Source organism: Streptomyces solicamelliae, assembly GCF_045348655.1.
In the GTDB taxonomy this organism is placed as follows: domain Bacteria; phylum Actinomycetota; class Actinomycetes; order Streptomycetales; family Streptomycetaceae; genus Streptomyces; species Streptomyces solicamelliae.
This window is the reverse complement of record NZ_CP160404.1, coordinates 1,767,900-1,823,840: the sequence shown is the minus strand read 5'-3', so window position 1 is coordinate 1,823,840 and position 55,941 is coordinate 1,767,900. Positions and strand designations below refer to the sequence as shown.

The window sequence follows — 55,941 nt, the reverse complement described above, 5'->3', positions numbered from 1 at the left end:
GGCCGACTGGCTGCAGGTGGCGGAGCCGTACCTGGCCGGTGGCGGTGCGTCGCGCACGGTGGCCCGGCGTGCCGACGGCGGGGTGCACGTGGAGTGGCACACCACCGCGGCCCGTCATGAGGCCGGCTCGCCCAACGTCATCGGCGTCTACGCCATCGCCGCCGCCTGCAAGGCCCTCACCGAGGCCGGCTTCGACTCCCTCGTCGCCCGTGAGCAGCACCTCATCGACACCGTCCGTGCGGGTCTGGCCGAGGTGCCGGAGGTCAGGGTGCTCTCGCTGTTCGGCGACGACGCGCCCCGCGTCGGGGTCATCTCGTTCGTCGTGGAGGGCTGGAACAGCTCCCACTTCGCCGCCGCGCTCTCCGCCGAGTACGGCATCGGCGTCCGCGACGGCCTCTTCTGCGCCCACCCGCTGGTGCGCACCCTGCTGGGCAGCGACCCGCAGGACGCCGGTGAGTGCGGGGCGCCGGAGGCCGGGCCCGGTGAGCCCTCCCTGAACGCGATCCGGGTGAGCTTCGGGGCCGGTACGCCCGACGAGCACGTCGAGCGGTTCGTCGCGGCCGTGAAGGAGCTGGTCCGGGACGGCGCGCAGTGGAAGTACCGCACGGAGGACGGCCGCTGCGTTCCCGACCGTGGCTGATCGCCCACTCGTACGGGTGAAGGGGGCTCCCTGGCGGGGCCCCCTTCCTCGTGCGACCCGCCTACGACTCCAGGCCGATGGCGAAGGCCGCCTCCAGGTCGTGCTGGGAGTACGTGCGGAACGCGACGTGCGTGTCCGTGGCCTCCACGCCGGGGATCTTGCTGATGCTGCCGGGGATCACGTCCGCCAGATCGTCGTGCCGGGCCACCCGGACCATGGCGATCAGGTCGTAGGTGCCGGTCACCGAGAAGACCTCGCTGACGCTGTCCAGCGCGGCGATCGACTCCGCGATCTCGGGGATGCGGTCCACGCTGGTCTTGATGAGCACGATCGCGGTGATCATGGCTGGCGTTCTCCCTCGGTCGCCGCGGCTGGAGCCTTCACCCTATCTCTCCGCGCGAAGCGCCCCCAGGCGTAGAGGAAGCCCAGCGCGAAGCCCACCACGTGGGCCAGATACGCCACGCCCGGACCGGGCCCGGCGGCGCTGGCCGCGAGCCACTGCAGCACGAACCAGAAGACCAGCACCATCCAGGCGGGGAAGCGCAGCGGCAGGAACAGCAGGAAGGGGAACAGGCTGGTCACCCGGGCCCGCGGGAAGAGGAACAGGAACGCCCCGAGCACCGCCGAGATCGCCCCCGACGCCCCGACCAGGGTCTGCTCGCTGGTCGCGTGGGCGGCCGCGTACGCGAGCAGCGCGAGATAGCCGCAGCCGAGATAGAAGAGCAGGAACTCCAGCCGGCCCATCCGCTCCTCCGCCATCGCGCCGAACACGGAGAGGAAGAGCATGTTGCCGAGCAGATGCAGCCAGCTGCCGTGCACGAACAGCGCGGTCAGCGGGGTGAGCAGGGTGCGCGGCTCGCTGCTCATCAGCTCCGCGGGGACCACGCCCCAGCGGCGGAACCAGTCGCTCTGCGCGGCGAGCAGCCGGTCGCCGGTCCCGTACACCGGATTGAACCCGGAGACCGGGCCGAGCAGGAAGACCAGGCAGCAGACGGCGATCAGGCCGTACGTCATCGCCGGTCCGTGCACCGCGCCGCGTGCCGTCGCCCGCCAGTCGATCATGCACAGATCATGGCGTAAGCGGACCGAGCGGGACAGAGCGCCTCGCCGCGTGGCCCCGGACCCGTGGACGGGACCCGCGTCGGGGGTGCGGGGGAGACTAGGGTGACGGGCAGTACTTCCGCAGTTCGACGGCGCACCGCGGGACCCCTCGAAGGAACAGGAAGAAGGACGGCACCATGACGACGGTTCCCCAGCCGACCGCCGAGACCCGCTGGCGCTGCACGCTCTGCGGCAACCTGACCCGCTTCGACGTGACCCGCTCCTCGAAGGTCGTCGAGTACGTCCATCTGGACCTGGCCGGCGAGCCCACCGTGGAGGAGCGCGAGGTGCTCAGTGAGACCATCGAGTCGGTCCGCTGTCGCTGGTGCAACGCGGTGGACCAGATCGAACTGGTGGACAGGCCGGGTACGGCTTCCTGAGGCACGGCGCGGACGACGATGAGGTGACGGAACGTGGAGCAGCCCGCACGGGACGGTGAGCCGGCCGGTGCGGCGGGCGATGCCGCCGAGGCGCTCGACCGACCCCTGCCGGAGGGTGTGCGGCGGCGGGTCGTCGCGCTGGTCGCCGACGCCTTCGGCGGGCTGACGGTCGCCGAGCTCCCGTCCGCCCTGCGGCAGTACGCGCGTTTCACGCCCAGTCGCCGCGCCAAGTTCGCCGGTACGGCCATGGCCGCCGCCCTGGAGACCGACGCGCTGTTCCGGCAGCGGATCGGCGAGCGGTTCAAGGACGCCGAGCCCGAACTGGCCGCCGCCGTCGAGTCCGGCAGCCCCCCGGCCGCCGCCGACCCGGTGGACGTGGCCGCGGCCGCCTACATGCTGCGGCCGCCCGGCTGGGTGAAGCTGGTCGCCGCCGCCGGCGAGGAGGTCCAGCGCGCTGACGCCGAGCGCGCCGACGAGGCCGGACGGCGCGAACTGGAGCGGCTGCGCGAGGAGGTGGCCGCCGCCAAGGAGCGCGGCCGCGCCGAGACCGAGCAGCTGCGCCACGACCTGGAGGCGGCCCGCAGGGAAGCGGAATCGCTTCACCGGAAGCTGCGCAGCGCCCAGAGCGACGTGAAGCGCGGCGAGGCCGCGCTGCGCCGCAGCCGGGGCGAGATCGACGCGATCAAGGCGGAGTCCGCCGCGCAGGTGTCGGCCGCCGAGAGCGAGACCCGCCGGCTCAAGTCCCGCCTCGGGGAGGTCGAGGCGGCCCTGGAGGGCAGCCGGCGCGCCGCCCGCGAAGGCCGCTCGGTGGAGGACATGCGGCTGCGGCTGCTGCTCGACACCGTGCTCGACGCCGCGCAGGGGCTGCGCCGCGAACTGGCCCTGCCGCCGGTGTCGGTGCATCCGGCGGACCTGGTGGACGCGGTGGAACCGGGGCGGATGTCGCCGAAGGACATCGCGGCCCGCGCGCTGTCCGAGACCGATCCCGCGCTGCTCGACCAGCTGCTGGCGCTGCCCCAGGCGCATCTGGTGGTGGACGGCTACAACGTGACCAAGACCGGCTATCCGACGATGCCGCTGGAGAAGCAGCGGCTGCGGCTGCTCGGCGGGCTCTCCGGCCTCGCGGCCCGTACGGGCGCCGAGGTCACCTGTGTCTTCGACGGGGCCGAACTGGCCGCGCCGGTGCTGCTCGCGCCGCCCCGCGGTGTCCGCGTGCTGTTCTCGAAGCCGGGCGTGACGGCCGACGAGCTCATCCGGCAACTGGTCCGGGCCGAGCCGCCGGGCCGGCCGGTCGTGGTGGTGTCGACCGACCGCGAGGTCGCCGACGGCGTGGCCAAGTCGGGTGCCCGGCCGGTCGCGTCCGCCTTGTTGCTGAAGCGTCTTTCGCGCCTCTCGTGACGAGTCGGCAACTGGTGAGCGCAATGCCCGAATTCTGATCCGCGCAGGGTCAAGTACTCATCACTGCCCGTGTGTCGTATGTAAATAATGTGCCGCCCGGGCGAGATTTTTCGCATGAGGATTTGAACTGATCACAACTCGGTCACTAGGGTCGGGCCTCGAACCTTCGCGCGGTTGATCATCCATCCCGGGTGGCAGTGAAGGGCCCCGCCTGCCTCCCCGTGCGGCCAGGCGGCCTGAGGCAGAAGGAGCTCGCCCAAGTGGCGTCCCACCGTCGTCCCAAGCAGCCGAGCCGCACCCGCGTGACCGTCCTCACGGCCACCGCCGCCGCAGCCGTCGCCCTCTCCGCCAACGCCGGTGCCCAGGCCGCGCCGAAGCCGAAGGTCGAAGAGGTCAAGTCGAAGGTCGACAAGCTCCACCACGAGGCCGAGGAGGCCACGGAGCAGTACAACCTGGCCGAAGAGCGCCGCGGCAAGCTGCAGAAGGAGATCAGCGCCCTTCAGGACAAGGTGGCCCGCGGCCAGGCCGATCTCAACACCCTGCGCGAGAGCATCGGTTCGGTCGCCAGCGCCCAGTACCGCTCGGGCGGCATCGACCCCTCGCTCCAGCTCTTCCTCTCCTCCGACCCGGACACCTACCTCGACAAGGCGTCCGCCATCGACCAGTTGACCGCCAAGCAGGGCGAGGTCCTCCAGTCGATCCAGGAGAAGCAGCGCACCCTCGCCCAGCAGCGCGCCGAGGCCACCACGAAGCTGGCCGACCTGGAGAGCGTCCGCAAGACGCTCGGCGAGAAGAAGAAGTCCTTCCAGGGCAAGCTCGCCGAGGCCCAGAAGCTCCTCAACACCCTGACCGCCGCCGAGCGCGCGAAGATGCAGGCCGAGGAGCAGCGCGCCAGCCGCGCCGCCGGCGACCGCGTCGACCTGGGCAACGAGGTCCCCGCCTCCCAGCGCGGCGCCGCCGCCCTCAACGCCGCCGCCACGCAGCTCGGCAAGCCGTACGTCTCCGGCGCCGAGGGCCCCAACTCGTACGACTGCTCCGGTCTGACGCAGTGGTCGTACCGGCAGGCCGGCGTCGACATCAGCCGCACCACGTACACCCAGCAGAACGACGGGGTGAAGATCGGCCGCAGCCAGCTCAAGCCGGGCGACCTGGTCTTCTTCAACAGCCTGTCCCACGTGGGCCTGTACGCGGGCAACAACACGATCCTGCACGCCCCGAAGCCGGGCGCGGTCGTCCGCTACGAGTCCATGGACTACATGGGCACCTTCCAGTTCGGCGTCCGTATCTGACGTCCCCCGGACTCCGTTCGGGCGAAATCGCCCCACCCCGCTCTGACTCCACGCCCCGCCGGTGACCTGTGATCTCCGGTGGGGCGTCACTGTGCGTACGCGGCGCGTTCGTTGGTGTCGCGTGACCGACGGGTTACTGTCTGCCGTCGCGACAGCTACCCGAAGGAGCGCGGTACGTGGCGTCCCATCGCCGGCCCTCGAAGGCCACCGTCCTGTCCGCCGCCGCGGTCACCGCAGCCGCGGCCCTCGGCGGTGCCGCACCCGCCCTCGCCGACCCGCACGACGGCCCCGAGACCGCCCGGGCCACCGTCGACCGGCTCTTCGAGGAGGCCGAACGCGCCACCGAGGGCTACAACAAGGCCGACGAACGGGCCGACAAGCTGCGGGCCGAGGTCGCCCGGGTCCGCGACAGCGTGGCCCGCGGCCAGGAGCGGATCAACCGGATGCGCGGCTCCCTCGGCACCCTCGCCGGGGCGCAGTACCGCTCCGGCGGCATCGACCCCGTGCTCGACCTGCTGCTCTCCTCCCGCCCCGAGACCTACCTCGACCGGGCCTCCGCCCTCGACCGGCTCACCGCCCGGCAGGGCGACGCGCTCAGCCGACTCCACCGCGAACTGCGCCACTTGAACCAGGAGCGCACCGAGGCGAGCCGGGCCCTCACCGAACTGGAGCGCAGCCGGAAGCAGGTCGCCGAGCACAAGCGGACCGTCGAAAAGAAACTGGCCGCCGCGCGACGGGCCCTCGAAGCCCTGCCGGCCGGCGAGCGGGCCGAGTTCGACCGCGCCTCCCGCTCCGGCCGGGACGGCGAACTCCCGCCGCTCGCGGGCCTGGGTGCGTCCTCCTCCCGGGCCGCCGCCGCGGTCATGGCGGCGCGCAGCGCGGTCGGCAAGCCGTACGTGTGGGGCGCGACCGGGCCGTCCGGCTTCGACTGCTCGGGCCTGATGGTGTGGTCGTACCGGCAGGCCGGGGTCAGCCTGCCGCGCACCTCGCAGGCGCAGCGGTACGCCGGCCGGCAGGTGCCGCTCTCGCAGGCCCGGCCCGGCGACCTCGTCACGTACCGCGGCGACGCCAGCCATGTGGCGATCTACGCCGGGAACGGGCAGGTGATCCACGCCCCGTACCCGGGCGCGCGGGTCCGCTACGACCCGGTGAACATGATGTCCCACGTCACGGTCACCCGGGTCTGACCGTACGATCGGGAGAATGGCAGGCCAGGGGAGCGGGAGAGCACGGCGCGCGGCCGTCTGCCTGCTCGCCCTCGTCGGCCTCGCCGGCCCGCTCGGCGGATGTGCGACCACCGCCGCCCCGGCGGACCCCGCGTCGCGCGAGATCCAGCGGCTCCTGGACCGGCGCGCCCGGGCCGTGCTCGACCGCGACCCGGCCGGGTACGCCGCCGCCTTCGAGGCCTCGGGTGCTGCTGCCGCGCGTCGTGAGTACGCGAACCTCGCCGACGTGCCCTTCGCCTCCTGGACGTACCGCGTGACCGACGTCGACCGCACCGGCGACGGGCGGGCGGTGGCGAAGGCCGACCTGGACTACCGGATACGCGGCCATGACAGCGGCCCGGTGACCACCTCGCTCGTCCTCGACCTCACCGAGCGGGACGGCGACTGGCGGCTGACCGCCGAGCGGAACGGCGCCGGGGCCGCCCAGCAGCTGTGGCAGCAGGGCGACGTGGAGGTGGTGCGTGGCGCGCGCAGCCTGGTGCTCGGCGTCGGCCAGAGCGACGCCCGGCTGCGCGAGCTCGCCGCGCAGGCCGACCGGGCCACGCCCGCCGTCTCCGCCGCCTGGCCCCGGCCCTGGGCGGGCCGGGTGGTGATCCTCGCGCCCGACTCGCTGGACGCGATGGGCCGGCTGCTCGGCGCGCCCGCGGCCGGGTACCGGGGGATCGCGGCGGTCACCACCGGCGAGACCGGTGGCGGCGCGGACCGGCCCGCGGACCGGGTGATCGTCAACCCCGAGGCGTACGGCGTGCTCGGCGCGTACGGCCGGCAGGTCGTGCTCACCCACGAGACCACGCACGTGGCGACCCGGGCGCACACGTCCGCGTCCACGCCGATGTGGCTCTCGGAGGGTTTCGCAGACTGGGCCGCGTACCGGGGCGGCGGCCGCACCGCCGCGCAGACCGCGCCGGAGCTGCGCCGCGCGGTGCAGGCGGGCCTGGTCCCGGACCGGCTCCCGGACGACGACGTCTTCGCCTTCTCCGGTGACGGGGAGGCGCTGGCCCGTGCGTACGAGTCGGGCTGGCTGGCCTGCGAGCTGATCGCCGACACGTGGGGCGAGCGGCGGCTCGCGGACTTCTACGCGGCCGTCGCCGCGCATCCACGCCGGGAAGGCGCGGTGGAGAAGGCGCTGCACGACGTCCTGTCCACCACGCCGGAGGAGTTCACCGCCCGCTGGCGGACGCACATGACGGAGCGTCTGGGCTGAGCTGCCCTGCGGGTGGGCTGACCTGCCCTGCGGGCCCTCAGTCGTCGAGGAGCGCCAGGGTCTCCTTCAGCCAGGCTTTCTCGGCGGTGCCCGTGGCCCGCGCGATGCGGAGCATTCCGGCGCGGAAGAGGTCCGGCTCCTGTTCGGCGCGGACCGGGGCGCCCTCCCGGTAGAAGAAGCTGGCCGGGGTCTCCAGAAAGGCCAGTCGGCGGCGCAGTACCGCGGCCTGCGCGGCGGGGGAGTCCAGCAGGCCGAGGAAGGCGAGCACGGTGTTGAAGCGCTGTCCGTCGGTGATGTCGGCCTCCTTCGGGTCGCTCAGCCGGGTCCGGAGCTCGGCCCGGCCCGCGTCCGTCAGCGACAGGGTCCGCCGTGCGGCCCCGCCCGCGCCCGGCTCCGTACGGCTCTCGAGCAGGCCCGCCTTCACCAGGCGGGTGAGCGCCGGGTAGAGCGCGCCGTCGCTGACCGGCCGGAGGTGGCCGCTCAGCCCGTGGATGCGCTCCTTGAGTTCGTAGCCGTGCAGCGGGCCGTCGTGCAGGAAGCCCAGGATCGACAGCTCCAGCACCCGGTGCTCCTCTCGCGCTTGTCGTGTACCCGACTCTCATGGTACCTCTCGTCGAGGTACCTCGAATCGAGGGACCGTATCGGGAGGGGAGAGAGTCTGTGTCGGGTGGGGGAGCCATGGGGCATCGCGGGCGGCTCGTCGCGCTGGCGTACCCGGTCTACTTCGAGCTGCTGGCCTCGGTCGCGGCCGGGATCATCAACATGGTCTGGGTGGCCCGGCTCGGCCCCGCCGCGGTCGCCGCCGTCGCGGTGGCCACCAACGTGGAGAACCTGCTGCTCGGCGTGGTCCTGATGGCCGGCTCAGGGACCACCGTGCTGGTCGCCCGGGCCCGCGGCGCCGGCGACCCCGCAGCCGTACGGGCCGCCGTCCGGGGCGGGGCCGCGCTGTGCGCGCTGCTCGTCCCGCCGGTGGCCGCGGGCGGGTTCCTGCTGCGCGAGCCGCTCGCCGGGCTGCTGCTCGGGGACGCGGGGACGGCCGGGCTCGCCGCCGGGTACTTCGCGGTGTCCCTTCCGGGCATGGCGGTGTTCTTCGCGGGCCATGTCGTCGACGGGGTCCTCAAGGGCGCCGGGGACACTCGGACGCCGATGCGGCTGGCGTTCCTGTCCAACGGGCTGATCCTCGTCCTCGACCCGCTGCTCATCGGCGCGTACGGCATCGCCGGGGCCGCCGTCGCCACCGTGGCCGGGCGCGGGGTCGCGCTGGCCGTGGGGCTGTACGTGCTGCGCCGCAACGCGCTCGTGCGCGCGGCCGCCGCCGTACCGCCCGCGGAGGGGTTGCCGGCCGCGCTGCGGCGGACAGCGGCCACCGGCTTCCCGATGGCGGTGGACTTCGCCGTGCGGATGGCCGGGACGCTCGTCCTCGTGGTGATCGTCGCGCGGCTCGGGGTCGTCGAGGTCGCCGCGTACGGCATCGCGACGAAGGCGATGTACGTCGCCACCATGGCGTTCTACGCGGTCTGCCAGGCCGCCGCGATCCACACCGCGCACCTGCGCGGCACGACGGAGGTCCCGCCTGCCCGGGCGCAGTCGAGAGCGTGGGGGAGTGACGGGCGCCGGACGGTCGGCCGTGAGGTGCTGCTGCTCGGCGGGGGGCTCGGGGCGACGGCCGCGGTCCTGCTGCTGCTCGTCGCCGGCCCGGTCATGCGGGCCTTCGGCGCGGCCCCCGAGGTGGCCGCGGCCGGGGCGCTGTACCTGCGCTGCCTCGGGCCGTACCTCGTGCTGATGGCCGCGTCCATCGGGCTCACCGGGGTGTTCCAGGGCAGCGGCGGCACGCACGTCCTCGCCCGGGTGACCGTGGCCGGCGTGCTGGTGCAGCTGCCGCTCGCGTACGCGCTGTCCGGGCCCGCCGGGCTCGGGCTGCCCGGGATCTGCCTCGGCATGGCGCTGGCGATGGGCGGCCAGTGCGCCGCACTGACCGCCCTGCACCGCCGCGCGGTGCGGGCCGCGGATCAGGAGCCGAGCAGCGTCCTGTCGCGGGCGGGCTGACCGGTGCGGGCCGGTGCGGGCACGGTCGACGGGGCGGCGGCCGTGCGCGGCGCGGTGACCGTCTGCCGCCACAGGACGCGGCAGGCGGCGACCGAGGCCCACACCAGCAGACCGTTGCGGACCAGCAGGAGCAGCAGGCCCAGCGGGTCGCTGTCCACGACGTGCGAGAACCACACCGGGAACTCGAACTGCGTGACCGCCGTCGCCGCCAGCACCAGGTACGCGGGCCGGCGCATCGCGCTGGAGCGGTACACCAGACACACCGCGGCGAGGCCGACCAGCCAGATCATGTACTGCGGGCTGATCACCCGGCTGGTCACGGTGAACAGCAGCACCGCCGTGAACGCCGCGTCCGCGACCGTCGTCGAGGAGAACGCCCGGGCCCTCAGCCGCCACACCAGGAGCCAGCCGAAGGCCGCGGCGGTCAGCGCCATCGCCGCCGTGCTGACCTGCGGCACCCACGGGCCCAGGAACTCCACCGAGCCGTAGTTCAGCAGCACCTGGCCCTCCCAGCCGAAGTGCCGGGCCACGTGGAACACCAGGGCGCCCAGTGACTCGACCTCTGTGCCGCGGTCCCGCTGAAACGTCAGGAACGCGAAACCTCCCGGCATCCAGGCGCTGAACACCAGGAGCAGCGCCACGCCCACGCCGGCCGCCGCCGACCAGGAGCGCAGCGTCGCCCGGCCGCGCGGGGTGCCGGCCAGCAGCAGCGCCGGCCAGACCTTCAGCATCGCGCCGAACGCGGCGAGCGCGCCCAGCACGCTCGGCCGGCGCAGCGCCGCGAGCAGCGCGGCCACGGCGACCGCGGTGACCATCAGGTCGTACCGGGCGTACGCCGTCGGGCCGAGCAGCGGCACGGCCGCGATCCACAGCCACGCCCCGCGCAGCGAACGGCCGCGCCGGCGGCCCGTGTACAGCAGCAGCCCGAACACCAGGGCGTCGGCGGCGAAGGCGAGCAGGAAGAAGGCGGAGGAGTAGTCCAGGAACGGCAGCAGACCGGGGGAGAGGATCGCGAGGGCGGCGCCCGGCGGGTACTGCCAGGTCACGTCGTCCAGCGGGTACGTGCCCGCCTTCAGGACCTGGCTCCACTCCTGGTAGATCACCTCGATGTCGGTGGTGACGTCCGGGCCCGGGACGACGATCACCCGGAACACACAGAGCAGGAGCAGCACCCGGGTCAGGGCCCACATCCCGAGGGGAAGCCGGAGTGCGGTCAGCGTCTTGTCCGTCTTGTCCACGGTCGCGCCCGTCATGCCTGCCTCGTCCTTGTCGTGTATGTCCGCGATCGCGGGGTTTGTCATGCCCGGCGGGGTTGTGCGGGAACCATGGCGCGAAGCCGTTCGGTACTGTCGGCGACGATGCACAAGACCTTGATCGTAACCAACGACTTCCCGCCACGACCCGGCGGAATCCAGGCGTTCCTGCACAACATGGCGCTCCGTCTGGATCCCGAACGGATCGTCGTCTACGCCTCCACGTGGAAGCGCAGCCGCGAGGGCGTGGCGGCGACCGCGGCGTTCGACGCGGAACAGCCTTTCACGGTGGTGCGGGACCGCACCACCATGCTGTTGCCCACACCCCGGGTGACCGCGCGGGCGGTCGGGCTGCTGCGGGAGCACGGCTGCGAGTCGGTCTGGTTCGGCGCGGCCGCGCCGCTCGGCCTGATGGCTCCGGCGCTGCGCAGGGCCGGGGCGCGGCGGATCGTGGCGACGACACACGGGCACGAGGCGGGCTGGGCGCAGCTGCCGGCGGCGCGGCAGCTGCTGCGGCGGATCGGCGAGGGGACGGACACGCTCACGTACCTCGGCGAGTACACCCGCTCCCGGATCGCCTCGGCGCTGACCCCGGCGGCGGCGGACCGGATGGTCCAGCTCCCGCCGGGCGTGGACGAGAAGACCTTCCACCCGGACTCGGGCGGGGACGCGGTGCGCGAACGCCTCGGCCTCGCGGACCGCCCGGTCGTGGTCTGCGTCTCCCGTCTGGTGCCCCGCAAGGGCCAGGACACGCTGATCAGGGCGATGCCGGCGATCCTCGAGGAGGTCCCGGAGGCGGTGCTCCTGATCGTCGGCGGCGGCCCGTACGAGGCCGATCTGCACCGGCTCGCCCGCGAGACCGGTGTGGCCGATTCCGTACGTTTCACCGGCGCGGTGCCGTGGGAGGAGCTGCCGGCGCACTACGGGGCCGGCGACGTCTTCGCGATGCCGTGCCGGACGCGGCGCGGCGGCCTGGACGTCGAGGGCCTCGGCATCGTGTACCTGGAGGCCTCGGCGACCGGCCTCCCGGTCGTCGCCGGCGACTCCGGCGGCGCGCCGGACGCGGTCCTGGACGGCGAGACGGGCTGGGTGGTGCGGGGCGGGGCCCCGGAGGACTCCGCCGACCGCATCGTCACCCTCCTCAAGGACCCCGCCCTCCGCCGCCGCATGGGCGAACGCGGCCGCGCCTGGGTCGAGGAGAAGTGGCGCTGGGACCTCCTGGCGGACCACTTGCGCGAGCTGCTGTAGCGCAGGGCCTGGGGAGCCGTTCGCCATCGGGGTCGGTCCGGCGCCGGGGCGTCCCGGAGCACGCGGCGACCGGCTGCCGGCGCTCGTCGACGGGTTGGGCACGCAGCTGCTGTCCGGGCGGCTCGGCGAGGAGGCCGCGCCGGCCGCGCTCGACGCCCTGCTCGCCCGGCTCGCCCTGCTCTTCGGCTGAGACCGACCGGGCCCGCGGAACGGCGGATGCCCGTGGCCGCCCCCTCGGGGGCCGCCACGGGCATCCGTGCGTCGTCGGGCGGGCGCCTACGCGCCGTAGATCGCCTCGATCTCGTCGGCGAAGTCCTTCGCGACCACGTTGCGCTTCAGCTTCAGGGACGGGGTGATGTGGCCCGCCTCCTCCGTGAACTGGGTCGTGAGGATGCGGAACTTGCGGACCGACTCCGCCTTCGACACCGCCGCGTTGCCGTCGTCCACCGCGCGCTGGATCTCCGCGAGCAGCTCCGGGTCCTCCCGCAGCGCCGCCGCCGTCGCGTCCGCCGGCTTGCCGTTCTCCGTGGCCCAGCGGCCCAGGAACTCCTCGTCCAGCGTGACCAGCGCGCCCACGAACGGGCGGCCGTCGCCGACCACCATGCACTCCGCGACCAGCGCGTGCGCCCGGATCCGGTCCTCGATGACCGCCGGGGCGACGTTCTTGCCGCCCGCCGTCACCAGGATCTCCTTCTTCCGGCCGGTGATCGCGAGGTAGCCGTCCTCGTCGAGCGTGCCGATGTCACCGGTGTGGAACCAGCCGTCGGCCAGCGCCTCGGCGGTCGCCGCCGGGTTGTTCCAGTACTCCTTGAAGATGTGCTCACCGTGCAGCAGCACCTCGCCGTCGTCGGCGATCCGCACCACCGAGCCCGGCAGCGGCTGACCGACCGTGCCGATCTTCTGCCGGTCCCACGGGTTGAACGCCGTCGCCGCGCAGGACTCCGTCAGGCCGTAGCCCTCCAGGACCGTGAAGCCGATGCCGCGGAAGAAGTGGCCGAGCCGCTCGCCCAGCGGCGCGCCGCCCGAGATGGCGTACTCGCCGCGCCCGCCGAGCACCGCCCGCAGCTTGCTGAAGACCAGCTTGTCGAAGACCTTGTGCTTGAGCTTCAGGCCGAGCGACGGGCCCTGCGGCGTGCCCAGCGCGCGGCTGTACGCGATCGCCGTGTGCGCGGCCTTGTCGAAGATCTTGCCCTTGCCGTCGGCCTGCGCCTTCGCCCGCGCCGAGTTGTAGACCTTCTCGAACACACGCGGCACGCCGAGGATCAGCGTCGGCCTGAACGAGGCCAGCTCGTCGGTGAGGTTCTTGATGTCCGGGACGCAGCCGAGGCGGATCGGCGCCATCACGGACGCCACCTCGACCAGCCGTCCGAAGACGTGCGCGGCCGGCAGGAAGAGCAGCACCGAGCACTCGCCGGTACGGAACAGCGGCTTCAGCCGCTCCACCACGTTGCCGCACTCCGCGAAGAACGCGCGGTGCGTCAGCACACAGCCCTTCGGCCGGCCCGTCGTGCCCGAGGTGTACACGATCGTCGCCACGTCGTCCGCGTTCGCCGCCGACATGCGCTCGTCGAGCAGTTCGTCGGAGACCTCCGCGCCGGCCTCGGTGAGCCGCGCGACCGCGTCGTCCTCGATCTGCCACACGCCCGCGAGCGCCGGCAGGTTCGCCTGCACCGACGCCACCGACTGCTGGTGCGCGGCCGACTCGACCAGCGCGAGGGTCGCGCCCGAGTCGCCGAGGATCCACTGGATCTGCTCCGGCGAGCTGGTCTCGTACACCGGCACGGTCACCGCGCCCGCGCTCCAGATCGCGAAGTCGAGCAGGACCCACTCGTACCGGGTGCGGGACAGCAGGGCGACCCGGTCGCCCACGCCCACGCCCGCCGCGATCAGACCCTTGGCCACCCCGCGCACCTCCGCGAGGAACTGCTTGGCCGTGACGTCGGTCCACGTGCCGGCCACCTTGCGGGCCATCACGGCGACGTCTGGATGCTGGGAGGCGTTGCGGCGGATGAGATCCGTCAGGTTGCCGTCCGTGGGGACCTCGTAAAGGGCCGGAAGGCTGAACTCGCGCAAGACTGCTGCTCCTCATCGGGCGCCGGCGCCACGGCTCTGTGTGCTGCACCGGTGCGGTCCAAGACCGGGAGGTGCTCTCGTGGGGGAAGAGCACGACTGGACTGCCCGGACGTTACCCACCAGTACATGGTTCCCGGTAGGGGGTCCCGGCCAGATGTTCCGTGCATCACACACAAGTGGTTCTGCTTCGCGCACAGTAATCCACAGGTCTCGAGACTCCCAAGTAACCGCAGGTCCGACGCCCTAAGGTGGGGGCCATGCGAGTCCATGTGGTCAGTGACGTGCACGGGAACACCGAGGGTCTCGTCAAGGCGGGGGACGGGGCCGACGCGCTGGTCTGCCTCGGGGACCTGGTCCTGTTCCTCGACTACGCCGATCATTCGCGGGGGATCTTCCCCGATCTCTTCGGCGTGGCGAACGCCGACCTGATCGTGGAGCTGCGCACCGCCCGCCGTTTCGACGAGGCGCGTGACCTGGGCAGACGGCTCTGGTCCGAGCTCGGCATCGACCGGGAGACGGCCATCGAGTCCGCCGTGCGCCGCCAGTACGCGGAGCTGTTCGCCGCCTTCCCCACCCCGACGTACGCCACCTACGGCAACGTCGACATCCCGTCCCTCTGGCCGGAGTACGCCGCCCCCGGCACCACCGTGCTCGACGGCCAGCGCGTGGAGATAGGCGGCCGGGTCTTCGGCTTCGTCGGCGGCGGCCTGCGCACCCCGATGCGCACCCCGTACGAGATCCCCGACGAGGAGTACGCGGCCAAGGTCGAGGCCCTCGGCGAGGTCGACGTGCTCTGCTCGCACATCCCGCCGGACGTCCCGGACCTCACGTACGACACCGTCGCCCGCCGCTTCGAGCGCGGCAGCCGCGCCCTGCTCGACGCGATCCGGCGCACCCGCCCCCGGTACGCGCTCTTCGGCCACGTCCACCAGCCGCTCGCCCGGCGGATGCGGATCGGCGCGACGGAATGCGTGAACGTCGGGCACTTCGCCGCGACCGGGAGGCCGTGGGCCCTGGAGTGGTGACGCCGCGGGGCCCGGAGAGGTGACGCCGTGGGCGGTGGAGTGGGGACGGAGGAGCACGCGATAGCCTTCGTCCCGTCCTCTTCCTTCGATCACTCGAGGAGCCCCGCGATGGCGGAACACACCAGCTCGAGCATCACCATCGAGGCGGCCCCGGCCGATGTCATGCGCGTGATCGCCGACTTCGACCGCTACCCCGAGTGGACCGGCGAGGTGAAGGAGGCCGAGGTCCTGGAGAAGGACGCCGCGGGCCGTGCGGAGAAGGTCCGGCTCCTGCTCGACGCGGGCGCCATCAAGGACGACCACACCCTGGCGTACACCTGGACCGGCGACGACGAGGTCAGCTGGACGCTGGTCAAGTCCCAGATGCTGCGCGCCCTCGACGGCTCGTACCGGCTGCGGGCGGCGGGCTCCGGCGACCGCACCGAGGTCACGTACCAGCTGACGGTCGACGTCAAGATCCCCATGCTCGGCATGATCAAGCGCAAGGCCGAGAAGGTCATCATCGACCGCGCCCTGGCGGGCCTGAAGAAGCGCGTGGAGTCGGGCGCGTAGCAGCCGCCGCCCGGGTCCCCCCGGACGGAGTCCGGGGGGAGGGTGGGCACAACCCCCGGTGCGGGCTGCGCGTACAGGGCCGTTCACCCCGTGGACCCGACCCCCGGTACCGTCACCGCATGCGGATCATCCTTGTCACCGGCCCCGGCGGCGCAGGCCGTACCACGGTCGCCGCGGCCACAGCGCTGGCGGCAGCCCACGCGGGCCGCCGGGTCCTGCTGGTCTCGCGCGAGGCGGACGGCGTCCTCGGCGAGGGGACAGCGGGGCTGGACGTCCTGCGTCCCGACCCCGCCAAGGACTTCCGCCGAGAATTCCTCGCCCTCCAGGAACGTTCCGCCGCCGCCCTCGACCTCCTCGGCGCCGCGCCCTTCGAGGACGCCGAGCTGACCGAGCTCCCCGGCAGCACCGAGTTCGCCCTGCTCCGCGCCCTGCGCGACGCCGCCGCCGGCGACCACGACCTCGTCGTCGCCGACCTGCCGCCGCTGCCCCAGGCACTCGCCCTGCTCGCCCTGCCCGAGCAGCTCCGCCGCTACCTGCGCCGCGTGCTGCCGCCCGAGCGGCAGGCCGCCCGCGCCCTGCGCCCGATGCTCGCCCAGCTCGCCGGCGTCCCCATGCCCGCCCGGTGGCTGTACGAGACCGCCGCCCGCTGGGAGGCCGAGCTCGCCGCCGTCCAGGCCGTCGTCGACGCCCCCGAGACCGCCGTACGCCTCGTCGCCGAACCCGGCCCGGCCGCCGCCGACACCCTCCACACCGCCCGGCTCGGCCTCGCCCTGCACGGACTGCGCGTCGACCGGGTCCTCGCCAACCGGGTCCTGCCCGCCGAGACCCCCGACCCCTGGCTCGCCGCCTGGGCCGAGCGGCAGCGCGGACACCTGGACGAGCTCCGCACCGCGTACGGCTCCGTGCGCGCACTGCCGCACCTCGGCCGCGACCCCCGCGGCCCCGAGGACCTGGCCGCGCTCGGGCTGCACGACGAGCCCGCCGCCGACCCGCGACTCGTCCCCGCACCCCGCTCCGCCGTCGACGAGCCCGCCGAGCCCGGCGGCGTCCTCACCTGGCGGCTGCCCGTCCCCGGCGCGGCCAAGAAGGACATCGCGCTGGTCCGCCGCGGCGACGAACTGCTGCTCGGCGTCGGCCCGTTCCGCCGCGTCCTGCCGCTCGCGCCGGTCCTGCGCCGCTGCACCGTATCCGGCGCCGCGCTCGTCGACGGCGAACTGCGCATCCGGTTCACCCCCGACCCCGACCTGTGGCCGAAGGGCTCCGTCCCGGCCGGGCGGACCCCGTGAACACGGTGCGCCCGTTCGGGTAACGTCGAGGGTGGAGAGCAGACCGCCGCGAGGCCCGTCCGAGGAGTGCGTCATGAGCGATGCCGGTGAGCGTCCTTCCGTCGACTCCGACGCCTGGGCCAAGGCCTGCGCCGAGGACCTGGAGGCCGAGAAGGCCCGCCACCGGGCGTCCGCGGGCGAGCCCGGCTCGGCCGCCGAGGAGTTCCGCAAGCTCTTCGAGGCCGTCGCCGACAAGGTCTCCGGACTGAAGTCCCCGCTCATGGGCGTGGCCGCCCAGGGCGCGGTGCAGCAGTTCGTCAACCAGGCGAAGGCCGCCGTCGAGCCGGTCATCGAGCGCAACCCGCAGGTCTTCGACCACCTCGCCGCCGCCGGCAACGAGCTGCTCGCCGCGTACCGCTCCGCCGTCCAGAGCCAGGAACAGCGCTGGACCCGCGAGCAGTCCGGCCGCCCCGAGAAGGGCGACCCGCGAGTGGATCCCCGCGACGAGGGCCCCGGCCCCGGCGAGAGCATCGACCTGGACTGACCGGGGTCGCCCGGTCACCTCGGGTACGGTTGCCTCAGCGGGGCACGACCGAATACTGAGGGACACATGGGACTCACCATCGGCGTCGACATCGGCGGTACGAAGATCGCGGCCGGTGTGGTCGACGAAGAGGGCACGATTCTCGACACCCACACGGTGCCCACCCCGCCGACGCCCGACGGCATCGTCGACGCGATCTGCGCCGCCGTCTCCGAGGCCGGCAAGGGGCACCAGATCGAGGCCGTCGGCATCGGCGCCGCCGGCTACGTGGACGACAAGCGCGCCACCGTCCTGTTCGCGCCGAACATCGACTGGCGCTCCGAGCCGCTCAAGGACAAGGTCGAACAGCGCGTCGGCCTGCCCGTCGTCGTGGAGAACGACGCCAACGCGGCCGCCTGGGGCGAGTACCGCTTCGGCGCCGGCCAGGGCCACGAGGACGTCATCTGCATCACCCTCGGCACCGGCCTCGGCGGCGGCATCATCATCGGCAACAAGCTGCGCCGGGGACGCTTCGGCGTGGCCGCCGAGTTCGGCCACATCCGGGTCGTCCCGGACGGCCTGCTCTGCGGCTGCGGCAGCCAGGGCTGCTGGGAGCAGTACGCCTCCGGCCGCGCCCTCGTCCGGTACGCGAAGCAGCGCGCGGCCGCCACGCCGGAGCACGCGACGGTGCTGCTCGGGCTCGGCGACGGCACGCCCGAGGGCATCGAGGGCAAGCACATCAGCGCGGCGGCCCGGCAGGGCGACCCGGTGGCGGTGGACTCCTTCCGCGAGCTGGCCCGCTGGGCCGGCGCCGGACTCGCCGACCTGGCCTCGCTGTTCGACCCCTCCGCGTTCATCGTCGGCGGCGGCGTCTCCGACGAGGGCGAGCTGGTCCTGGACCCGATCCGGAAGTCCTTCCGGCGCTGGCTGATCGGCGCGCAGTGGCGACCGCACGCCCAGGTCCTCGCGGCGAAGCTGGGCAACAAGGCCGGGCTCGTCGGCGCGGCGGACCTCGCCCGTCAGGGCTGACCCGGCTGACATGCCGTCACCCGCCCGTCGCGCCCTCTGGGGCGCGGCGGGCGGGTGACGTATGTTGCCGGGCATGGGGAACACCGCGCTGCCCGATTCCCGTACCGAGACGGACGGTTCGGCCGTCGTCCGGGTCCTGAGCTACAACGTCCGCTCCCTGCGCGACGACGAGGACGCCCTCACCCGGGTCGTCCGCGCCTGCGCGCCGGACCTCGTCTTCGTCCAGGAGGCGCCGCTCTTCTTCCGCTGGCGCAAGCACGCGGCGCGGCTCGCCAAGAAGAGCGACATGCTGGTCCTCACCGGCGGCGGGTCCGCCGCGGGCCCGCTGCTGCTCTGCACGCTCCGGTCGACCGTGGAGCGCACCGAGGACGTCCTGCTGCCGCGCACCCCCGGTCTGCACCGCAGGGGCCTGGCCACCGCGGTCGTCCGGATCGGCGGCGCCCGGCTCGGTCTGATCAGCTGCCACCTCAGCCTGCAGGCGGAGGAGCGGTACGCGCAGACCGGGCAGCTCCTGGACCGGCTCAAGGCCCTGGACGTCCCGCACGGCATCGTCGCCGGCGACATCAACGAACGCCCCGACGGCCCGAGCTTCCGCCGTCTGGCCGGCGAACTCCAGGACTGCCGGGCGGTACGCCCCTGGGGCGGCGAGCACACCTTCACCCCCGCGGACCCGCGCCGCCGCATCGACGCCGTCTTCGCCACGTCCGGCATCGAGGTCCTCGGCTGCGGCGTCCCCACCGGCCTCCCGGGCGTCACCGAAGAAGACCTGAGGGCGGCCACGGACCATCTGCCGGTCCTGGCCGCCCTGAGGATCCCGCCCGCCTGATGTGGCCGGCGGACGGAGTCCGCCGCAGCCGGCCGAAGCCCGGGAGGCGCCCCGGCGCCGAGCGGTGCGAGTGCCGGCGTGAGGAGGATTCTGCCCTGAGGGCGGCCACGGACCATCTGCCGGTCCCGGCCGCCCTCAGGGTGCCCGCCTGCCTGAGCTGCGCTACACCACCGCGCCCCGGCCCGGGTCGTCGTGGTCGTCGTCATCGTCGTCGTGCTGCATGCGGGCCACCAGGGTGGCGAAGCCGCCGAGGAAGCCGGCCACGCAGACCGTGGTCAGCCACCAGGTCATCTCCCACCGGAAGAGGACCGCGAGCAGCATCAGGACCGGGCCGCCGATCGCGCCCAGCCAGGCGAACTTCGTCGTCGCGTCGGCCTCCGGCAGCGGCGGCGGCTCCGGCGGGACGAAGTGGCCCTCGTCGTCGTCCCCGCTGCTCTTCCTGCTGCGGGTGACGGGCTCCTCGTCCGGGTCGGCGAGCGCGTAGTCGCGCGGTCCCGGGGCGGGGCCCACCCCGGGGGCGAACACGATCGAGCTGCCCAGCGGGGGCTTGGCCGGGCCGGCCTCGGCCCGGTCCCCGTCCGGACCGTCGTCCTCGTTCTCGTTCTCGTCCTCGTCCTCGTCCGAGGGTTCGTCACCGTCCTCCGAATCGTCCGAGTCCTCCGAGTCCTCGTCCTCCTCGTCGGAGTCCTCGTCGCCGTCCGCGGACGCCTCGGCGTCGGCCGGGGCCTCGGCCGACTCCTCCTCGTACGCGGGCAGCGCGAGATCCTCCACCGGGCGGAACGGCTTCGCGCCCGGCGGGTCGGCCGGCTCCTCGCCGTAGCCGGCGACGATCGCCGCCCACGCGGCCTCCTCGTCGATCGGCTGCGGCTCCCGCTCGCCGCCGTCCTGCTGCTCAGCCACCGTTCGCAATTCCCTTCGTCGCCTCGACGTCCGGAGCGAGCCGGCCGATGAAGGCCCAGCTCTCCTCGAAGATGCGCTCCGCGTCGTGGTCCAACGTCGCCACGTGGTAGCTCTGTTCCAGCAGGATCTCCCGCACGTCCGTGGACGAGACCCGGCCGAGGATCCGCGCCGAGTCCACCGGCGGGACCACATGGTCCTGCGGGCTGTGCAGCAGCACCATCGGCTGCGTGACCTGCGGCAGCTCCTTGTCGACCAGCCGGAAGAACCTCCGCACCGAGTGCGCCGCGTGCAGCGGCACCCGGTCGTAGCCGATCTCCTCGACGCCCGGCTTGGCGATGTCGCTGGTCAGCCCCTTCGTCGTCCGCACCAGGTGCCGGGCGACCGGCAGGGCGTACGCGGACAGGCCGTGGACCTTGTTCGCCGGGTTCACGACCACGACGCCGGCGATCCGGTCACCGTGCTTCGCCGCGAGCCGCAGCGTCAGCGCGCCGCCCATGGACAGGCCGAAGACGAAGACCGTCGTACAGCGGGCGAGCAGCTCCTGCAGGGCCCGCTCCACCTCCGCGTACCAGTCCTCCCAGCCGGTGACGGCCATGTCCTCCCAGCGGGTGCCGTGGCCGGGCAGCAGCGGCAGCGACACCGTGAGGCCGCGCTCGGCGAGGTACTCGGCCCAGGGGCGGAGCGACTGCGGGGAACCGGTGAAACCGTGACACAGAAGGACGCCGACCTCTCCGCCCTCATGGCGGTACGGCTCGGCTCCAGGAAGGACCGGCACGTCGGTCTCCTGTTCGTGAGGTCTGGTGGGCTGGGGGATGTACGGGGAAGTGCGATGCGGTGTCTTCACCGTACGCGACGGGACCGACACCGACCAGGGCCGATGCGGCCCCGTGCGGGGGAGCGCGGGCCCGCACGGGTTAAGGTCTGATCGACGGAACACGGGAGGCACTGGTCTTGATCTACGGCGCAATGAAGTTCTCCATCGGGGGGTCGCTGAAGCTCGCCTTCAGGCCCTGGGTGGAGGGCCTCGAGAACATTCCCGCCGAGGGCCCGGCGATCCTGGCCAGCAACCACCTGTCGTTCTCCGACTCGTTCTTCCTGCCGGCGGTCCTGGACCGCAAGGTCACCTTCATCGCCAAGGCCGAGTACTTCACCAGCCCCGGCGTCAAGGGCAGGCTCACCGCCGCGTTCTTCAAGGGCGTCGGCCAGCTCCCGGTGGACCGCTCCGGTGCCCGCGGCGCCGGCGAGGCCGCCATCAAGAGCGGTATCGAGGTCATCGAGCGCGGCGAGCTGTTCGGCATCTACCCGGAGGGCACCCGCTCCCCGGACGGCCGGCTCTACCGCGGCAAGCCCGGCGGCCTGGCCCGCGTGGCGCTGGCCACCGGCGCCCCGGTGATCCCGGTCGCGATGATCGACACCGAGAAGATCCAGCCGCCCGGCAAGGTCGTGCCCAAGCTGATGCGCCCGGGGATCCGGATCGGCAAGCCCCTCGACTTCAGCCGCTACCAGGGCATGGAGGGCGACCGCTTCATCCTGCGCTCGGTGACCGACGAGGTCATGTACGAGATCATGAAGCTGTCCGGGCAGGAGTACGTCGACATCTACGCGACCGCCGCCAAGCGGCAGCTCGCGGAGGCGGAGAAGGCGGCCAAGGAGGCCGTGAAGGAAGAGATCGCGGCCCGGCAGGAGTCCGGCGCGTAACTTCCCCGCGAGGGGGAGTCGGGGGGTGGGGGAGATGGCCAAGCGCGAGCGTGTCGTGCGCATGTCGGTCGAGCAGCCGCTGTGGCGTGCGCTCACCGGGTACCGCGTCATCACGATGATCTACGCGGTGCTGCTGTTCGTCTTCGGCCGGGACCGCTACGAACACCCCTGGGTGGCCATCGTCTTCCTCGCCGTGATGTGCGTGTGGACGCTGGCCACGCTGCCCCAGGTGTCCGGCGCGATCCGCTGCACCAAACGGTTCCTGTCCGCCGATCTGGCCATCGCGCTCACCGGCATCCTGCTCACCCCGGTCGCCGACGCCCACGCGCAGACCGTCGACGGCCCCACGCTGCCGTCCATCTGGACCGCCGGCGTGGCCCTCGCGTACGCGATCAAGGGCGGCTGGCGCTGGGCGGCCTTCGCCTCCTCGCTGATCGCCGGCGCGAACATCGTCGCCCGCGGCACGCCCACCCTCGACACCCTGCACAACGTGCTCCTCGTGTGGGTGGCCTCCGTCGCCGTCGGGTACATCGTCGAGGTCGCCCGCGCCTCCGAGCGCACCCTCGCCCGCGCCCTGGAGATCGAGGCCGCCACCCGCGAACGGGAGCGCCTGGCCCGGGACATCCACGACAGCGTGCTCCAGGTCCTCGCCATGGTGCAGCGGCGCGGCACCGCCCTGGGCGGCGAGGCGGCCGAGCTCGGCCGGATGGCCGGCGAGCAGGAGATCGCCCTGCGCACCCTGGTCGCGGGCGGGCTCAACCGGCCCTCCCGGGCCTCCGAGGACGAGTCCGAGGGCGCTTTCGTCCGGGTCGTCGAGGTTCCGGACGAGGACGACGAGAACGGCGACGACGGCCCGGTCGACCTGCGCACGCTGCTCGCCCCGCGCGCCGGGGCGAGGGTCAGCCTGGCCGACCCGGGTGCTCCGGTCCTGCTCCCGCCGGCCGCCGCGCGCGAGCTGGCCGCCGCCGTCGGCGCCGCGCTGGACAATGTGGAGCGGCACGCCGGACCGGAGGCCCGCGCGTGGATCCTGGTCGAGGACTGGCCGGACGAGGTGATCGTCACCGTGCGGGACGACGGCCCGGGCATCCCCGAGGGGCGGCTCGCCCAGGCCGAGGGCGAGGGCCGGATGGGCGTCGCGCTCTCCATCCGGGGGCGGCTGCGGGACCTCGGCGGCGCCGCCGAGCTGATCTCGGTCCCCGGCCAGGGCACGGAAGTAGAACTGAAGGTTCCACGGGCCACCGGGAACGCGCGGGGGAAGGCAGGACAGGGACGATGAGTACGACGAGCGAGCCGCAGCAGACCGGCGGACAGCAGCAGATCAGGGTCATGGTGGTCGACGACCACCCGATGTGGCGGGACGCGGTCGCCCGTGACCTCGCGGAGAACGGCTTCGACGTGGTCGCCACCGCCGGCGACGGCGAGCAGGCGGTCCGCCGGGCCCGCGCGGCCGCCCCCGACGTCCTCGTCCTCGACCTCAACCTGCCCGCCAAGCCGGGCGTCCAGGTCTGCAAGGAGCTCGTCGGCGCCGACCCGACGCTGCGGGTCCTGGTGCTCTCCGCGAGCGGCGAGCACGCCGACGTCCTGGAGGCCGTGAAGTCCGGCGCCACGGGCTATCTGCTCAAGTCGGCGTCCACCGAGGAGCTGCTCGACGCCGTGCGCCGCACCGCCGTCGGCGACCCGGTCTTCACCCCGGGCCTGGCCGGCCTGGTCCTCGGCGAGTACCGCCGGCTCGCCTCCGAGCCCGCCCCGGCCGAGGGCGGCCGGGACGAGCCGAAGGCCCCGCAGCTCACCGAGCGGGAGACCGAGGTGCTCCGGCTGGTCGCCAAGGGCCTGAGTTACAAGCAGATCGCCGAGCGCCTGGTGATCTCGCACCGCACCGTGCAGAACCACGTCCAGAACACCCTCGGCAAGCTCCAGCTGCACAACCGGGTCGAGCTGGTCCGGTACGCCATCGAGCGCGGCCTGGACGACGCCTGACGGACCGCCGGAGGACCGCCGGCGGACGCTTCACTCGAAAGAGTGAAGCTGAGGCGGTCAACTCCCCTCCCCGCGCCCGGAATTCACCTTTTCGACCGTCCCGGTGTGATGCGCATCACTACTAACGTGACCCGCATACGTGTCCCACGACGGCGAAGGGAACTTCCATGCGGGTCGGAGTACTGACCGGCGGCGGCGACTGCCCCGGCCTCAACGCGGTCATCCGCGGCATCGTCCGCAAGGGCGTCCAGGAGTACGGGTACGCCTTCACCGGCTTCAAGGACGGCTGGCGCGGTCCGCTGGAGGGCCACACCGTACCGCTCGACATCCCCGCCGTCCGCGGCATCCTGCCCCGCGGCGGCACCATCCTCGGCTCCTCGCGCACCAACCCGCTGCGCGCCGAGCACGGCGTCCGCCGGATCAAGGACAACCTCGCCAAGGCCGAGGTCGACGCGCTGATCGCGATCGGCGGCGAGGACACCCTCGGCGTGGCGGCCACGCTCTCCGACGAGTACGGGGTGCCCTGCGTCGGAGTGCCGAAGACCATCGACAACGACCTCTCCGCCACCGACTACACCTTCGGCTTCGACACCGCCGTCGGCATCGCCACCGAGGCCATCGACCGGCTGCACACCACCGCCGAGTCCCACATGCGGGTCCTCGTCGTCGAGGTCATGGGCCGGCACGCCGGCTGGATCGCCCTGCACTCCGGCCTGGCCGGCGGGGCCAACGTCATCCTCATCCCCGAGCAGCGCTTCGACGTCGAGCAGGTCTGCACCTGGGTGGAGTCACGGTTCCGGGCCACGTACGCCCCGATCGTCGTGATCGCGGAGGGCGCCATGCCGAAGGACGGCGACCTGGTCCTCAAGGACGGCTCGCTCGACTCCTTCGGGCACGTGCGGCTCTCCGGCGTCGGCGAGTGGCTGGCCCGGGAGGTCGAGCGGCGCACCGGCAAGGAGGCCCGGACCACCGTGCTCGGCCACGTCCAGCGCGGTGGCACGCCCAGCGCCTTCGACCGCTGGCTGGCCACCCGTTTCGGGCTGCACGCCATCGACGCGGTCCGGGACGGCGACTTCGGGAAGATGGTCGCGCTGCGCGGCACGGACATCGTGCGCGTCCCGATCGCCGAGGCCACGGCGAAGCTCAAGACGGTCGACCCGAAGCTGTACGACGAGGTCGGCGTCTTCTTCGGCTGACTCCGGCCCTCCCGCGTATATTCGCCGGTGACCAGACAATTCCGGCAAACCCCCGGAGGGGCCGTGGAGATCCTGGCGTTCGGTGTGCAGGCCGACGAGAAACCGCTGCTCGAGAAGGCGTTCGCGGGGCGGCACGAGGTCCGCTGCCTCGATGTCTTCCTCACCGAGGACACCGCCCCCATCGCCGCCGGCCACGAGGCGATCTCCACCAGCGTCAACGCGGACCTGAACGCCCGTGTCCTGCGCATCCTGTCCGGCGGCGGCACCCGCTTCATCGCCCAGCGCTCCACCGGCTTCAACAACATCGACCTCGGCGTCGCCCAGCAGCTGGGCCTGACCGTCGCCCGGGTCTCGCACTACTCGCCGTACTCGGTCGCCGAGTTCGCCTGGACGCTGGCGATGGCGGTCAACCGGCGGATCGTCCGCGCCGCCATCCGCACCCGCGACTTCGACTTCCGGCTCGACGGGCTGATGGGCCGCGACCTGCACGGGCGCACCGTCGGCGTGCTCGGCACCGGCAGGATCGGCGAGGCGTTCACCCGGATCGCCCACGGCTTCGGCATGGACCTGCTCGGCTGGGACGTCCACGAGAACGCCGCCTGCGTCGAGCTCGGCATGAAGTACGTCGACAAGGAGCAGCTGCTCGCCGAGTCCGACGTGGTCAGCCTGCACGTACCGCTGACGCCCGCCACCCGGCACCTGCTCGACGCCGCCGCGCTGAGGTCCATGAAGGACGAGGCGATCCTGGTGAACTCCAGCCGCGGCGGCCTCATCGACACCGAGGCCCTCGTCGGCGAGCTCCGCGCGGGGCGCTTCACCGGCGTGGGCCTCGACGTGTACGAGGCGGAGGCCGGGCTGTTCTTCCTCGACAAGTCCCTGGAGGTCGTCGACGACGACACCCTGGCCCGGCTCATGACCTTCCCGAACGTCCTCGTCACCTCGCACCAGGCGTACTACACCCTGGACGCGGTCGGCCAGATCATCGACACCACCGTCCAGAACGTCCTCGACTACGCGGCGGGCCGCCGCAGCGAGAACGTCCTGGTCCCGGCCGCCGTCGTCCAGGAGGGCGACGACTGATCGACTTGTCGACTAGACGAGCACGCCCGCGAGGAGCGAGGCGGTGAGCGCCGCCCCGTCCATCGTCAGCACCGACTCCGGGTGGAACTGCACGCCCGCGAAGCCCGGCCCGCGCAGGGCGTGGACCTCGCCGGTCGCCCCGTCGCGGCTCACCTCGATGCGGTGCATCGCCAGTTCGGTGGCGGTGCGGTCGTCGCAGCGGGCGGTGAAGCTGTTGTAGAAGCCGACCGTCTGCTCCTGCCCGAACAGGTCGATCCGCACCTGCACCCCCTGGAACGGCGTCCGCTTGCGGACCAGCTCCAGACCCAGCTCCGCCGCGATCAGCTCGTGCCCCAGGCAGACGCCCAGCAGGCCGTGCCGGTGGTTCCGTACGAGCTCCGCGGTCAGCCCGCGCAGGAACCGCATCTTCGGGTCCGTCGCGTCGGCCGGGTCCCCCGGCCCGGGGCCCAGCACCACCGGGCCCTCGTGGGCCAGGGCCAGCTCCCGCAGCCCCGGCTCGTCGTACCGCAGCACCGAGACCTCCAGGCCGGAGGAACGCAGCAGGTGCGCCAGCATCGCGGTGAAGGTGTCCTCCGCGTCGATCACCAGCGCGTGCCCGCTCAGCTCGGCCGACTTCCCCCAGGCTCTCAACTCCGTTCGAGCAGGGAGGTCCCCCATCTGCATCTTCAGCCAGAACGGCGCCAGGTCCGCCCGCCGGGCGTCCAGCGCGGCCCGCACCCGCGGGTCGTCCGCGAGGCGCGGCGGTACGGGCTCGGCCGCGATGGCCGGCCGCCCCGGCCGTACCCCGAGCGCGGCCAGCACGCCCGCCGCCTTGGCGTGCGTCTCCGCGACCTCCGACGCCGGGTCGGAGTGCCGGACGAGCGTCGCTCCCACGGGGACCCGCAGCGTCCCGTCCGCCGCGATGTCCGCCGTCCGGATCAGGATGGGGGAGTCCAGCGTCTGCGCCCCGCTCGCGTCCGTCCCGAGCAGCGCCAGCGCCCCCGCGTAGTAGCCGCGACCGCCCGCCTCGTGCCGCTCGATCACCCGGCAGGCGTTCTGCACCGGGGACCCGGTGACGGTCGCCGCGAACATGGTCTCCTTCAGCACCTCCCGCACGTCCAGCGACGAACGCCCGCGCAGCTCGTACTCCGTGTGGGCCAGGTGCGCCATCTCCTTCAGCCGCGGCCCGATCACCACCCCGCCCATGTCGCCGACGGTGCACATCATCTTCAGCTCCTCGTCGACGACCATCGACAGCTCGTCGCGCTCCTTGCGGTCGGCGAGGAAGGCGAGCAGGTCCTCCGGCGTCGGCGCGCCCCCGGCCGGGTACCGGTACGTCCCGCTGATCGGGTTCATGACCACGGTCCCGCCCGACATGCGGACGTGCACCTCCGGACTCGCCCCGACCAGCGTCCGGTCCCCGGTGTGGACGACGAACGTCCAGTACGCGCCCCGCTCGCCCGCGAGCAGCCGCCGGAACAGTGCCAGGGCGTCGGCCCGCCCGAAGCCCGGGATCTCCCCGGTGTACGTGCGCCGGACGACGAAGTTCGCGCCCTCGCCCGCGCCGATCTCGTCCTCGATCACCCGGCGCACGATCCGCCCGTACTCCTCGTCGGAGACGTCGAAGCCGCCGTCCTCGACCCGTACGTCGTGCGCCGGGAGCTGCGCGAGCGCCTCGGCGAGCGGCAGCTCGTACGCCTCCTCGGCGACCAGCACCGACAGCGGCGTGCCGTCGTCGCGGACGTCGAAGCCGCGCTCCCGGATCTGCCGGAACGGAACGAGCGCCAGCGTCGGCAGCTCCCGTACCGGCAGCTCGGCGAGCCGCTCGGCCTCGTGCACCGCGCCGATCAGCACCTCGACGGTGTCGTGGTCACGACCCGGGGTGCGGCGGCGCAGCAGCGCGAACGGGGGGCAGGAGTCGTCCAGCAGACGGGACAGGTCCATGCGATGCGTTCCTTCCGTGGGAGGGGAGGAACGGCCGGGAAACGAAGAAGGCCGCCCCTCGGGCGGCCTTCGCGTGTGTCTCGGTGTACGCGCAGTCAGTGGGCCGCCGGATGAGCGGTCCACCACCAGTTCTGGGTCGAGTGCGCGAACATGAGGGCGATCGTAACGCATGATGCGCGTCGCCTCCGTCTCATCCATCGGTCACTGGCGTGGACGGACCATTTCGCCACGTACTGTGGGATGCGTGACCGTGAACGCTGATTCCCACGCCGTCGCCAAGGCGACCTGGCGAGACCTGCCCGCGGCGCAGCAGCCCGAGTACCCCGATGCCGAGGCTCTGCGCGATGTGATCGCGGACCTCGAGTCGTATCCCCCGCTCGTCTTCGCCGGCGAGTGCGACCAGCTGCGCGCCCGGATGGGAGCCGTCGCCCGTGGCGAGGCGTTCCTGCTCCAGGGCGGCGACTGCGCCGAGGCCTTCGACGCCGTGTCCGCCGACCACATCCGGGCCAAGCTCAAGACGCTGCTCCAGATGTCCGCCGTCCTCACGTACGCGGCCTCCGTGCCCGTCGTGAAGGTCGGCCGCATCGCGGGCCAGTACTCGAAGCCCCGTTCCAAGGGGACCGAGACGCGTGACGGGGTGACGCTGCCGACCTACCGCGGCGACTCCGTGAACGGCTTCGACTTCAACGAGGCCGCCCGTGTCCCGGACCCCGAGCGCCTGAAGCGGATGTACAACGCCTCCGCTTCCACGCTCAACCTGGTGCGCGCCTTCACCACCGGTGGTTACGCGGACCTGCGCCAGGTGCACGCCTGGAACCAGGACTTCGTGAAGTCGTCCCCGTCGGGCCAGCGCTACGAGCAGCTGGCGCGCGAGATCGACAACGCGCTGAACTTCATGAAGGCCTGTGGCACCGACCCGGCCGAGTTCCGCGCGGTCGAGTTCTACGCCTCCCACGAGGCGCTGCTGCTCGACTACGAGGGCGCGCTGACGCGTACCGACTCGCGCACCGGCAAGCTGTACGACACCTCCGGCCACATGGTCTGGATCGGTGAGCGCACCCGCCAGCTGGACCACGCCCACATCGAGTTCGCCTCGCAGATCGCGAACCCGATCGGCATCAAGCTGGGCCCGACGACCACGGTCGACGACGCGCTCACGTACATCGACCGGCTCGACCCGGAGCGCGAGCCGGGCCGACTGACCTTCATCGTCCGCATGGGCGCCGACAAGGTCCGGGACAAGCTCCCGGAGCTGGTCGAGAAGGTCACCGCCTCCGGCGCGGTCGTCGCCTGGGTGACCGACCCGATGCACGGCAACACCTTCGAGGCGGCCTCCGGCCACAAGACCCGCCGTTTCGACGACGTGCTCGACGAGGTCAAGGGCTTCTTCGAGGTCCACAAGGAGCTGGGCACCCACCCGGGCGGCATCCACGTGGAGCTCACCGGCGACGACGTCACGGAGTGCGTGGGCGGCGGCGACGAGATCTTCGTCGACGACCTGCACCAGCGCTACGAGACGGCCTGCGACCCGCGGCTCAACCGCAGCCAGTCGCTCGACCTGGCCTTCCTGGTCGCGGAGATGTACCGCGATCAGTAAGTAGGTTCGTACGACCCTGGGGCGCGGATCCTGTGATCCGCGCCCCAGAGTCATTTCCGGTCTTTACACCTGAGGGTCGCCGGGTAAGGTTAGGTTAGCCTTATCGATCCCGGCGGGAGGTGAACCGCGTGTACGTCTGCTCATGCTTCGGTGTCACGGAGAAGCAGGTCAAGGAGCACGCCGACGCGGGCGCCTGCACGCCCCGCCAGATCGCCTCCGCCTGCAAGGCGGGCACGGACTGCGGTTCCTGCGTCCGCAAGATCCAGTCCCTCCTCGGCCGCGGCAACTGCCCGAGGCGCGAGCTGGTCGAGCAGGGGATGCCGGCGCTGACGGCCGAGATCACCGGCAACCAGCTCGACGAAGCGGCCTGAGTCAGCTCGGCTGCTCGATCAGCGTCGAGAGGTACAGCGCCTCGCCCAGGCTCTCGATCAGCTCCAGCTGGGTGTCGAGATAGTCGATGTGGTGCTCCTCGTCGGCCAGGATCTCCTCGAAGAGGTTGGCTGACGTGATGTCGTTCTTGGCGCGCATCACCTCGATGCCGCGCTTGAGCCGGTCGATCGCCTCGACCTCGACCTGCCGGTCCGCCTCGAACATCTCCTTGACCGTCTGGCCGACGCGCACATGGAAGAGCCGCTGGTAATTGGGCAGGCCGTCGAGCATCAGGATGCGCTCGGTCAGCTTGTCCGCGTGCTTCATCTCGTCGATGGACTCTTCGCGGGTGTACTTCGCGAGCTTGGTCCAGCCCTTGTTGTCCTGGATGCGGTAGTGCAGCCAGTACTGGTTGACGGCCGTCAGCTCACCGGTCAGCTGCTCGTTGAGGAACTCGAGGACCTCGGGGTCGCCCTGCATCGCAGCGGCTCCTTCCACGCATTCTTAAGTCGTGACTGGGCAGGATGGCCGCATCCTTGCACCACGATCGGGGAGCGTCCAGTAAGTGCAGGCTTAGTGGGAGTTGCCCGTTTCAAGGGTTCCCTGGTCATGACCACCCCTCCCGGTCTGTCACCATGGTGGACATGGGTCAGCCGGAGAGCGGAGAACACCGGGAAGCGGGGCAGGTGGACCTTCCGCCGGGGCAGCGACTGCAGCGCGGCTGGCCGGTCACCCACTACGGTCCGGTACCCCGGTTCAAGCCCGACCGCTGGGAGTTCCGGGTCTTCGGCGCGACCGCCGACGGCGAGAAGCGGTGCTGGAACCACGAGGAGTTCTCGGCCCTGCCGTTCTCCACGGTCGTGGCCGATCTGCACTGCGTCACGAAGTTCAGCATGGTGGGGGCCGAATGGGGCGGGGTGCCCGCCCGGACGATCCTCGAACTGGCCCCGCCGGCGCCGAACGTCACCCATGTGATGGTCTGGGCCGAGTACGGCTTCAGCGCCAATCTGCGGCTGTCGGACTTCGACTCCGACCGCACGATCTTCGCCACGCACAAGGACGGTGAGCTGCTCACGGCCGAGCACGGCTTCCCGCTGCGGCTGGTCGTGCCGCATCTGTACGCCTGGAAGGGGCCCAAGTGGGTCCGCGGTGTGGAGTACATGACCGCGGACCGGCGGGGATTCTGGGAGGAGCGGGGCTACCACAACATCGGCGACCCGTGGACCGAGCAGCGCTACTCGTACCAGGAGGAGCCGGGCGACGGCCCGGAGCTCTGACCCGGCCCGTTCTCAGTCGCGCAGCTCCTTCAGCCGGGCGATGTCGGCCGCGTGGCCTTCCTTTCCGCCCGGCGTCTCGATGATCAGCGGCACGTTCTCGGTCGCCGGGTGCTTCAGCAGCTCGCGGAACGGCTCGGCGCCGATGTTGCCCGCGCCGATGTTGGCGTGCCGGTCCTTGTGCGCCCCGACGACGTCCTTCGAGTCGTTGGCGTGGATCAGCTTCAGCCGTCCCTCGCCGACCGTCTCCACCAGCAGGTCCAGGGTCTGTGTCATGCCGTGCGGGCCGGCCAGGTCGTGTCCGGCGGCGAAGATGTGGCAGGTGTCGAGGCAGACACCCAGCCTGGGGTGGTGGTCCAGGGCGTCGAAGTACGGGCCGTAGTCCCAGGTGCGCGAGCAGAGCGAGAAGCCCTGGCCGGCGGTGGACTCCAGGAGCAGGAACGGGTCGTCGTCGTGGGTCAGCTCGTCGAGCAGCGGCAGCAGCCGCTCCCGTACCTGCGCCAGCGCCTCGGCGCGCGGGCGGCCGCCGGTGGCCGAGCCGGTGTGCACGACGACGCCGAGCGCCCCGATCTCGCGTCCGCGCCGCAGCGAGTGCCGCAGCGACTCGGCGGAGCGGTCGACGGTGGCCTCGGTGTGCGAGCCGAAGTTGATCAGGTACGGCGCGTGCACGTACGCGGGTATGTCCTCGGCCTCGCACTGGGCGCGGAACAGGTCGTCCTGGGCCGGGTCGCCGGTCGGGGTGGCCCAGCCACGCGGGTTGGCGACGAAGACCTGGACGGTCTCGGCGAGCAGCTCGCGGGCGTAGCTCAGGCCGACCTTGGCGAGGCCGCCGGCCACGGGGACATGGCCGCCGACGGGGTTGCGCATCGGTCTCTAGATTCCCTTGATCTTGAGGGTGATCGTGCTGCCCTCGGGGGCGGTGCCGGTGGGCGACTGGCTCTTGACCGTCTTGCCGAGGAAGGGGAACTCCCGCTCGGCCTTGACCTGGAAGCCCGCGCCCTCCAGGAGCGCGCGTGCCGCGTCCAGCTCCTTGCCGGTGACGTCCGGGACGGCGACCATGCGCGGGCCCTTGGAGACGGTCAGGACGATCGTGTCGCCCTGCGCGGCCCGGCTGCCCTCGGCGAGGGACTGGGCGGCGACCGTGCCGGCGGCCTGGGGGGAGTGCACCTGCTCGGGGGCGACCTGCACCTTCAGGCCGGCGTCCTTGAGCGCGGTGGTGGCGTCGGCGACTGCGTCGCCGGTGACGCCCGGGACGTCGACGGGGACGCCCCGGCTGACGACCAGGGCGACCGCGGAGTCGGGGCGGCGCTCGGTGCCGGGCTCGGGACTGGTGCGGATGACCGCGCCCTGCGGGACGTCGTCGCTGAAGGCGCGGCTGATCACGCCGGGGACCAGGCCGTCGCGGGCGAGCAGCTTCTTCGCCTCGGCGAGCGGCTTGCCCTTGACGTTGGGCACCCGCACGATCTCGGGGCCGCGGGAGATCGTGAGCCGTACGGAACCGTTGCCGCGGATGCGGTCGCCGGGGGAGGGGTCGGTGGCCATCACGGTGCCGCGGGCGTACGCGTCGCTGAAGGCGCGCTCGGTGGCGGCGACCTCGAGGCCGGCCTCGTCCAGCCGCTTCGTCGCCTCGGCCTCGGTGCGGCCGAGGACGCTCGGGACGCGGGTGAACTGGCCGGAGTTGATGTACCAGACGCCGGAGCCGACACCGAGGAGCAGCAGCACGGCGAGGACCACGACGAGCGGGCCGCGCCGGAGCAGGGCGGCGCCGGGCACGGGGCGCGGCGCGGGTGGCTGGGCGGGGGTCGGCTCCGGCGCGGCGGGTGCGAGCGGGGGTGTGGCGAGGCGGGAGGTGGCGTGGGGCCGCGGGATGACGGTGGTCTGCGTGTCGTCGGCGGGCTCCTCCGCCGTCGCGTGGGCCTGCGGCGGGACGAGGTCCAGCTGCGTGTCGCTGAGCGCGGCGCGGGACCGGCGGGCGTGTGCGAGCAGCGCGACGGCGTCGTACGGGCGGACGTCGGGGTTGCGGGCGGTCGCGCTCGCGACCAGCTCGTCCAGCTCCAGGGCGAGCCCGGGGACGGCGGCGGAGGGCGCGGGGACGTCGGTGTTCAGATGCCGGTACAGGACCTGGGCGGGGGTGTCGCCGGTGTGCGGCTTGCCGCCGGTCAGCATCTCGTACAGGACGACGCCGCAGGCGTAGACGTCGGCGCGGGTGTCGGCGGTGCCGTGCTCGATCTGCTCGGGCGCGAGGTAGGAGACGGTGCCGAGGACGGTGCCGGTGGTGTTGGTGGTGGAGCCGATGGCGCGTACGAGACCGAAGTCGGCGACCTTCACCCGGCCGTCGTCCCCTATGAGGACGTTCTCCGGCTTCATGTCGCGGTGCACGAAGCCGGCGCGGTGCGCGGCGCCGAGCGCGGCGAGCACGGGCTCCAGGACGTCGAGCGCGGCGCGCGGCTGGAGGGCGCCGCGCTCGCGGAGCACGTCGCGGAGGGTGCAGCCGGCGACGTACTCCATGGCGAGGTACACGTACGCGCCGTCCGCGCCCTGGTCGAAGACGCCGACGACGTTGGGGTGGTCGAGGCGGGCCGCTGACTTGGCCTCCCGGATGAACCGCTCGACGAAGGTGGCGTCCGCGGCGAGCTCCGGGTGCATGACCTTGAGGGCGAGGACGCGGTCGAGACGGGTGTCGAGGGCGCGGTAGACGGTGGCCATGCCGCCGACGGCGATACGCGCGTCGATGCGGTACCGGCCGTCGAGCTGCTGCCCGACGAGCGGGTCCCTGAGCGTCGTATCCACGGCCCCGAGTCTACGAGCCCCGGGCCGTGCCCCCGCCCCTCCGCTCCACGTTGCAGCGCAGCTGTGACGTGGAGCGCGGTGGGGGAGCCCCAGGCACCGCGGACGGTGCCGCCCGTCGAGGCGCCCCCCAGACTCCGTCCGGGGGGACCCCCACGCCCTGCGGGAACGATCGCCCGCAACGGGGGCGGCGGCGGGAGGCCCCTCAGGGTCAGAACGCCGGGCGTTCCGGGTCCAGGGCGGCTCGGCCTTCCGTCGGGGACGATGCCTCGGCGAAGTGGCGGCGGGGGATGCGGCCCGCCTCACGGGCCAGGTGGCCCGATTCGACCGCCAGGCGCATCGCCCTGGCCATGCGGACCGGGTCCTGCGCGCGCGTCACCGCGGAGGCCAGCATCACCGCCGCGCAGCCCAGCTCCATCGCCAGGGTCACGTCCGACGCCGTGCCCGCGCCCGCGTCCAGGATCACCGGGACCCCCGCGCGCTCCACGATCAGCTCGAAGTTGTGCGGGTTGCGGATGCCCAGGCCGGAGCCGATGGGCGAGCCCAGCGGCATGATCGCCGCGCAGCCCGCGTCCTCCAGCTTCCGCGCCAGCACCGGGTCGTCGTTGGTGTACGGGAGGACCGTGAAGCCGTCGTCGACGAGGGTTTCCGCCGCCGCCAGGAGCTCCTCGCCGTCGGGGAGGAGGGTGCGTTCGTCGGCCACCACCTCCAGCTTGATCCACGACGTGCCCAGCGCCTCCCGCGCCAGCCGCGCCGTGAGGACCGCCTCGCCCGCCGTGTAGCAGCCGGCCGTGTTCGGCAGGACCTGGATGCCCAGGCGGTTCAGGACGGACAGCACCGAGCCCTGCACCGTCGGGTCCAGGCGGCGCATCGCCACCGTCGTCAGTTCCGTGCCGCTGGCGACCAGCGCGCGCTCCAGCACGTCCAGGCTGGGCGCGCCGCCCGTGCCCATGATCAGGCGGGAGGTGAACTCCCGGTCGCCGAGTACGAAGACGTCGTCCGCCACTGTCCTCAGCCTCCCTGGACTGCCGTGAGGATCTCCACGCGGTCGCCCTCGCCCACGTACGTCGTCCCCCACGCGCTTCGCGGGACGACCGTTTCGTTCAGTGCCGCCGCGACCCCCGAGGGGGCCGTCGTCAGCGTGGCCACGAGTGCCGAGAGGGGGAGCGGGCCGCCCAGTTCGCGCGGCTCGCCGTTGACCGAGACGTTCATGCGGGCTGCTCCTGACGTACTGCGGAGAAACGGAGGGGGGTGAAGGGGCGCGCCTCTTCCGGCAGGGCCCCGGTCGTCAGGACCTCGGCCATGACGTCGCCCGTGACGGGCGTCAGCAGCACCCCGTTGCGGTAGTGCCCGGTGGCGAGCAGCAGCCCCGGCAGGGCCGTCGCGCCGAGCAGCGGCGCGTTGTCGGGGGAGCCGGGGCGCAGCCCCGCCCGGGTCTCGGTCAGCGGCAGCTCCGTGAGCCCCGGCACCAGCTCGTGCGCGTCGCGCAGCAGCTCGTACACCCCGCCCGCGGTCACCGTCGTGTCCCAGCCCAGCTCCTCGCTGGTCGCGCCGATCACCAGCTCGCCGTTCTCCCGCGGCACCAGGTACACGGCGCTGCCCCGCACCACCGCCCGCACCGTGCGGGACAGGAACGGCGCGTACGCCGGCGGCACCGTCAGCCGCAGCACCTGCCCCTTCACCGGGCGGACCGGAGGGAGGACGTCGTCCGGTACGCCCTCGAGCCGGCCGCTCAGGCTGCCGCCGGCCAGGACGACCTGGTCGGCCGCCACCTCGGTACCGTCCCGGAACGCCACCCCCGCCGCCCGGTCGCGCACGACGACGAGCCGCTCCGCCCAGGCCCGGTGGAACACCACCCCGGCCCGCTCGCAGGCGACGAGCAGCGCGTCGGCGAGCCGTCGCGGGTCCACCTGGTGGTCCCCGTCGACCCGCAGCCCGCCCCGCACCCCGGGCGCCAGCATCGGCTCCAGGCGGCGGCAGTCGCGCCCGCTCAGCCACACCGACTCGAGCCCGCACCGCGTCTGCAGCGCGTGCAGCTCGCGCAGGTGCGCCCGGTCGTCGGCGTCCAGGGCCACCGCGAGCGTGCCGCAGGCGCGGTGGCCGACGTCCAGGCCGGTGGCGTCGGCGAGTTCGGCGACGAAGTCCGGATAGCGGCGCGCGGAGGCGAGGTTGAGGGCGAGCAGGGTCTCCTCGCCGTAGTGGAGTTCGGTGACCGCGGCCAGCATCCCGGCCGCGACCCGCGCGGCCCCGCCGCCCGGTTCGGGATCGACGACCGCGGTGCGCAGTCCGCGCTGCGCGGCCCGCCAGGCCGTGACGAGGCCGACGATCCCGCCCCCCACGACGAGGACGTCCGCATCGGTACGTGCGTGCATGGGCGTCCAGCCCCTCCCTTCGCCGGCATGACCCGGATCAGGTTCGTACGGTCGGAGGCCGGTCAGCCTCCCTCTCAGCCCGGTGCGTCCGGACTCCCGCGTGTGCTCTACGTTGACGGCCAGACTAGCCCACCACTTCCTGACGGTTCGTCAGGTACGTAAGGTGGGCGGGTGAGCGAACAGCGGGAACACGCAGAGCAGCGGGAACACACGGAGCGGCCGCGGCGCGTGGTCGTCGTCGGCGCGGGCATGGCCGGCGTCCAGACCGCCGTGGCCCTGCGCGAACAGGGCTTCACCGGACCGGTCGTCCTCATCGGCGCCGAACCCCACCAGCCGTACGACCGGCCGCCGCTGTCCAAGGCCGTCCTCCTCGGCAAGGCCGAGGACTCCGCCTTCGACGTCGACTTCGCGGCCCTCGACGTCGAACTCCGCCTCGGCGTCGAGGTCACCGGGCTGCGCGCCGCGGACCGCGAGGTCGACACCGAGGCCGGCCCCGTCCCGTACGACGTGCTCGTCCTCGCCACCGGCGCGTACCCGGTCACCCTGCCCGGCACCGAGGGCGTCCCCGGCGTCCACCTGCTGCGCACCCTCGACGACGCCGCCCGCCTCAGGCCCGTCCTGGAGCGGCGGCACGACATCGTCGTGGTCGGCGCCGGCTGGATCGGCGCCGAGTTCGCCACCGCCGCCCGCGAGGCCGGCTGCGCCGTCACCGTCGTCGAGGCCGCCGAACGGCCCCTCGCCGGCGCCCTGCCCGCCGAGGTCGCCGAGCCGATGGCCGCCTGGTACGCGCAGAGCGGCGCCGAACTCGTCACCGGCGCCCGCGTCGAGCGCCTCGAACCCGGCGAGGTCCGGCTCGCGGACGGCCGCCGGCTGCCCGCCGACGCCGTCGTCGTCGGCATCGGCGCCCGCCCCGCCACCGGCTGGCTCGCCGGCTCCGGCGTCGAACTCGGCCCGGACGGCTCCGTCACCGCCGACGACAGGCTGCGCACCTCCCTGCCCGACGTGTACGCGGTCGGCGACTGCGCCTCCTTCCCCTCCGCCCGCTACGGCGAGCGGCTGCTCGTCCACCACTGGGACAACGCCCTGCAGGGCCCGCGCACCGTCGCCGCCGCGATCACCGGCGGGCCCGCGGAGGCACCCGCGTACGACCCGGTGCCGTACTTCTGGTCCGAGCAGTTCGGCCGTTTCGTCCAGTACGCGGGACACCACGCCCACGCCGACACACTCCTGTGGCGCGGCGCGCCCGGCGACGACGCCTGGTCGGTGCTCTGGCTGCGCGCCGACGTGCCGGTGGCCCTGCTCGCCGTCGGCCGGCCCCGGGACCTCGCCCAGGGGCGCCGGCTGATCGAGGCGGGCACGCCGGTCGACCCGGAGCGCGCCGCGGACCCCGCCGTCCCTCTGAAGGCCGCAGTCCGGTAGGCCCGACTACCGGCTGTCGGTCCTGGATGGCAGGCTTGTCCCGTGACCGAGATTGACGCAAAGATCGATGCTCTCGTCCCTGCCTGGCTCTACCTCCCCGACATCGCGGAGATGCTCGACGTCGAGGTGACGCGCGTGCGCCAGCTGGTCAAGGAGGGCCAGCTCATCGCCGTGCGCCGCGGGGAGAACAAGGCGCTTCAGGTGCCCGCCGCCTTCATCGACGGCGACAAGGTCGTCAAGGGCCTCAGCGGCACCCTGACGCTCCTGAAGGACGACGGCTTCACCGACGAAGAGATGCTGGAGTGGCTCTTCACTCCGGACCCGAGCCTGCCCGGCACGCCCGCGCAGGCGCTCAGCGAGAATCGCGGCACCGAGGTGAAGCGCCGCGCTCAGGCGCTCGCCGTCTGACGCAGCGAACGCAAGAAACCACCAGGCGGTGCGCGGCCCGAACCGCGCACCGCCGTACCACCCGGGGGGAACGCCTCATGTCCACGCCGCACGCCCAGCTGTCGGACACCCTGCTGTCCGACGCCCGGCTCTACCTGTGCACGGACGCCCGCAAGCGCCAGGGAGACCTGCCCGCGTTCCTGGACGCCGTGCTCTCCTCCGGTGTGGACATCGTCCAGCTCCGCGACAAGGGCATGGAGGCCGGCGAGGAGCTGGAGCACCTCGCCGTGTTCGCCGACGCCTGCCACCGGCACGGCAAGCTGCTCGCGGTGAACGACCGGGCCGACGTCGCCCACGCGGTGAGCGCCGACGTGCTCCACCTCGGCCAGGGCGACCTGCCGGTGCCCGCCGCCCGCGCGATCCTCGGCGAGGGAGTGCTGATCGGCCGTTCCTGCCACGCCGAGTCCGAGGTCGCCGCCGCGGCCGCCGAGCCCGGCGTGGACTACTTCTGCACCGGCCCCTGCTGGCCCACCCCGACCAAGCCCGGCCGGTACGCCCCGGGCCTCGACCTGGTGCGGTACGCGGCCGGGCTCGGCCAGGACCGGCCGTGGTTCGCCATCGGCGGCATCGACGCGGGGAACGTGGACGAGGTGCTGGACGCCGGCGCCCGCCGGATCGTGGTCGTCCGGGCGATCACCGAGGCCGACGACCCGGCCGCGGCCGCCGCCGACCTGGCCAAGCGGGTCCGCGAGCGCGTCTAGGGGCTGTCGCCGGACCCGTCCGGCGGTACGGGAGTGTCCAAAAAGGTGTCCAGTGCGTGGACGTCGCTTCGCCCCCGCCTGGACCTTGTCTAACCTGCCCCTATGGCACTGGGAACCGCTTCGACCCGCTCCGACCGCGCCCGCACGGTCCGCGAGATCCTCGCGTCCGGCAAGACGTCGTACTCCTTCGAGTTCTACGCGCCCCGGACCGAGAAGGGCGAGCGGAGCCTGTGGAACGCGCTGCGGCGCGTCGAGGCGGTCGGTCCGAGCTTCGTCTCGGTCACCTACGGCGCCGGCGGCACCACCCGCGTCGGCACCGTCAAGACCACCCACGAGATCGCCGCCGACACCATCCTCACTCCCGTCGCGCACCTCACCGCCGTCGACCACTCGGTGGCCGAACTGCGGAACGTTCTCGGTCAGTATGCGGACGCCGGCATCCGGAACATGCTCGCGCTGCGCGGCGACCCGGCCGGCGACCCGCTGGGCGACTGGATCGAGCACCCCGAGGGCGTCCGGTACGCGGCCGACCTCGTCCGGCTGATCAAGGAGTCCGGCGACTTCTGCGTCGGCGTCGCGGCCTTCCCCGAGATGCACCCCCGCTCCACCGACTGGGACACGGACATCCGGCACTTCGTGGACAAGTGCCGCGCCGGCGCGGACTACGCGATCACCCAGATGTTCTTCGACCCGGAGAAATATCTGCGGCTGCGCGACAGCGCCGAGCGGGCCGGCTGCGACACCCCGATCATCCCCGAGGTCATGCCCGTTGTGACCGCGAAGACCCTCGACCGGCTGCCCCAGCTGAGCAACGCGGTCTTCCCCGCGGACGTGAAAGAGCGGATGCTCGCCGTCAAGGACGATCCCGCCGCTGTACGCTCCATCGGTATCGAGTTCGCGACCGAGTTCTGCGCGCGGCTGCTGTCCGAGGGTGTCCCGGGGCTGCACTTCATCACGCTGAACAACTCGACCGCGACGCTCGAGATCTACGAGAATCTCGGACTGCACGAGCAGTCGTGACCGGTGTACCCGCCCCGACCCGCGGCGTACGCCGTAGGAGAGGGGCGGGCGGGCATGGGGTGGACGTTCCTCTACATCGCGTTCGGAGTCGTCGCGCTGTGGCTGCTGGGTGAGGTCCTGCTCCAGTACAAGGCACGGCTGCGCTGGCGGCTGCTCGCCTTCTCCGGCTTCCTGCTGGTCGTACTGGGTGTGCTGCTGCCGTCGGTGCTGGTGATCGTCGTCGGCGCGCTGGCGTTCGCCGTCGGTCAGATCTACGTGACGCTGTCGTACCGCCGCGGCTTCTCCACCGGCTGGGCGCTCGGCGGCAGCCCCGGCGCGAGCCGCCGCCGCAGGTCCGGCCCGCCGGCCGACCGCGGCCCGCAGCTGGAGGTCACCGAGCTCGCCTACGAGCCGGCCGAGCAGGGGCGGGGAGACCGCCCGGACGTGTACGAGCCGGAGCCGATGCCCGACGACACCGGCCAGTACGGCATCTACGACACCTCGTACGACGGGAACCAGGGGCAGCAGCAGCCCTACGGCGGCTACGACACCTACCAGCCCGGCTACGACCAGCAGCCCGGCTACGACTACGGCGCCGGCGTCCCGCAGCAGCAGTACGCCGCCTACTCGGACCCGTACATCGGCCCCGGCACCGACCAGCAGTACGCCGCCTACGACTACGGGCAGCAGGGCCAGCAGGGCCAGGCCGACCCGTACGCGGCGCCGTACGGCTACGACACCCCGCCCGGCGGCGTGTGGGTGCCGCAGCAGCGCGACGGCGAGCAGCCGCCGTACCCGCAGCAGCCGTACGGGTACTACGACCAGGACCAGCAGCAGTACCGCTACTGAGAGCCGCGGAAGTCCGCGCCCTCCACGATCAGGCCCGCCACCAGCGCACCCGACATGCCCGCATGGGCGAGCCCGCCGCCCGGGTGCGCCCAGCCGCCCGCGAAGTACAGGCCGGGCAGCGGCGACAGGTTGGCGGCGGGCAGCAGCCGGCCCCCGGCACCCGCGAGCGCCGGGCCCGGTACCTCGGCCGCGCCCGTCTCCCGGAGGGTGTCCTCGGGCGTCCGGACCTCCTGCCAGAGCCGGCGGTCCCGGAGATCCGGCACCGCCCGCGCCGCCGCTTCCAGCATCCGCTCCGCGCAGGCCGCCCAGTCCTGGCCCGGCGCCGTCGACACGGTCGCCGTGACCGTCACCGCCTCGTGCTCCCCTTCCGGGACCAGCGCCGGGTCACCGGGCCGCAGCACGGTCACCGTCGGCCGGCCGTCCGCCGCGTGCACCACCGTGCGGTGCGCCGCGCCGGGCTCCTTGCCGCCGCGCAGCGCCAGGCAGAGGACGACCCTGCCGGTCCCGGGGGACTGGTGACGCGGCGCCTCCGCGACGATCCCTGCCCGTACGAGCGCCGGCACGGGCGCGCCCGCGACGACGTGGTCCGCGTCGACGACCGTGCCGTCCGCCAGGCCGACACCGGCCGCCCGGCCGTCCTTCACCGGCACGTCGACGACCTCGGCCCCGAACACGAACTCCACCCGGCGTTGCAGGCACCGCTCGTACACCGCGGTCGCCAGCGCCCGCAGCCCCCCGGCCACGTACCAGCTGCCGAAGGTCTGCTCCATGTAGGGCAGCACCACCGCCGAGGCGGGGGCGGTCGCCGGGTCGAAGCCGTAGGACCAGGCGTAGGCGTCGAGGAGCGCCACGAGGCGCGGGTCGCGCAGTTCCCGGGCGCCGATCTGCGCGAGCGTGGTCGTCGGGCGGCGCAGGAAGCCGGCCTTCGGGGCCGGGTAGGGCTCGCGGGCGTACACCGAGACGTCCTGGGGCTGCGGCTCCTCCAGGAGCGGCCGGCGGGTGCGGTCCCAGGCATCCCGGGCGCGCACCAGGAAGTCGCCCCAGCGCTCGCCCGCGCCCGCGCCGAGCGCCGCGTCCAGGGCGGCGACCGTGCCGGCGCGGGAGGCGTTCGGCAGGTCCACCGAGGTGCCGTCGGCGAAGATCTGACGGCTCGCCGGGTCGACCTCGGTGAGCGTGACGCAGCGCTCCAGGGGCTCCTTGCCGGTCTTCACGAACAGATCGCGGTAGACGGCGGGCAGGTGCAGCAGCCCGGGGCCGGTGTCGAAGGCGAAGCCGTCCCGCTCGAAGCGGCCCACCGCCCCGCCGTAGGTCGCCGCCCGTTCGTACACCGTCACCCGGTGGCCCGCGACGGCCAGCCGGGCCGCCGCGGCCATCGCGCCGAGACCTGCCCCGATCACTGCGATTCGTGCCATGCGGGCGACTTTATCCGTTGCCGCGCAGCGGTCAGCCGGGCGGTGCGGCACCCGTCGCGGCCAGGCGTTTCTCCTCGCGCCGCTGGGCCCGCCGGGCCCGGAAGCGGCGGATCCGCGAGATCAGGAACAGTACGGTCGCCAGGCCCGCGATCAGCAGCGTCGCGGCGATGGAGGCCGCCGCCACCGGGTGGAACACCGCGAAGGTGACGAGGCCGGCGACGCCCAGGTCCTCGGCGATGCTCACCAGGATGTTGCTGGCCGGCTCCGGAGAGGTGTTGACCGCCATCCGGGTGCCCGCCTTGACCAGGTGGCTCAGCAGCGCCGTCGAGCCGCCGACCGCCGCGGCCGCGACCTCGGGCAGCGAGCCCGACTCGCCGGCGAGCAGCGCGCCCACCATCGCTCCGGCGACCGGCCGGACGACCGTGTGCACAGAGTCCCAGACGGAGTCGACGTACGGGATCTTGTCGGCCACCGCCTCGATCAGGAAGAGGACACCGGCGGCTATCAGGACGTCGGTGCGCTGCAGGGCGGCGGGCACGTCGTCGGAGACGCCGGTGACGCCGAAGAGGCCGAGGAGGAGGACCACCGCGTACGCGTTGACCCCGCTCGCCCAGCCGCTGGTGAAGACCAAGGGGAGTACGGACACGGACGTGATCGTAACCAGCCGTGAGGCGGCGCGGGCGAGTATCCGTACAGATGTGTGAGTACGGGTACTCAGACGCCCGGATGAGTAGCCGGGCGGATGGGACCGGGCCCGCGCGGACGGAAGAGTGGAGCCCACGGAAGGGGCGCGGGCCCGGACCGCCGACACGGGGCGGCGGAACGGGACCGCGCACCGGCCGGAACGGGGGTGCCGCGACGGCCCGGGGGGGGGTGCCGGCGGGAGCACACGGAAGCCGGTCCGGCGAGGCTCGGGGGGATCGAGCCTCGCCGGACCGGCTTCTTCGCTTCCGGGTCCCGCCTACGGGTCGAGCGGCTTCCGCTTCCTGACCACGGGCCGAACCGCTGCCGCGTCCTGTCTACGAGCCGAGCCGAGCCGCTTGGCGCCCGGGCCGTGGACGCGGCCGTGCAGCAGCAGGGACAGCGCGCCGTGCACGTCGTCCAGGGAGCGCTCGCTCTGGAACGCCCGCCAGTCGAGCGCGGCCACGAGCACCATCCCGACCAGCGCCGCCGCGGTGAGCTGCACGTCGATCTCGTCGCTCAGCTCACCCGCCTCGACGCCCTCGCGCAGCACGCCCTCCACCACGGCCACCGCCTGCTGGCGGACGACCAGGAGCGTGGAGTTCCAGGTCCGGTTGGTGCGCCACAGCTCGGCCACGTACAGCTGCGTGAACGAGGGGTACTTCTCGATGAAGACCAGTCCGGCCCGGATCATCGCGTCCAGCGCGTCGATCCGGGAGCCGCCGCGGGCGGTGGTCTCGTCGGCCGCCGTCCGCAGCGAGGCGGTCAGCAGGCCGACGCCGTGCCGCAGCAGCTCCTCGAACAGCTCGTTCTTGCTCTTGAAGTTGTAGTAGACGGTGCCCTTGGCGACGCCCGCCCGCTCGGCGATCTCGTCCACGGTCGTGGCCGAGAAGCCCTGTTCCGCGATGAGCGTCACCGCCGCCTCGTACAGCTTGGCCCGGGTGGCCTGCCGTCTGGTGCTGCTGCTGTCCATGAGCCCGATTGTCACAGGTCCCGCCCCGCCACAGGCCCGGTCCCCGTCACAGGCTCAGTTCCGGGTGCAGCCGGTCCAGCGTCCACACCTGCTTGCGGCGGGCCGAGACCGCCGTCAGCGCCAGCGCGCCCAGCGTGAACGCGGCCAGCACCGCGACGCCCTGCCACACCGGTCCGACCGGCCCGCCGGAGATGAGCCGGCGCAGCGCCTCGACCACGTAGGTCATCGGCAGGTACGGGTGGATGGCGTTGAAGAAGCCCGGGCTGGTCTGCACGGGGTACGTGCCGCCCGCCGAGGTCAGCTGGAGCATCAGCACCGCGAGGACCAGGATCCGGCCGGCCGCTCCGAAGCGGGCGTTGAGCCACTGGATGATCGCGGCGAAGCAGCAGGTGACCAGGGCGAGGAAGCCGACCGTCCCGGCCGCGTTCGCCATCTGCAGGCCGAGGCCCCAGTGCAGTACCGACATCAGCGCGCCGACCTGGAGCAGTCCGATCGCGGCGACCGGGAACCAGCCGGCCAGCGCGATCCGCCAGGCGGACGCCCCGGCGGCCAGGGCGCGCCGGTTCATCGGCTGGATGATCATGTACGCCACCATCGCGCCGACCCAGAGGGAGAGCGGGATGAAGTAGGGCGCGAAACCGGTGCCGTAGTTCGGGGCCTTGTGCAGGGACTCGGCGGCGAGCTTGACCGGGTCGGCCATGACCTCGGTGCGCCGGTCGCGCTGCTCCTTGTCGTAGTCGGGGATCTTCTCGACGCCGTTCGTGAGGCCGGTGGCGAGCTCGCCCGAGCCGTCGACCAGCTTGAACAGGCCGCCGTCGAGGTCGCCGGCGCCCTTCTTCAGCTTGCCGACGCCGGTGTCCAGGTTCGCGGAGCCGGTCTTGGCGCTGGTCAGGCCGGTGTGCAGCTTGTCCGCGCCGGTGGCGACCTTGTGGGCGCCGGTGTTGAGCGCGTTGATCTTCTTGACGGCGTCGTTCAGGTTCTTGTGCAGGCTCGGGGCCTGCTTGATCAGGTCGTTCGCCTTCTTCTCCAGGTCCTTCAGCTGGCCGTCCAGCTTCTTCAGGTCCCCGGTGCTGTTCCTGGTCAGCTCGTGCAGGTCGTCGGCGATCTTCGCCACGTCGTCCGCGGCGACCTTGGCCTCCTTGAGCGTCTTGCACGCCCGGGCGTCGGGGAGCGGGTCGATCACGCACTCCTCGCGGTGCAGCTTCTCCAGCTTGTCGTCCGCGATGTGGGCCGCGGAGCGGGCGTGGGGCGCGTACTTGACGAGGTCGGCCAAGTCGTGACGGACGGCCGCGGCGGAGTCGCGGACCAGGCGGGCGCTGTCGGCGACCGTCTTGCCGTCGTTCTTCAGGAACGGACGGACCTTGTCCGCCGCCCCGTTGACCTTGTCGGCCAGCTGCTGGGTGCCGTCGGCGACCTGCCGGGAGCCGGTCTCCAGATCGGCGGAGCCCTTGTCCAGCTTCTTCAGGCCGGTGGCCAGGTCGCCGCTGCCCTTCTTGGCCGACTTCAGGCCGTCGGCCAGGCTCTTGGAGCCCGCCTTGGCCTTGACCGTGCCGTCCTTGAGCCGGTTCGCCCCCTTCGCGGCCTCGGCGGTCGCGTCGTGGATGTCGGAGAAGGAGATGAAGATCTTGTCGAGGAAGGTGCGCGAGGACTTGGTGGAGGCGGCCGTGCGGACCTCGGAGAACACGGTGCGGGAGATCTGCCCGACGATGTAGTTGTTCGAGTCGTTGGTGCGCACCTTGAGCGCGCCGGTCTCCGGGGCGTCGCCGGAGCTGGAGGCGATGCGCTCGCTGAAGTCGCCGGGCATCGTCAGCGACAGGTAGTACGTGCCCTCCTCGACGCCCCGGCGGGCCTCGGCGTCGGACACCTCGTGCCACTCGAAGACCTTGCTGTCGTGCAGGCCCTCGACGATGTCGTCGCCGGCCCGGATCTCCTTGCCGCCCGCGGTGGCGCCCTTGTCGTCGTTGACCAGCGCGACGGGTATCCGGTCGAGCCTGCTGTACGGGTCCCAGAAGGACCACAGGTACAGCGCGCCGTACAGCAGCGGCAGCAGCAGGACGGCGACGAGCGCGGCGCGCGGCAGCTTCCCCCTGCCGAACCGCTTCAGCTCAAGCGCGGCCAGTCGCGGCGATCGCATCGGCTTCCCCCTGGTCGGTGTCGGTCGTGGTGTTCTTCGTGTTCTCGGTGTTCTTCTCGTCCGTCGAGCCGGCCGTGTCCGTCGAGCCGGCCGTGTCCGTCGACTTCGCCGTCTCCGTCGTGCTCGCCGAGTTCGTCGACTTCGCCGTGTTCGTCGTGGTCGTCGTGATGCGCAGCGCGTCGGCCGGGGCCTCGCTGCACACCGCGAGCACGGTCGTACCGGCGTCCGCGACGCTCCTCAGCAGCGCCCACGCCTCCGCCCGGTCCGCGTCCGGGAGCTTCAGGTCGGTGTCGTCCACCGCCAGCAGCCGGGGCTCGCCGATCAGGGCCAGGGCGACCGACAGGCGCAGCGCCTCCAGCCGTTCCAGGTCCCGTACGGAGGTCCGCTCGGCCTTCGGCAGGGCGTCCAGGTCCAGGCCCGAGGCGGTCAGCGCGGCCTCGATCCGGTCCCGGGCGGCGGCGGTGCGCTGCGCCGGGGAGCGGAGCAGGGCGCGGACGGAGCCGTCGTACCGGCGCTGCAGCAGGGCGCGTTCGCGCAGGTGCTCCAGGACGGTGAAGGCGGGGTCGAGTTCGCTGACCCCGGGTACGTGGCCCAGCGCGCTGACGCGGCGTACGGCGGCCATCTTGCGGGGCAGCCGCAGGCCGCCCACCTCGGCGTGACCCGCCGTCGGCTTCATCCGGCCGGTGAGCGCGAGCAGCAGGCAGGTGCGGCCGGAGCCGGAGGGCCCCTCGAGGGCCACCAGCGAGCCGGGTTCGGCCCGGAAGCCCACGTCGCGGAAGGCCCATCCGCGCGGCCCCTTCACCCCGAACCCCTCGGCCTCGACCGCGGCTCCGCGCGGGCTCGCCGGGACGGCGTCCTGGCTGTCCACGGTTCCTCCCCCTCATTTGAACTGACCAGTCAGTTCAAAAACTTAGCGCCTCTGCGCCGCCGCACGCAAAGCGGGGCCGTCGTCCGTGGACGACGGCCCCGCTTCGGGGTGTTCGCGGTGGTCTACACAGCCGGGTCGCGGTGGGTCGGGCGGCCGTCGAGGACCGTCAGGAGCACCGGGACGTCCGGGAGTTCGCCGGCCGGGGTGGTGAGCGGGTCGGCGCCGAGGACGGTGAGGTCGGCGCGGTACCCGGTCGCGATCCGGCCCGCCTCGCGCTCCTCGCCGGCCGCGTACGCGGCGGCGACGGTCATGCCCTGCAGGGCCTCGAGCGCGGTGAGCGCCTGCTCCGGGCCGTGCGGGGCCTGGGTGAGGTCGCGGGTCGGGCGGCGGTGGCGGGCGCCCGCCATGACGCCGAGCGGCGGGTACGGGGCGATCGGCCAGTCCGAGCCGAGGACCACGGTCGCGCCGGAGTCCCGCAGGTCGCGGCAGCGCCAGGCCCGCCCGGCCCGCTCCTCGCCGAGCCGGCGGGACCAGTTGTCGGTGTGGTCGGCGCGGGTGAAGTCGCAGCAGTGCGTGGGCTGCATGGAGGCGACGACACCCAGCTCGGCGAACCGCCGCAGCGTGTCGTCCGGGACCGTCTCGATGTGCTCGACCCGGTGGCGCACCCCGCGCCCGCCGTCGGCCTGCGCCTTCTCGACCGCGTCCAGGACGTGCCGTACCGCCGCGTCGCCGATCGCGTGGGTGGCGACGGGCACCCCGGCGCGGTGCAGCTCGCCGACGATCCGGGTGTAGACCTCCGGGTCCGGCCAGAAGGCGTGGGTGGACTCGCCGTGGCCGTCCGGCTGCTCCAGCCAGGCCGTGCCGTTGTCGACAGTGCCGTCCATGAAGATCTTCACGCCGTCGACCCGCCACAGCCGGCCGCCCCGGCCCTGCTGCTCGATCAGTGCCCGGACCCCGTCGGCGTCCGTGCCCGGCTGGCACCAGGGCGCGACCCGCAGCCGCAGCGGCAGCTCGCCCGCCTCGTCCAGCTCCCGGTAGAAGGCCAGGCTGTCGCCGTTGGCGTCCATGGCGTGACCGCCCGTCAGGCCGGCGGCGGCCATGGCGCGCAGCGCGGCGGCGAGCCGGTGCCGGCGCTCGGCGCGGGTGGGCTGCGGGGCCACCAGTTCGACGAGCTCGCAGGCCGCGTCCTCCAGCAGCAGCCCGGTGGGCCGGCCGTCCGCGTCGCAGACCACCTCGGCCGAGGCCTGGTCGAACTCCCGCGGCCCGTCCACGCCGGCGAGCTCCAGGGCGCGCCGGCTGGCCAGCATCGAGTGGGCGTCGAAGAGCAGCAGCAGCGCCGGGATCCCGTCGAGGACCTGGTCGAACGGGGCGGTCTCCACCGGCCGGTCGCCGAACACGTTCGGGTCCAGGCCCCAGCCGTGCAGCCAGGCCCCGGGCGCGAGGGCGCGCACCCCGCGGGCCAGCGTCTCCCGGACCTGCGCCAGGTCGGTGCAGCCCGACAGGTCCAGGCCGTGGGTGAGCTCGGCGCCGGAGACCGGGTGCAGATGCCCGTCCACCAGGCCGGGGGTCACGACCGCGCCCTTGAGGTCGACCACCGTCGTCGAGGCGTCCGCGAGGGCGCGGATCTGCCGGTCGTCGCCCAGGGCCGTGATCCGTCCGCCGGACGCGGCGAGCGCGGTCTGGGGCAGGAACAGGCCGGTGACCGGGTCGAGCAGGCGGGCGGAGAGCAGGACGAGACGGTCGTTCACGAAGGGCTCCTGGGGTGCGGGAGTCGGGGGTGGATCGGATCTGCGGTGGGTCAGCGGGGCGCCGGGTCGTCGAGCGCGCCGTCCGGCAGCCCGAGTTCGCGCTCCGCCGTGGCGACGGCCATGCGGGTCACGGCCGCCGGCCGGTCGCGGGTCTCGGTGTTGGCGTGCGCGCCGAGGCCGTCGAGCACCACCAGGATCCGGATGGTGGTCACGTACGGGTCGGGGGTGCGGAACTCCTCCCGCTCCACGCCCCGCCGGATCACGCCCTCCAGCCGGCCGCGCCAGGCGCCCTCCTGCTCGGCCACCCGGTCGCGCAGCACCTCCCGGTAGCGGCTGAGGTGCCGGGCGTTGATCCAGAGCCGGCTGATGGCGTCGTACGCGGGGCCCGAGGTGTGCCCGAAGAAGGCGGCCAGCCGCCGGGTGGGCGTCGCACCGGCCGGGTCCTCCGGGAGCAGCCGGTCCAGTTCGGCGGTGGCCGCGCTGCCGAACGCCTCGGCCACCAGGTCCTCCACCGAGGGGAAGTAGTGGCTGATCAGACCGGGGCGTACGTCGAGCTCCTCGGCGATCCGCCGCAGCGTGACGCACTCCAGACCCTCGGTCAGGGCGACGGCCGTGGCGGCCTCGACGATCTCCGCACGGCGCTCGTCCGGAGATTTGCGAACTCGTTTGCGCTGGACGCTTGACGACATACCGAGGATGCTATTGAGTGTGCGACCAATAAGCAAGCAGGTGGTGAACAGCCAGCAACCGGAGGGGTCACATGGCGTCCACGATCAACGATCCGCACCAGGCGGCAGGTGGTACGTCAGGGCCTGGACGGCCTGAAGCGGAACGCGCCGGCCGGATCGAGGCGCACGGCATCGACCACATCCCCGACAGCGAGCGGCACGGCCGCCCGCGGGACCTGTTCGCCGTCTGGGCCGCCGCGAACGTGAACTACCTCAGCCTGGTCGTCGGCGGTGCGCTGGTGCTCATGGGCCTGAGCCTCGGGCAGGCCCTCGCGGTGATCGTGATCGGCAACCTGTTCTGGCTGTTCACCGGCCTCCTGGCCACCTCGGGACCGGCCGCCGGCGCACCCAGCGAGGTGGTCACCCGGGCCCTGTACGGCGTCCTCGGCAACCGCGTGAACAACGCCGTCGGCGGCTGGCTGGTCTCCGTCTGCTACTTCGCGCTCAACCTGGCCGCCGCCGCGACCGCCGCCTTCGCCCTCGTCGAGAAGGCCGGCATCACCGCGAACACCGGCGTCAAGGTCCTCGTCATCGTGGTCATCGCCGCGCTCACGCTCGCCATCAGCGTCTACGGGCACGGGCTGATCATGAAGCTGTACCTGCCCATCACGCTGGCCCTGACCGCGGCCTTCGCCGTCGTGGCGGTCGCCGTGATCGGCCACGCCGACTTCGGGTACCAGCCCGAGGCACGGCTCTCCGGCGTGGAGCTGTGGGCCGTGCTGATCGCCGGCACCACGATGATCGCCTCGGGCCCGCTGTCGTACACCACCAGCGCGGACTTCTCCCGCTACCTGCCGGCCGCCTCGTCCCGGCGGGCGATCGTCGGCTGGACCGCGGCCGGCGCCTTCCTGCCCAGCGTGATCACCTGCTCGCTCGGGGCCCTCGCCGCCACCGCCGTCGACATGACCGACCCGCAGACCGCGCTCCAGGAGATCCTGCCCGGCTGGTTCTCGCCGGTCTTCCTGATCGCCCTGGTCCTCGGCACCGTCTCCATCAACGCCCTGACCGCGTACAGCGCCGGCCTCGCCCTGCAGGCCGTCGGCCTGCGCATCCGCCGCACCGTCAGCGTGCTCGTCGACGGCGCCGTGGCCGTCGCCCTCACCCTGTACGGCCTGCTGGTCTCCAACTTCCTGGACACCGTCAGCAACGCGCTGCAGGTGATCGTGGTCCTGATCGGTCCGCTCATGGCCGTGTACGCGACCGACGTCGTGCTCCGCCGCTGCCGCTACGACGGTCTCGCGCTCGGCGACGAGACCCCCGGCAGCCCCTTCTGGTACACCGCCGGCGTGAACGGGGCCGGTGCGTTCTCCCTGATCACGGGGGTGGCCGCGGCCGCTCTGTGCGTCAACACGCTGTACACCGGACCAGTCGCCGGCGCCCTCGGCGGCATGGACCTCTCCCTCCCGGTCGGCATGATCGTCTCCGCCGGGCTGTACGCCGTGCTGATGCGCCGCGACCGGACCGTCCTCGCCGCCCGGGCCGCGGCGTGAGCGCCCGTACGGACCGCGCGGGCCTCCCGCTCCGGACGGTCGCGGCGCCGTAGGCGGGGCGCGGGCGGGGCGCGCGGGGCGGGAGCTTCAGCGGTCATGGCTGCGGCTTTTGACCCCTCAGGGGGTCGAAAGCCCAGGTCAGCCGGATTGTCAGTGGCGGGCTGCACGATGGATTGCAGACGGCGACAGAACCGTCACACGACGACAGGAGGCTCGTCATGGCCAGCTCGTCCGCAGCAGCCGCACCCCGGCGCCGTGCCACCGCCCGCCTCGCCGCCCCGGCCGCCGGTCCCGCGTCCGACGTCCACCCCGTGCTGCGCCGCTCCACCGCGCCGCCCGCCGCCCTCGACCTGCTCGCCCAGGCCCGCGCCGGTCTGGACGAGGCGGCCACGCTCGCCGTCCCCAACGAGCGGTACGCCACCGCCCACCTCGCCGCCCTCCGCACCGCCGCCGCCGTGCTCGCCGCCCGCGGCCGCCCCGAGACCCACCCGCGCCGGCGCAACCGGATCCGCAGCGCGTGGGAGGTGCTGCCCGAGATAGCGCCCGAGCTCACCGAGTGGAGCGCCCTGTTCGCCTCCGGCGCGGCCCGCCGGGCCCGCGCCGAGGCCGGCATCGCCGGCGCCGCCACCAGCCGGGACGCCGACGATCTGGTGCGCGACGCGATGATGTTCCTGCGCCTGGTCGAACGCCTCCTCGTACTCCAGCCGGTGCTGCCGCGACAGCCGGGGGCGGGCGATGCCGTGGGATGACCGGCGAGCGGGGCCGAGGCCATAGGGTGGGGAGCGATCACACCCGTCGTCGAGGAGTCAACTGCCGTGTCGGACCCTTCCGCTGTCTTCGCCCGGGAGACCTCCACGCGCCCGTCGCGTGCCTCCCTGCGCACCGCCGTCGTCTGGGACGTCCTCAGGGACGCCCTCGACCGCCGGGCCGCGGCCACCGGCAAGGACTCCCTCGACGTGCTGGACACCGGCGGCGGCTCGGGCAACTTCGCCGTGCCGGTCGCCCGGCTCGGACACCGCGTGACCGTGGTCGACCCCAGCCCCAACGCGCTGTTCGCGCTGGAGCGGCGGACCGCCGAGGCGGGCGTGGCCGACCGGGTCACCGGGGTGCAGGGCGACATCAAGGGCCTGTTCGACGTGGTCGAGCGCGGCGGCTACGACGCGGTGCTGTGCCACGGCGTCCTGGAGTACGTGGACGACCCGGCGGAGGGCGTCGCCAACGCGGTCGCCGCGCTGCGGCCGGAGGGCGCGCTGAGCCTGCTCGCCGCCGGGCTCGGCGGGGCCGTCCTCGCCCGCGCCCTGGCCGGCCACTTCAACGAGGCCCGGCACGCCCTCGGCGACCCGGACGGCCGCTGGGGCGACCACGACCCGGTGCCGCGACGCTTCACCGCCGAGCAGCTCACCGGCCTGGTCGCCGACGCCGGCCTGGAGATCGGCGCGGTGCACGGCGTGCGGATCTTCGCCGACCTCGTCCCCGGCGTCCTGGTGGACACCGAGCCGGGCGCGCTCGAGGCCCTGCTCAAGCTGGAGGAGGCCGCCGCCGAGCTGCCGTCCTTCCACGCCGTCGCCACCCAGCTGCACGTGCTGGGCGAGAAGCGCGCCTGACCCGGTCCGGGCGGGCGGCTGATCAGCGGCGCAGCGCAGATGGAGTACGCCACAGGACCCCCGATCGAGCGGTTCGCCCCGTATGATCGGGGGACACCATCCGGCATGACGGATCGGAGGTCGGGGAATCTACGCCTCAGCAGCCGAACCGCCGTGGCGGCCCGGAATGGCGATAGCGCGTAGAGGCGGGTTTCACGGGGGCGATTCCCTGCCTATCCTGAAAGGGCCGCATACCGGTCGCCCCCGCGACCGACGACTAGGAGGACTCCGTGCCGCTCTCGGAGCACGAGCAGCGAATGCTCGAGCAGATGGAGCGAGCGCTGTACGCCGAAGACCCCAAGTTCGCGACAGCGCTCGAGGGAAGCGGACTGCGTACGTACACCCGGCGACGGGTCTACCAGGCAGTCGCGGGCTTCCTGGTGGGTATCGCGCTCCTCATGGCCGGAATGGTCGCTCAGCAGTGGTGGATCAGCGTGGTGGGTTTCCTCGTCATGCTGGGCTGCGCGGTCCTGGCCGTCACGGGGTGGCGCAACGCCCCCAAGCGCGGTGAGCAGCCGGCCGGCCGTGGCCACCGGCAGCGCCAGAAGCGCTCCATGATGAACCGCATCGAAGAACGCTGGCAGCGTCGCCGAGACGAACAGCAGGGCGGCGGTCACTGACCCGCCGACCCGGTCCTCCCACAGAACCGCCCGCTGCCCCGGCGCGTCACCACGCGCCGGGGCAGCGGCGTACCCGGAGCACTGCCCCCGCATGACCGAGGGCCCCGCGGTGTGTCACCGCGGGGCCCTCGGTCATGTGCCCTGCCTCGGCCGCCGTGTGCCGTGCCTCAGCCTCGCTGGCGCAGCAGCCTGCGGGTGGTGGCGGACCAGCGGACGGAGACCTCGTTGCCGAGGCTCTCCAGCCGTCCGGTCAGCCGCGACCAGCGGTCCTGCAGCGCCCAGATCACCCGGACGGACGAGCGCGGCAGCAGCAGCGCCCGCAGGCGCTCGCCCCGCGTCGCCAGGGCTGCCAGACCCGTACGCACCAGATGCACCTCGTCGGCCAGACCCGGTACCGGGCGCGGATCGGGCGCGTACAGCACCTGCTCCACGGCCCGGGCCACCCGGTGCACCGCGTCCGCCGGATCGCCCTGCAGATGGCCGAGGCGCACGATCCGCGCCGCCGCCTTCCGTAGCGTCAGCGACTCGTCCGGCAGGATGCCGTAGTCCCACGCCGTGTCGACCAGCTCCCGCCAGGCCGCCAGCGTCCGCGGCGCCGCGTCCTCGGCGACGGGCAGCACCACGGTCCCGGCCGCCGGAGCGCCGGACGGCACCTGCGAGGACTCCGGCGCCGAGGCCGCCGGGCCCTGCGGGGCGCCCGGGCCGGCGGCCAGTCGCCTGGCCCGTACTCTCGCCCGCCACAGCAGCGGCAGCGCGAGGAGCGCGAGCAGCACCACCACCCCGAGCGTGACCCACAACGCCGTCAGCCACAGGGGCGTCCCGTCGGCCGCCGCCCCGTCCGCGTCGGGCTGCTCCGGCCGGCCGCACTCGCCCTGCCGCTGCAGCTGCGGCGAGCAGCCGTCCGACGCCTTCGGCGGCGCCGGCGCCAGGGCCGACTCGCTCGCCTCCGGCTCCGCGGGCCCGGTCGACGGACCCGACGACGGCTCCGGCCGGGTGTACGGGGGCGTCGTGCCGCGCTGCGGCGTCGGCTCGAACCGGGTCCAGCCCACGCCCTCGAAGTACAGCTCCGGCCAGGCGTGCGCGTCCCGTATGCCCACCGACACCCGCCCGTCCGGCTGCGCGGTGCCCGGCATGAAGCCGACCGCGACCCGCGCCGGGATGCCCAGCGTCCGGGCCATCGCCGCCATGGAGAAGGAGAAGTGGATGCAGAAGCCCTCCTTCTGCTTCAGGAAGCGGGTGATCGCCTGGGCGCCGGTCCCCGAGGAGACCGTCGTGTCGTAGCGGAAGCCGCCGCCCCGGGTGAACCACTCCTGCAGCGCCACGGCCTGCTCGTAGCCGTTGTCGGCCTTCCGCGTCACCTGCCGGGCCGTCGCCGCCACCTCGGCGGGCAGCGACGCCGGGAGCTTCGTGTACTCGCGGCGCAGCGCCTCCGGGGCCTCGGGCGCGTTCGCCAGCTGCCGGGCCGTCGGCTCCACCCGCAGGCTGGAGACCGTGTACCGGACGCCCCGGGTGGTCTGCTTGTCGTCGCCGACGAGCATCCGCCCGGCCGGTTCGTACCGCCAGCGCCCGCCGATCCCGACCCGGGTCGCCGGGTACGGCATCGGCAGCCACTTCTGCTCGTACGACTCCGAGGCCACGAAGTTGCCGGTCACCTCGGTCCGGGCGACGGTGTCGCCCAGGCCCTGCGGACCGGGCAGCCGGTCGGGCACGTCCTGGACCGACCGCTTGGACGACTTCCACGACGTGCCGTCGAACTGGTCGAGCGCCACCAGCCGCAGGTACTGGTCCGAGATCTCGGTCGCGTTGGTCCGGTAGCTGAGCACCTCGCGGTCCTCGGGCTGGTTCAGGTTGTCCTGCAGGGACACCAGCGGGTTCACCGCCGAGATCGTCCCGCCCCGGCCGCTGCCCGGGCCGTTCCCCGGGCCCGGCCCGCCGAACACGCCGCCGTTCATCGCCGGCAGCACCGCCGGCACGGCCAGCGCGAAGCCCATCGCGACCACGCCGATGCGCCGGCCGGTGCGGGTCGGGGACGAGGCGGTGCCGTCGGGCTCGAGCCCGGCCGACCGGCCGGCCGACCGCGGCACCCCGCCGAACACCCGCCCCCACTGGGACAGCCGGTCCCGGCCCTCCGCGAGGAGGAGCAGCAGATAGCCGGCGGCGGCCGCCAGGAACCACGCCCAGCTCGCGTCGCCGCCGGACAGACCGGCGGCCACCGAGTACAGCGCGAGGAGCGGCAGACCCGCGGGGGCGGCGAGGCGGAACGTCACGGCGAGCGCGTCCACGATCAGGCCGATCAGCAGCACCCCGCCGACCAGCATCAGCCGGATGCCGTCGGTGGCCGGCGCGGGGCTCGCGTACCGGCCCACGTCGGCCGCGCCCGCCTCGAACAGCGCCGTGAACGCCAGGAACGCCTTCGGCCCCGGCAGGAAGCCGAGCAGCGCATGGTCACGGACGAAGAGCAGCGTCAGCGCAAGGAGTCCGGTCAGGGCCTGCGCGCCGATCGTCAGCGGCCGCGCCAGCGGCACCCGGCGGGTCAGCGCGCCCACGCCGCTCATGACCGCGAGCAGCACGGCGGCCGTCACGATCCACGACGACGGCTCCACCAGCGGGATCAGCGCGCCCGCCGCCAACAGCGTCGCGGCGTACGCGCACAGCGTCAGCCTGGCCCGGCCGCTCATGACCGTCCCCCCGGGTGGTTCGTCGTACCGAAGCGGGCGCCGCCCGCCGGGGCGGTCACGCCCGGGCCGCCGGCCTGCTGCCACAGCGCGGCCAGCGAGGCGCCGGGGCGGACCGGGACCGCGGTCCAGCCGGAGTCGCGCAGCGTGCGGAGCCGGGCGTCGACCGCGCCGGACACCGCGCCGCCGGTCAGCCAGTCGCCGGAGTCGAGCACGAAGGCCACGGCCGCGCCGCTGCGGTGCCGCATCCGGCCGAGCAGCCTCGCCTGCTCCTCGTCCAGGTCACCGAGGAAGGCGATCAGC

Annotated in this window: 55 protein-coding genes and 1 riboswitch (2 of these 56 running past the window's edge); of the genes, 31 read left to right on the top strand and 24 right to left on the bottom strand. The window is 73.2% G+C overall.

Annotated features, from left to right (window positions below; translation table 11 throughout):
- Positions 1-640: the end of an aminotransferase class V-fold PLP-dependent enzyme gene (locus ABZO31_RS08445; protein WP_406860482.1), read on the top strand. Its footprint begins 740 nt before the window's first position; only the last 640 of its 1,380 coding nucleotides appear in the window; the start codon falls outside the window, past its left edge; its stop codon occupies positions 638-640.
- A 61-nt stretch (positions 641-701) separates the two neighbouring features.
- On the opposite strand, the gene ABZO31_RS08440 is transcribed toward ABZO31_RS08445, so the two are convergent.
- Complete coding sequence (locus tag ABZO31_RS08440; protein WP_393649547.1) at positions 702-983, bottom strand: Lrp/AsnC family transcriptional regulator; 282 nt, start codon at positions 981-983, stop codon at positions 702-704.
- Complete coding sequence (locus ABZO31_RS08435; RefSeq protein WP_406860481.1) at positions 980-1,702, bottom strand: rhomboid family intramembrane serine protease; 723 nt, start codon at positions 1,700-1,702, stop codon at positions 980-982. The genes ABZO31_RS08440 and ABZO31_RS08435 overlap by 4 nt, the downstream gene beginning before the upstream one ends.
- 176 nt (positions 1,703-1,878) lie before the next feature.
- Between ABZO31_RS08435 and ABZO31_RS08430 the strand changes: the two genes are divergently transcribed.
- From ABZO31_RS08430 to ABZO31_RS08410, 5 genes are all read left to right on the top strand, one after another.
- On the top strand, positions 1,879-2,121 hold the full coding sequence (locus ABZO31_RS08430; RefSeq protein WP_393649549.1) for a hypothetical protein: 243 nt from the start codon (positions 1,879-1,881) through the stop codon (positions 2,119-2,121).
- 33 nt (positions 2,122-2,154) lie between these two features.
- Entirely contained in the window at positions 2,155-3,519 is a 1,365-nt protein-coding gene (locus ABZO31_RS08425; RefSeq protein ID WP_406860480.1) for an NYN domain-containing protein, read from the top strand.
- A gap of 260 nt (positions 3,520-3,779) precedes the next feature.
- Positions 3,780-4,808, top strand: a complete 1,029-nt coding sequence (locus ABZO31_RS08420) for a C40 family peptidase (RefSeq protein ID WP_406860479.1) — start codon at positions 3,780-3,782, stop codon at positions 4,806-4,808.
- Positions 4,809-4,984: 176 nt separating this feature from the next.
- Entirely contained in the window at positions 4,985-5,995 is a 1,011-nt protein-coding gene (locus ABZO31_RS08415; protein ID WP_406860478.1) for an NlpC/P60 family protein, read from the top strand.
- A 16-nt stretch (positions 5,996-6,011) separates the two neighbouring features.
- Positions 6,012-7,238 (top strand): hypothetical protein, encoded by a 1,227-nt coding sequence (locus tag ABZO31_RS08410; RefSeq protein WP_406860477.1) that lies wholly within the window; start codon positions 6,012-6,014, stop codon positions 7,236-7,238.
- Between the two features lie 37 nt (positions 7,239-7,275).
- On the opposite strand, the gene ABZO31_RS08405 is transcribed toward ABZO31_RS08410, so the two are convergent.
- Positions 7,276-7,800, bottom strand: coding sequence for a PadR family transcriptional regulator (locus ABZO31_RS08405; protein ID WP_406860476.1), 525 nt, complete (start codon positions 7,798-7,800; stop codon positions 7,276-7,278).
- Positions 7,801-7,916: 116 nt separating this feature from the next.
- On the opposite strand from ABZO31_RS08405, the gene ABZO31_RS08400 reads away from it, so the two are divergent.
- Positions 7,917-9,284 (top strand): MATE family efflux transporter, encoded by a 1,368-nt coding sequence (locus ABZO31_RS08400; RefSeq protein WP_406860475.1) that lies wholly within the window; start codon positions 7,917-7,919, stop codon positions 9,282-9,284.
- Here ABZO31_RS08400 and ABZO31_RS08395 read toward each other — a convergent pair.
- Positions 9,248-10,537, bottom strand: coding sequence for a glycosyltransferase 87 family protein (locus ABZO31_RS08395; protein ID WP_406865291.1), 1,290 nt, complete (start codon positions 10,535-10,537; stop codon positions 9,248-9,250). The two genes, ABZO31_RS08400 and ABZO31_RS08395, sit on opposite strands and share 37 nt — an antisense overlap.
- A gap of 72 nt (positions 10,538-10,609) precedes the next feature.
- Between ABZO31_RS08395 and ABZO31_RS08390 the strand changes: the two genes are divergently transcribed.
- Positions 10,610-11,785, top strand: a complete 1,176-nt coding sequence (locus ABZO31_RS08390) for a glycosyltransferase family 4 protein (protein ID WP_406860474.1) — start codon at positions 10,610-10,612, stop codon at positions 11,783-11,785.
- A 276-nt stretch (positions 11,786-12,061) separates the two neighbouring features.
- Here ABZO31_RS08390 and ABZO31_RS08385 read toward each other — a convergent pair whose 3' ends face one another.
- Positions 12,062-13,858 carry an AMP-dependent synthetase/ligase gene (locus tag ABZO31_RS08385; RefSeq protein WP_406860473.1) on the bottom strand — a complete coding sequence of 599 codons (1,797 nt, stop codon included), beginning with the start codon at positions 13,856-13,858 and terminating at the stop codon, positions 12,062-12,064.
- A 257-nt stretch (positions 13,859-14,115) separates the two neighbouring features.
- Here ABZO31_RS08385 and ABZO31_RS08380 point away from each other — a divergent pair, with 257 nt between their 5' ends.
- The 6 genes from ABZO31_RS08380 (at position 14,116) to ABZO31_RS08355 (ending at position 19,078) form a co-directional block, all read left to right on the top strand.
- Positions 14,116-14,883 carry a metallophosphoesterase family protein gene (locus ABZO31_RS08380; protein ID WP_406860472.1) on the top strand — a complete coding sequence of 256 codons (768 nt, stop codon included), beginning with the start codon at positions 14,116-14,118 and terminating at the stop codon, positions 14,881-14,883.
- Positions 14,884-14,991: 108 nt separating this feature from the next.
- Complete coding sequence (locus tag ABZO31_RS08375) at positions 14,992-15,435, top strand: SRPBCC family protein (RefSeq protein WP_406860471.1); 444 nt, start codon at positions 14,992-14,994, stop codon at positions 15,433-15,435.
- A gap of 119 nt (positions 15,436-15,554) precedes the next feature.
- On the top strand, positions 15,555-16,721 hold the full coding sequence (locus tag ABZO31_RS08370; protein ID WP_406860470.1) for an ArsA family ATPase: 1,167 nt from the start codon (positions 15,555-15,557) through the stop codon (positions 16,719-16,721).
- 73 nt (positions 16,722-16,794) lie between these two features.
- Positions 16,795-17,244, top strand: a complete 450-nt coding sequence (locus ABZO31_RS08365; RefSeq protein WP_406860469.1) for a DUF5304 domain-containing protein — start codon at positions 16,795-16,797, stop codon at positions 17,242-17,244.
- Positions 17,245-17,310: 66 nt separating this feature from the next.
- Positions 17,311-18,252 carry an ROK family glucokinase gene (locus tag ABZO31_RS08360; protein WP_406860468.1) on the top strand — a complete coding sequence of 314 codons (942 nt, stop codon included), beginning with the start codon at positions 17,311-17,313 and terminating at the stop codon, positions 18,250-18,252.
- Positions 18,253-18,325: 73 nt separating this feature from the next.
- A complete protein-coding gene (locus ABZO31_RS08355) occupies positions 18,326-19,078 on the top strand; it encodes an endonuclease/exonuclease/phosphatase family protein (RefSeq protein ID WP_406860467.1) in 753 nt (250 codons plus the stop codon).
- Positions 19,079-19,240: 162 nt separating this feature from the next.
- Here ABZO31_RS08355 and ABZO31_RS08350 read toward each other — a convergent pair whose 3' ends face one another.
- Entirely contained in the window at positions 19,241-19,978 is a 738-nt protein-coding gene (locus ABZO31_RS08350; RefSeq protein ID WP_406860466.1) for a hypothetical protein, read from the bottom strand.
- Positions 19,971-20,753, bottom strand: coding sequence for an alpha/beta hydrolase (locus ABZO31_RS08345; protein WP_406860465.1), 783 nt, complete (start codon positions 20,751-20,753; stop codon positions 19,971-19,973). The genes ABZO31_RS08350 and ABZO31_RS08345 overlap by 8 nt, the downstream gene beginning before the upstream one ends.
- 191 nt (positions 20,754-20,944) lie before the next feature.
- Between ABZO31_RS08345 and ABZO31_RS08340 the strand changes: the two genes are divergently transcribed.
- The 5 genes from ABZO31_RS08340 to ABZO31_RS08320 all read left to right on the top strand — a co-directional run bounded on the left by ABZO31_RS08340 (position 20,945) and on the right by ABZO31_RS08320 (position 25,929).
- The gene (locus ABZO31_RS08340) at positions 20,945-21,676 is read left to right on the top strand and encodes a lysophospholipid acyltransferase family protein (protein WP_406865290.1); all 732 of its coding nucleotides are present in this window, start codon (positions 20,945-20,947) and stop codon (positions 21,674-21,676) included.
- Positions 21,677-21,710: 34 nt separating this feature from the next.
- Positions 21,711-22,952 (top strand): MacS family sensor histidine kinase, encoded by a 1,242-nt coding sequence (gene macS, locus ABZO31_RS08335; protein WP_406860464.1) that lies wholly within the window; start codon positions 21,711-21,713, stop codon positions 22,950-22,952.
- Positions 22,949-23,653 carry a response regulator gene (locus ABZO31_RS08330; RefSeq protein ID WP_406860463.1) on the top strand — a complete coding sequence of 235 codons (705 nt, stop codon included), beginning with the start codon at positions 22,949-22,951 and terminating at the stop codon, positions 23,651-23,653. Before macS ends, ABZO31_RS08330 begins: the two co-directional genes overlap by 4 nt.
- A 167-nt stretch (positions 23,654-23,820) precedes the next feature.
- The gene (locus ABZO31_RS08325) at positions 23,821-24,849 is read left to right on the top strand and encodes a 6-phosphofructokinase (RefSeq protein ID WP_406860462.1); all 1,029 of its coding nucleotides are present in this window, start codon (positions 23,821-23,823) and stop codon (positions 24,847-24,849) included.
- A gap of 63 nt (positions 24,850-24,912) precedes the next feature.
- Complete coding sequence (locus tag ABZO31_RS08320; RefSeq protein WP_406860461.1) at positions 24,913-25,929, top strand: 2-hydroxyacid dehydrogenase; 1,017 nt, start codon at positions 24,913-24,915, stop codon at positions 25,927-25,929.
- A 12-nt stretch (positions 25,930-25,941) separates the two neighbouring features.
- Here the strand turns inward: ABZO31_RS08320 and ABZO31_RS08315 are convergent, their stop codons facing one another.
- Together ABZO31_RS08315 and ABZO31_RS08310 are read right to left on the bottom strand one after the other, a co-directional pair.
- A complete protein-coding gene (locus ABZO31_RS08315; protein ID WP_406860460.1) occupies positions 25,942-27,852 on the bottom strand; it encodes an anthranilate synthase family protein in 1,911 nt (636 codons plus the stop codon).
- 95 nt (positions 27,853-27,947) lie between these two features.
- Positions 27,948-28,004, bottom strand: a complete 57-nt coding sequence (locus tag ABZO31_RS08310) for a trp operon leader peptide (RefSeq protein WP_071528813.1) — start codon at positions 28,002-28,004, stop codon at positions 27,948-27,950.
- Positions 28,005-28,096: 92 nt separating this feature from the next.
- Between ABZO31_RS08310 and ABZO31_RS08305 the strand changes: the two genes are divergently transcribed.
- Complete coding sequence (locus ABZO31_RS08305) at positions 28,097-29,449, top strand: class II 3-deoxy-7-phosphoheptulonate synthase (RefSeq protein ID WP_406860459.1); 1,353 nt, start codon at positions 28,097-28,099, stop codon at positions 29,447-29,449.
- Positions 29,450-29,568: 119 nt separating this feature from the next.
- Positions 29,569-29,820, top strand: a complete 252-nt coding sequence (locus ABZO31_RS08300; RefSeq protein WP_406860458.1) for a (2Fe-2S)-binding protein — start codon at positions 29,569-29,571, stop codon at positions 29,818-29,820.
- 1 nt (position 29,821) lies between these two features.
- Here ABZO31_RS08300 and bfr read toward each other — a convergent pair whose 3' ends face one another.
- Positions 29,822-30,298, bottom strand: coding sequence for a bacterioferritin (gene bfr, locus ABZO31_RS08295; RefSeq protein ID WP_406860457.1), 477 nt, complete (start codon positions 30,296-30,298; stop codon positions 29,822-29,824).
- 164 nt (positions 30,299-30,462) lie between these two features.
- Here bfr and ABZO31_RS08290 point away from each other — a divergent pair, with 164 nt between their 5' ends.
- Positions 30,463-31,095 carry a sulfite oxidase-like oxidoreductase gene (locus ABZO31_RS08290; protein ID WP_406860456.1) on the top strand — a complete coding sequence of 211 codons (633 nt, stop codon included), beginning with the start codon at positions 30,463-30,465 and terminating at the stop codon, positions 31,093-31,095.
- Positions 31,096-31,107: 12 nt separating this feature from the next.
- Here the strand turns inward: ABZO31_RS08290 and ABZO31_RS08285 are convergent, their stop codons facing one another.
- From ABZO31_RS08285 to thiO, 5 genes are all read right to left on the bottom strand, one after another.
- Complete coding sequence (locus tag ABZO31_RS08285) at positions 31,108-31,959, bottom strand: deoxyribonuclease IV (RefSeq protein ID WP_406860455.1); 852 nt, start codon at positions 31,957-31,959, stop codon at positions 31,108-31,110.
- 6 nt (positions 31,960-31,965) lie between these two features.
- Positions 31,966-33,882 (bottom strand): Stk1 family PASTA domain-containing Ser/Thr kinase, encoded by a 1,917-nt coding sequence (gene pknB / locus ABZO31_RS08280; RefSeq protein ID WP_406860454.1) that lies wholly within the window; start codon positions 33,880-33,882, stop codon positions 31,966-31,968.
- A gap of 208 nt (positions 33,883-34,090) precedes the next feature.
- Positions 34,091-34,885 (bottom strand): thiazole synthase, encoded by a 795-nt coding sequence (locus tag ABZO31_RS08275; RefSeq protein WP_406860453.1) that lies wholly within the window; start codon positions 34,883-34,885, stop codon positions 34,091-34,093.
- 5 nt (positions 34,886-34,890) lie between these two features.
- Complete coding sequence (gene thiS / locus ABZO31_RS08270) at positions 34,891-35,091, bottom strand: sulfur carrier protein ThiS (protein WP_406860452.1); 201 nt, start codon at positions 35,089-35,091, stop codon at positions 34,891-34,893.
- On the bottom strand, positions 35,088-36,251 hold the full coding sequence (gene thiO / locus ABZO31_RS08265; RefSeq protein WP_406860451.1) for a glycine oxidase ThiO: 1,164 nt from the start codon (positions 36,249-36,251) through the stop codon (positions 35,088-35,090). The genes thiS and thiO overlap by 4 nt, the downstream gene beginning before the upstream one ends.
- Positions 36,249-36,361, bottom strand: a riboswitch (TPP riboswitch). (Overlaps the previous gene by 3 nt.)
- Positions 36,362-36,422: 61 nt before the next feature.
- On the opposite strand from thiO, the gene ABZO31_RS08260 reads away from it, so the two are divergent.
- From ABZO31_RS08260 to ABZO31_RS08240, 5 genes are all read left to right on the top strand, one after another.
- A complete protein-coding gene (locus tag ABZO31_RS08260; RefSeq protein WP_406860450.1) occupies positions 36,423-37,670 on the top strand; it encodes an NAD(P)/FAD-dependent oxidoreductase in 1,248 nt (415 codons plus the stop codon).
- A gap of 42 nt (positions 37,671-37,712) precedes the next feature.
- Positions 37,713-38,078 (top strand): Rv2175c family DNA-binding protein, encoded by a 366-nt coding sequence (locus ABZO31_RS08255; protein WP_406860449.1) that lies wholly within the window; start codon positions 37,713-37,715, stop codon positions 38,076-38,078.
- 77 nt (positions 38,079-38,155) lie between these two features.
- Positions 38,156-38,818: a thiamine phosphate synthase gene (gene thiE / locus ABZO31_RS08250; RefSeq protein ID WP_406860448.1), complete on the top strand. Its 663-nt coding sequence runs from the start codon at positions 38,156-38,158 to the stop codon at positions 38,816-38,818.
- A 102-nt stretch (positions 38,819-38,920) separates the two neighbouring features.
- A complete protein-coding gene (metF, locus tag ABZO31_RS08245; RefSeq protein WP_406860447.1) occupies positions 38,921-39,838 on the top strand; it encodes a methylenetetrahydrofolate reductase [NAD(P)H] in 918 nt (305 codons plus the stop codon).
- A 54-nt stretch (positions 39,839-39,892) separates the two neighbouring features.
- Entirely contained in the window at positions 39,893-40,666 is a 774-nt protein-coding gene (locus ABZO31_RS08240; RefSeq protein WP_406860446.1) for a hypothetical protein, read from the top strand.
- Here ABZO31_RS08240 and ABZO31_RS08235 read toward each other — a convergent pair.
- From ABZO31_RS08235 to ABZO31_RS08205, 7 genes are all read right to left on the bottom strand, one after another.
- Positions 40,660-42,078, bottom strand: coding sequence for a phytoene desaturase family protein (locus ABZO31_RS08235; RefSeq protein ID WP_406860445.1), 1,419 nt, complete (start codon positions 42,076-42,078; stop codon positions 40,660-40,662). The genes ABZO31_RS08240 and ABZO31_RS08235 overlap by 7 nt on opposite strands.
- Positions 42,079-42,109: 31 nt before the next feature.
- Complete coding sequence (locus tag ABZO31_RS08230) at positions 42,110-42,724, bottom strand: DUF4126 domain-containing protein (protein ID WP_406860444.1); 615 nt, start codon at positions 42,722-42,724, stop codon at positions 42,110-42,112.
- A gap of 315 nt (positions 42,725-43,039) precedes the next feature.
- The gene (locus ABZO31_RS08225) at positions 43,040-43,732 is read right to left on the bottom strand and encodes a TetR/AcrR family transcriptional regulator (protein WP_406860443.1); all 693 of its coding nucleotides are present in this window, start codon (positions 43,730-43,732) and stop codon (positions 43,040-43,042) included.
- Between the two features lie 46 nt (positions 43,733-43,778).
- Positions 43,779-45,866: a YhgE/Pip family protein gene (locus ABZO31_RS08220; protein WP_406860442.1), complete on the bottom strand. Its 2,088-nt coding sequence runs from the start codon at positions 45,864-45,866 to the stop codon at positions 43,779-43,781.
- On the bottom strand, positions 45,838-46,734 hold the full coding sequence (locus tag ABZO31_RS08215; protein WP_406860441.1) for an ATP-binding cassette domain-containing protein: 897 nt from the start codon (positions 46,732-46,734) through the stop codon (positions 45,838-45,840). The genes ABZO31_RS08220 and ABZO31_RS08215 overlap by 29 nt, the downstream gene beginning before the upstream one ends.
- A 122-nt stretch (positions 46,735-46,856) precedes the next feature.
- Complete coding sequence (locus ABZO31_RS08210; RefSeq protein ID WP_406860440.1) at positions 46,857-48,482, bottom strand: amidohydrolase; 1,626 nt, start codon at positions 48,480-48,482, stop codon at positions 46,857-46,859.
- Between the two features lie 50 nt (positions 48,483-48,532).
- Positions 48,533-49,171, bottom strand: coding sequence for a TetR/AcrR family transcriptional regulator (locus ABZO31_RS08205; RefSeq protein WP_406860439.1), 639 nt, complete (start codon positions 49,169-49,171; stop codon positions 48,533-48,535).
- Between the two features lie 71 nt (positions 49,172-49,242).
- Between ABZO31_RS08205 and ABZO31_RS08200 the strand changes: the two genes are divergently transcribed.
- From ABZO31_RS08200 to ABZO31_RS08185, 4 genes are all read left to right on the top strand, one after another.
- Positions 49,243-50,700: a purine-cytosine permease family protein gene (locus ABZO31_RS08200; protein WP_406860438.1), complete on the top strand. Its 1,458-nt coding sequence runs from the start codon at positions 49,243-49,245 to the stop codon at positions 50,698-50,700.
- Between the two features lie 218 nt (positions 50,701-50,918).
- Entirely contained in the window at positions 50,919-51,449 is a 531-nt protein-coding gene (locus tag ABZO31_RS08195) for an SAV_6107 family HEPN domain-containing protein (protein WP_406860437.1), read from the top strand.
- Positions 51,450-51,515: 66 nt separating this feature from the next.
- Positions 51,516-52,304, top strand: coding sequence for a methyltransferase (locus tag ABZO31_RS08190; protein ID WP_406860436.1), 789 nt, complete (start codon positions 51,516-51,518; stop codon positions 52,302-52,304).
- 269 nt (positions 52,305-52,573) lie between these two features.
- The gene (locus ABZO31_RS08185) at positions 52,574-52,963 is read left to right on the top strand and encodes a DUF3040 domain-containing protein (protein WP_406860435.1); all 390 of its coding nucleotides are present in this window, start codon (positions 52,574-52,576) and stop codon (positions 52,961-52,963) included.
- 167 nt (positions 52,964-53,130) lie between these two features.
- Here ABZO31_RS08185 and ABZO31_RS08180 read toward each other — a convergent pair whose 3' ends face one another.
- Positions 53,131-55,641: a transglutaminaseTgpA domain-containing protein gene (locus ABZO31_RS08180; RefSeq protein WP_406860434.1), complete on the bottom strand. Its 2,511-nt coding sequence runs from the start codon at positions 55,639-55,641 to the stop codon at positions 53,131-53,133.
- A protein-coding gene (locus ABZO31_RS08175; RefSeq protein ID WP_406860433.1) for a DUF58 domain-containing protein crosses the window boundary here: on the bottom strand, positions 55,638-55,941 show its end. The gene runs 1,121 nt beyond the window's last position; 304 of the gene's 1,425 nt are visible here — the last part of the coding sequence; its start codon lies beyond the right edge, outside the window; the stop codon is at positions 55,638-55,640. The genes ABZO31_RS08180 and ABZO31_RS08175 overlap by 4 nt, the downstream gene beginning before the upstream one ends.

Coding starts and splice junctions, on each gene's coding strand:
- thiE (WP_406860448.1), top strand. CDS start 38,156: ATGTCCACGCCGCACGCCCAGCTGTCGGACACCCTGCTGTCCGACGCC.
- ABZO31_RS08440 (WP_393649547.1), bottom strand. CDS start 983: ATGATCACCGCGATCGTGCTCATCAAGACCAGCGTGGACCGCATCCCC.
- ABZO31_RS08225 (WP_406860443.1), bottom strand. CDS start 43,732: ATGGACAGCAGCAGCACCAGACGGCAGGCCACCCGGGCCAAGCTGTAC.
- ABZO31_RS08365 (WP_406860469.1), top strand. CDS start 16,795: ATGAGCGATGCCGGTGAGCGTCCTTCCGTCGACTCCGACGCCTGGGCC.
- ABZO31_RS08410 (WP_406860477.1), top strand. CDS start 6,012: ATGGCAGGCCAGGGGAGCGGGAGAGCACGGCGCGCGGCCGTCTGCCTG.
- ABZO31_RS08290 (WP_406860456.1), top strand. CDS start 30,463: ATGGGTCAGCCGGAGAGCGGAGAACACCGGGAAGCGGGGCAGGTGGAC.
- ABZO31_RS08285 (WP_406860455.1), bottom strand. CDS start 31,959: ATGCGCAACCCCGTCGGCGGCCATGTCCCCGTGGCCGGCGGCCTCGCC.
- ABZO31_RS08380 (WP_406860472.1), top strand. CDS start 14,116: ATGCGAGTCCATGTGGTCAGTGACGTGCACGGGAACACCGAGGGTCTC.
- thiS (WP_406860452.1), bottom strand. CDS start 35,091: ATGAACGTCTCGGTCAACGGCGAGCCGCGCGAACTGGGCGGCCCGCTC.
- ABZO31_RS08360 (WP_406860468.1), top strand. CDS start 17,311: ATGGGACTCACCATCGGCGTCGACATCGGCGGTACGAAGATCGCGGCC.
- macS (WP_406860464.1), top strand. CDS start 21,711: ATGGCCAAGCGCGAGCGTGTCGTGCGCATGTCGGTCGAGCAGCCGCTG.
- ABZO31_RS08430 (WP_393649549.1), top strand. CDS start 1,879: ATGACGACGGTTCCCCAGCCGACCGCCGAGACCCGCTGGCGCTGCACG.
- ABZO31_RS08235 (WP_406860445.1), bottom strand. CDS start 42,078: ATGGCACGAATCGCAGTGATCGGGGCAGGTCTCGGCGCGATGGCCGCG.
- ABZO31_RS08205 (WP_406860439.1), bottom strand. CDS start 49,171: ATGTCGTCAAGCGTCCAGCGCAAACGAGTTCGCAAATCTCCGGACGAG.
- ABZO31_RS08330 (WP_406860463.1), top strand. CDS start 22,949: ATGAGTACGACGAGCGAGCCGCAGCAGACCGGCGGACAGCAGCAGATC.
- ABZO31_RS08370 (WP_406860470.1), top strand. CDS start 15,555: ATGCGGATCATCCTTGTCACCGGCCCCGGCGGCGCAGGCCGTACCACG.
- ABZO31_RS08395 (WP_406865291.1), bottom strand. CDS start 10,537: ATGACGGGCGCGACCGTGGACAAGACGGACAAGACGCTGACCGCACTC.
- ABZO31_RS08340 (WP_406865290.1), top strand. CDS start 20,945: ATGAAGTTCTCCATCGGGGGGTCGCTGAAGCTCGCCTTCAGGCCCTGG.
- ABZO31_RS08195 (WP_406860437.1), top strand. CDS start 50,919: ATGGCCAGCTCGTCCGCAGCAGCCGCACCCCGGCGCCGTGCCACCGCC.
- ABZO31_RS08240 (WP_406860446.1), top strand. CDS start 39,893: ATGGGGTGGACGTTCCTCTACATCGCGTTCGGAGTCGTCGCGCTGTGG.
- ABZO31_RS08220 (WP_406860442.1), bottom strand. CDS start 45,866: ATGCGATCGCCGCGACTGGCCGCGCTTGAGCTGAAGCGGTTCGGCAGG.
- ABZO31_RS08400 (WP_406860475.1), top strand. CDS start 7,917: ATGGGGCATCGCGGGCGGCTCGTCGCGCTGGCGTACCCGGTCTACTTC.
- ABZO31_RS08390 (WP_406860474.1), top strand. CDS start 10,610: ATGGCGCGAAGCCGTTCGGTACTGTCGGCGACGATGCACAAGACCTTG.
- ABZO31_RS08355 (WP_406860467.1), top strand. CDS start 18,326: ATGGGGAACACCGCGCTGCCCGATTCCCGTACCGAGACGGACGGTTCG.
- thiO (WP_406860451.1), bottom strand. CDS start 36,251: ATGCACGCACGTACCGATGCGGACGTCCTCGTCGTGGGGGGCGGGATC.
- ABZO31_RS08180 (WP_406860434.1), bottom strand. CDS start 55,641: ATGAGCGGCCGGGCCAGGCTGACGCTGTGCGCGTACGCCGCGACGCTG.
- bfr (WP_406860457.1), bottom strand. CDS start 30,298: ATGCAGGGCGACCCCGAGGTCCTCGAGTTCCTCAACGAGCAGCTGACC.
- ABZO31_RS08315 (WP_406860460.1), bottom strand. CDS start 27,852: ATGGACCTGTCCCGTCTGCTGGACGACTCCTGCCCCCCGTTCGCGCTG.
- ABZO31_RS08325 (WP_406860462.1), top strand. CDS start 23,821: ATGCGGGTCGGAGTACTGACCGGCGGCGGCGACTGCCCCGGCCTCAAC.
- metF (WP_406860447.1), top strand. CDS start 38,921: ATGGCACTGGGAACCGCTTCGACCCGCTCCGACCGCGCCCGCACGGTC.
- ABZO31_RS08435 (WP_406860481.1), bottom strand. CDS start 1,702: ATGATCGACTGGCGGGCGACGGCACGCGGCGCGGTGCACGGACCGGCG.
- ABZO31_RS08200 (WP_406860438.1), top strand. CDS start 49,243: ATGGCGTCCACGATCAACGATCCGCACCAGGCGGCAGGTGGTACGTCA.
- ABZO31_RS08375 (WP_406860471.1), top strand. CDS start 14,992: ATGGCGGAACACACCAGCTCGAGCATCACCATCGAGGCGGCCCCGGCC.